Here is a 55,408-nt window from a genome sequence, read left to right on the forward strand (position 1 = left end):
CGACCTGCATGCCGGCCAGATTCAGGGCTTCTTCGACATCCCGACCGACAATCTGTTTTCCGTGCCGGTCATGGCCCGCGACGTGAAGGCCAAATACAAGCAACTCGGCAACGTCGTGGTGGTTTCGCCCGACATTGGCGGCGTGGTCCGCGCTCGTGCGCTGGCCAAGCGCTTCGATGCGCAACTGGCCATCGTCGACAAGCGCCGCGAACGGCCGGGCGAATCGGAAGTCATGAACATCATCGGCGCGGTCGCCGGCAAGGATTGCCTGCTGATCGACGACATCGTCGATTCCGGCGGCACGCTGTGCAACGCCGCCGATGCGCTGCTGGCCAACGGCGCCACCAGCGTCACCGCCTACATCACCCACGGCGTGCTGTCGGGCGGTGCCGTTGCCCGCATCAGCGGCTCGAAGCTGCAGGAACTGGTGATCACCGATTCCATCCAGCCGACCCAGGGCGTGCTCGACGCGCCCAACATCCGCGTCATCTCGATCGCCGACCTGATGGGCGAAGCCATCTCGCGCACGGCGACTGAGGAATCGGTGTCCAGCCTGTTCGACTAAACCCGCCTGCCCTTAAGGCGCGGAGCTTTCCAACCGAACCGGGCCGATCAGGCGACGAGCGACCTCGACGTTCTCGCGTGCGCCGCGCATATAGCCGCGCGGCGAGGTCCCCAGCATGCGCTTGAACATGGTGATGAAGGCCGGCACGCTGTCATAGCCGAGATCAAGCGCCACCCTGGTGATCGGCTCGCCGTCCGCCAGCCTGGGCAGCGCCGCGAACAGGCAGGCCTGCTGGCGCCATGTCGACAGCGACAGGCCGGTCTGGCGCTGGAAGGCGCGCGTGAAGGAACGGCGGCTCATGCCGGCTGCATCGGCCCACTCGTCGATGGTCGCATGCGGCGACGGTGCTGCGACGAAGCGTCGGCACAGCGCCGACAATCTTGGATCGGACGGAAATGGCAGCCCGAGAGGCCGTTCCGGCAAGGTCGGGATTTCGTGCAGCAAAAGGTTCATGATCAGCCCACCGCGTCCTTCCAGAACGCCGCCTTGCGGGAGCTTCTCCGATTCCACGATCAGGCTGTGCATCAGGTCGGTGACGCCCACAACGCGCAAGCCTTCGGGCAGCCCGGGGATCGCCTGTGGCATGACATAAACCGAACGCATCGAGACGTCGCCCAGCATCTCGACGGAATGCTCGGTGCCGGCTGGAATCCACATCGCGTGGTCGGGCGGCACCATCCAGCGCCCGTAGCGTGTCGTCACCAGCACCACACCGACAAGCGCATGCAAGAGCTGGCTGCGGCTGTGGCGGTGCTGTGGCACGCGGTAGCCGTCAGGATATTCGGTCGGCAATGCCACCGCCGGCCCGGCCACTTGCTCAAGCCACTGCCAGCGGCTCTCGTGCAACTGGCCGAGATTGGCATTGCCAGCGTGAAAGACTTCTTTGCCGTGCGGCATCTAGTTATGGCCCACTTGCGAAACTATTGGACCAAACCACGAAAGAAGTCGTCTCGCAAGCGGCTTATAAGGCACCGTCCCTAGGGTGGCCGCAAGGAGCGTCCGCCAGTTGCCTGCGGGCGTGCCCGCCAAAAAGACCACGGAGCCTACCTTGACCGATACGACAGCAGCCAGCGTCGCCCCACCGGCGAGCGCCAGTCACGCCTCAGCCCAGGCGACGGCCTTCACCGTCATCCTGGCAGTGAGCTTCTGCCACTGCATCAACGACATCATGCAGTCGCTGCTATCGGCCATTTACCCGCTCCTGAAAGAGAATTATGGCCTCGATTTCTGGCAGATCGGCTTGTTGACCTTCACTTTCCAGGTGACCGCATCCTTGCTGCAGCCGCTGATCGGCATGATCACCGACAAGCGGCCGATGCCCTATTCGCTGCCCTACGGCATGGCGTCGTCGCTGATCGGCCTGATCGTGCTCGCCTATGCGGGGCATTATTCGCTGCTGCTGATCGGCGCCTCGCTGATCGGCATCGGCTCGGCGATCTTCCACCCGGAATCCTCGCGCATCGCCCGCTTCGCTTCCGGCGGCCGCTTCGGCCTGGCGCAGTCGCTGTTCCAGGTGGGCGGCAATTTCGGCCAGTCCATGGGGCCGCTGCTGGCAGCCTTCATCGTCGTGCCGTTCGGCCAGACCAGCATTTCCTGGTTCGCCGTCGGCTCGCTGATCGGCATCATCGTTTTGTGGCAGGTCGGCGGCTGGTACAGCCGGCTGCGTGCCGCGCAGGGCACCCGCAAGGCGGCGAGCTTCGTTTCGCCCTTCCCGCGCCGCAAGGTGATGAATGCATTGATCGTGCTGACACTGCTGGTTCTGAGCAAGAATGCCTACATCGCCAGCCTCGCCAGCTACTACACCTTCTATTCCATGCATAAGTTCGGCGTTTCTGTGCAGATGAGCCAGGTCATGCTGTTCCTGTTTCTCGGTGCCTCGGCGCTGGGCATCCTGCTCGGCGGCCCGTTCGGCGACCGCTATGGGCAAAAGGCGATGATCTGGTTCTCCATCGTCGGCGTGCTGCCCTTCACGCTCGCCCTGCCTTACGCCAATCTGGAATGGACGATGGTGCTGACGGTGCTGATCGGCCTGATCCTCTCCTCGGCCTTCTCCAACATTGTCGTCTTTGCGCAGGAGCTCGTGCCGGGCCGCGTCGGCATGATCGCCGGCATCTTCTTCGGCTTCGCCTTCGGCATGGGCGGCATCGCGGCGGCCGTGCTCGGCGTCGTCGCCGACATGAAGGGCATCGATTTCGTCTTCCAGATCTGCTCCTATTTGCCGTTCCTTGGATTGCTGACCGTGTTCCTGCCCAACATGAAGGAAGCGCGCAAGGCGCAGGCGGCCGCCTAGATCAGGCCTGAAACCCACGCAAGGAAAAGCACCCGCCGGACGGCGGGTGCTTCTTTCGTTCCAACGGCCTATGCTTTGAAGAAGGCCAGCAGGTCGGCGTTGACGATGTCTGCATGGGTCGTGGCCATGCCGTGCGGGAAGCCCTTGTAGACCTTGAGCTCGCCCTTCTTGAGCAGCTTGATCGTCAGCAGCGCCGAGTCCGCGACGGGAACGATCTGGTCGTCGTCGCCGTGCATGACCAGCACAGGCACGTCGATCGCCTTCAGATCCTCGGTGAAGTCGGTTTCCGAAAAGGCCTTGATGCAATCATAATGCGCCTTGGTGCCGCCCATCATGCCCTGGCGCCACCAATTGTCGATGACGCCCTGCGATACCTCTGCGCCCGGGCGGTTGAAGCCGTAGAACGGACCTGATGGAACGTCGCGGAAGAACTGGGCGCGATTGGCTGCCTGCGCGGAGCGGAAGCCGTCGAACACTTCGATCGGCAGGCCGCCGGGATTGGCGGCAGTCTTGAGCATGATTGGCGGCACCGCGCTGATCAGCACCGCCTTGGCGACACGGCCGCCGGCGCCATACTTGGCGACATAACGCGCCACTTCGCCGCCGCCGGTCGAATGGCCGACATGGATGGCGTTCTTGAGGTCCAGATGGGCTGCGAGTTCCGCGACGTCGGCGGCATAGGTGTCCATCTCGTTGCCGATATCCGTCTGGGTCGAGCGGCCATGGCCTCGGCGATCATGGGCAATGACACGGTAGCCCTGTGACACGAAGAACAGCATCTGGGCGTCCCAATCGTCGCTGCTCAACGGCCAGCCGTGATGAAAGACGACAGGCTGCCCGGTCCCCCAGTCCTTGTAGTAAATCTGCGTTCCGTCCCTGGTGGTGATCGTACCGCTGCCGGAGCTGGGTTTGGTTTGCGAGGTCATCTCAATCTCCTTCTGGTTATTTTCGCGATAAACAATATCGCGATAACGACATAGCTAACGCGGCCTAAAACCCTTGTCCACAAAAATATGTATCGCGATATCATTTTTCGTGGTATCGAAATGATGCCCACATTGGCAAAAGGAATGCGCCGTGCCTCTCCCGTTGGACAATCAGCTCTGTTTCACGCTCTATGCCACCAGCATGGCGATCAACCGCACCTACAAGCCGATGCTGGACGAGATGGGCATCACCTATCCCCAGTACCTGGTGTTGAACGCGCTTGGAGAGGCCGACGGCATGTCGGTCGGCACCATCGCCCATCGGCTCGCTTTGGAATCGAGCACCGTCACGCCGCTGGTGAAGCGAATGGAGCAGGCCGGGCTGGTGACCCGCCAGCGCAGCCAGACCGACGAACGCCAGGTGCAGGTCGATCTGACATCAGCCGGGCGCGCACTGCTTGTCCAATGCAACTGCCTGAACGAAGCCTTGGTCGAACGCTCGGGCATGACGCTGACTGAGCTCGATGCGCTGAACCGGCAGATCCAGGCGTTACGCTCCGCGTTGACCGGCGACCGCTAGCACGGCTTTTGACGACGGCTAAGCCAAACGTCGGAAGAGGCCACCATCATGCGGACTTAAGCACGGCAAATGGCCGTTTGCGCATGGCCCGCTTTGCCTGGAAACTGACGGCGGGAGCGGGACGGCCGACATGGAAGCCCTGGATCTTGTCTATGCCGAATTCGCGCATAAGGGCCATCTGCTCGTCTGTCTCCACCCCTTCGACCAGGATTTTGTGGCCGCGATTTCGAACCAGGGTGATAATGTCCTGCAGCATCGCCTTGCCGCTCGGGGAGCTGCAGTCATGCAGAAACGAGCGATCGATCTTCACCGTATCGAAATCGATCAGGCGAAGCCACGAAAGGCCCGCGAAGCCGGTCCCGAAGTCATCAAGCCAGATCTTGATCCCGAGCAGCTTCAGGTCGCTGATGCAGCGCAGGATGTCGGAGTGCATCTCCATCTCCAGCCCTTCGGTGATCTCGAAGGCCAGCCTGCTGCCTGCGACGCCGGTCTCGCCCAGAATGGTCGCGACCGACGTCGCGAAGCCCGGTGTCTTGAGCTGGATCGGGGAGACGTTGACACTGACGACACGGACGTGGTCGTCCGCCAGCAGTTCGGCGCACACTGTCCTTATCGCCCAGCGCCCGAGTTCCAGGATCGCGCCGGTCCGTTCGGCCACCGGAATGAACAGGCTCGGCGGAACCGATGTGCCGTCGAGCATCTTGAGGCGCATCAGAGCCTCCACCGCTTCAACCCGGTCCGATTTGACATCCTGGATAGGCTGGTAAACGAGTGAAACGAGATTCTGGCCGATCGCGATCTTCAGCAAAGCCGCAATGTTCTCGCTCTCGTCACTGCTTTGCGGGTCGGTTGGATCGAACAGCCGGGCACAGTTTCGGCCGCCGGCTTTCGCCAGATAGAGAGCGCGATCGGCCTCGTGAATGATTTTCTCCAGCTTGGCCCCGGTCTGCGTCCGGGTGAATGCGGCGCCAACGCTTACCGTTACGATAGAGACGCCGTCGCGCCGCAGTTCGTGCGTCAGAGCCAGGTTCTCCACCGTGCTGCAAATGGCTTCCGCAATGTCCAGGATCTGCTCCTTTTTCTCCATGCGAGCCAGGACGATGAACTCTTCGCCGCCATAGCGGCCGATGGAGCCATTATACTGTTTGATCATATCGCTAAGGGCATTGGCGACATGGATCAGGCAGCGGTCGCCTTCCTGATGGCCGTAGCAGTCATTGAACTTCTTGAAGAAGTCCACGTCGATGAGGATCGCCCCAAAGCTGGTGCCGACCTTTTGCCAATCGTTCCAGTAGTCTCGCAGCTTCTCGTCGATCGCGCGCCGGTTCTCCAGACCCGTGAGCGGATCGGTCCGCGACAACCTCAGCAGGGCCTTGCCGCGTTCGGTCGCCTCATTGTGCTGGATCTTGGCTTCCAGGGCGTTCAGGAAGACGTTGTAGCGTTCCTCATTCAGTTTCCAGTTCACATATGAGGTGAACGTGAAACAAGAAACATAGAAAGCCCCAAATACCATTTTGTATATGAGAGTTGAGGGAACAAAGTAATTTACGATATAGAGTATACATAGGATTATTGTCGAGGTTACGATAGAAAGCTTGAAATTGAATGTAAAGAAAAGATTGGCGCTCATCATGAATATGGTCCCAAAGACCATATAGTAAGAGACGCTTTCCTTGTCCGCGCCCATAATCGCCGGGCACAGCCAACCAACATAGCCAAAGATGATGGCCCCGGCGCAGGTCACGTCGAGCCATTCCGTCCCGACGCCGTGGCGAAGCTGCGCTTCCAGGATCAAAAGCGCGCTCAAGCCGACCGCGAAGCGCGCCGTGATCGTATAGGCGGCCACATCCGGGATCAGCAGCAGATCCGTTGCCGAAAACAAGAGATAGATCGCAACTGCGATCCAAAGCCCTGGCCTGGCTTCCCCTCTTCGCGTCGCCCGGGCTTCAGTGCGGTAGAGGGCGCGAAGTTCGTCGGCCCCCAATTCGTAGCGCGGCTCGTACGGCTCCGCATCAACCGTATCGGCCAATGCGGATGACACGTGTTCGTTCATCACAATCGACCCCTTTTGAAAGGGATTTTGTTTTCCGAACTCATTTCCAGCTTCTGCCCCCACGCGGGCCGGCTCCTTGGGACGCGACGGCGATTGCGAACGCCGGGCAAACAAATGCAATCGCGCAAGACAAGTTTCCGTTAACTCGAACCCGGAATCCGGCTCGGAAGCTGATTAACCAACGAACATGGTTGGCGGGAAATTAATCATAAACCTAAAATGCCGTCGGCCCGACATTGGCAAAGGGAGCATTCTACGCAATAAGTTAACCGACTGTTAACTATGGAGTGATGGCGTGCAGACCGTTCTTGATGGCAAAAGCTTGATTACTGCCGAGATGCTCGCCGGCACGCTGCCTCGGGGAAAGATCGAGCATCATGGCGAAGCGTTCGAAACCGCGCGCGCGGAGCTTGCCCTCATTCTCCACGCGACACAGCAGCAGGTCGAACAGGACAAGAACCCGGCCGAGATCGTCGGCCGCTTGCTGTCCTTCCTCAATGGCCTGCATTCCAAGGTTCATCCCGACGTCTGGCATGCGTTGATACCGGTCGCGCAGAACCATCCGATCCTGAAGTATTTTCTCGAGGATCCACTGACGCACTGGTCCTTCACCAAACCCAGGGGCTATTCCGGCGACGCGCAGTTGCTCGACTACATCTATTGTGATCCGCACGTGGCAGAGAGCGTGGCGAACGCCTCGGAGGTCGGCAAAGCACTCTATAGCCATACCCAGAACGTACCGTCATGCGTCGCGGCCCGGGAACGACGCGACCTCCTGACCCGATATGTCGACGAGATCGCGGCCAAGAACGGACCGGAAACCGAGGTTCTGGCGATCGCGGCCGGCCATTTGCGGGAAGCCAATCGTTCGGTCGCCCTGACGGAGGGCCGTCTCAAGCGCTGGGTTGCGCTCGACCAGGATCCCCAGAGCGTTGGGCTGATCTCGCGCGACTTCCAGGGCACCGCCGTCGAAGCCATCGACGGCTCGGTGCGAACCGTGCTCACGCGGGGCCACAAGCTCGGCAAATTCGACTTCATCTACGCCTCCGGCCTTTACGACTACCTCGCCCACAACGTCGCGGTGAAACTCACGAAGACCTGCCTGCAGATGTTGAAGCCGAACGGAACATTCCTGTTCGCCAACTACGCCGAGGGCACCCCCGACGCGGGGTATCGGGAGACGTTCATGGACTGGGTGTTGCTGCTGCGATCGGAGGTCGATATGTGGAACATCGTCAATGCCAGCGTCGACCGCAACACCGTCGAGGCGCAGGTATTCTTCGGCGAGAACCGCAACGTGCTCTATGCCGTCATCGAAAAGCGCGGATAGCGGCCGTCTGGGCTGCACCAGGCCGGTCGTGCCTTTGGCTTGCACCTCCGGCCGCCTTCCGCTATAGAGCCGCCACCCGCGTAGACACCCTTGGAGGCAACGCGGCGGAAGGCCGCCTTCCCGCATGATCCCGAAAAGTGGATTCCGGTTTTCGGACCAGATCATGCATGGGTATGTCGGCTTTCGACGTTTACGGTCCAGGCACTCTGCCCACCGTGAGCGCTCCAGAACAAACCGAAAGGAAATGCCATGAGCCACGACACTTACGAGCTCAAGGCCGAAGCACGCGAACAGGTCGGTAAGGGGTCCGCCCGTGCAGTTCGCCGCAACGGTAAAGTGCCTGCAGTAATTTATGGTGACAAGCAGCCTCCCCTGGCTATCGCGCTCACCTACAAGGACATCTACTACAAGATCCATGGCGGCGGGTTCCTGACCACGATCGCCACGATCGATGTCGACGGCAAGAAGATCCAGGTCCTGCCGAAGGACTTCCAGCTCGACCCGGTCAAGGATTTCCCTGTCCATGTCGACTTCCTGCGCATCGGCAAGGACACCGAAGTCAATGTCGACGTGCCTGTCCACTTCATCAACGAGGACAAGTCGCCCGGCATCAAGCGCGGCGGCGTGCTCAACATCGTGCGTCACGAAGTCGAGTTCCACTGCCCGGCCAATGCGATCCCGGAATTCATCACCGTCGATCTCACCGGCGCCAACATTGGCGATTCGATCCACATCTCGGCGGTCAAGCTGCCGGCTGGGGTCAAGCCTGTGATCTCCGACCGCGACTTCACCATCGCGACCATTGCCGGTTCGTCGGCGATGAAGCCGGAGACGGAAGAGACGGCTGAAGCGGCTGCACCTGAAGCGGCTCCTGCCGCCGAAGAGAAGTAACTCTTTCACGCCCGGAGCAGGCGATGCTGCTGTTTGCAGGTCTCGGCAATCCGGGCGCGAAATACGCCGGCAATCGGCACAATGTCGGTTTCATGGCGGCGGACGCAATCGCCCGCCGCCATTCCTTTTCGCCCTGGTCGAAGAAATTTCAGGGCCTGATCGCCGAGGGCTCGCTCGGCGGCGAAAAAGTCGTCCTGATCAAGCCGCAGACCTTCATGAACCTGTCCGGCCAGTCGGTCGGCGAAGCGCTGCGCTTCTACAAGCTCGAGCTTTCCGCGCTCACCGTCTTCTATGACGAGATCGATCTTGCCGAAGGCAAGCTGCGCATAAAGACCGGCGGCGGCGCCGGCGGCCATAACGGCATCCGTTCGATCGATGGCCATGTCGGCAACGCCTATCGCCGCGTACGCATCGGCGTCGGCCATCCAGGCGTCAAGGAAATGGTCCAGCACCATGTGCTCGGCGATTTCGACAAGGCCGACCGCGAATGGCTTGACCCGCTGCTCGACGCGATCGCCAACAACGCCGCCATGATCGCCAAAGGCGACGAATCCGGCTTCATGAACAAAGCCAGTCTCGCCGTCCAGGGCAAGGCCGGGCCGGAGCCCGAAAAATCGGCACCTAAGCAGCCGGCGCAGAAGCAGCAAAGTCACGTCCGCCAGGCACGGCCCCAACAGCCCCTGGCCAAGCTGCCGGAAAGCGGTCCAATGGCCGCCATGCTGAAGAAGCTGTTCGGCGGCAAGGACTGAGCATCAAGGGGACCGAAGGGCTTGACGTTGATCACCCCTATCGCCCATAGCCCTGATCAAATTTCTATTTCCCGATAGGACCGGACAAAATGGGTTTCAAATGCGGCATCGTTGGCTTGCCCAACGTCGGCAAGTCGACGCTTTTCAACGCGTTGACCAGAACGGCTGCGGCGCAGGCCGCCAACTATCCGTTCTGCACCATCGAACCGAATACCGGCGAGGTCGCGGTGCCCGATCCGCGCCTGCAGAAGATCGCGGCGATTGGCAAGTCAAAGGAGATCATCCCGACCCGCATCTCCTTCGTCGACATTGCCGGTCTGGTGCGCGGCGCCTCGAAGGGCGAAGGGCTGGGCAACCAGTTCCTCGCCAACATCCGCGAGGTCGACGCCATCGTGCATGTGCTGCGCTGCTTCGAGGATGACGACATTACCCATGTCGAGGGCCGCATCGACCCGGTGGCCGATGCCGAGACGGTCGAAACCGAGCTGATGCTCGCCGACCTCGACAGCCTCGAGCGCCGCATCGTGCAATTCCGCAAGCGCGCCGGCAGCAAGGACAAGGAAGCGACGTCAGTGCTGCCGATGATGGAGGCAGCGCTAGAACTGCTGCAGGCCGGCAAGCCGACCCGCATCCTGCTCAAGGATATTTCGGCCGAAGATTTGCGCATCCTGCAGGGCCTGAACCTTCTGACCTCGCATCCCGTGCTCTATGTCTGCAACGTCGCCGAGGCCGACGCAGCCACCGGCAACGAGCACACCAGGGCCGTGGAAAAGATGGCGACCGCCCAGGGCGCCGGCACCGTGGTGATCTCGGCCGCCATCGAAGCCGAGGTCGCACAGCTCTCCGATGAGGAAGAGATGGAATTCCTGTCCTCGCTCGGCCTCGACGAGCCCGGCCTCAACAAGGTCATCCGCGCCGGCTACGATCTGTTGCACCTCATCACCTACTTCACCGTCGGGCCGAAGGAGACGCGCGCCTGGACCATCCATAAGGGCGACAAGGCCCCCCAGGCCGCCGGCGTCATCCACACCGATTTCGAGCGCGGCTTCATCCGCGCCCAGACCATCGCCTACAATGACTTCGTCACACTGGGCGGCGAAGTGGCGGCCAAGGAAGCCGGCAAGGCCCGCGACGAAGGCAAGGAATATGTCGTCCAGGACGGCGACATCCTGCTGTTCAAGTTCAACACCTGAGGCTGGTCTATCGAGCATCCAGACATCCGACGGGGTAACCGACGAAACTTTTCAGGCGTGATTTTCCGACTCGGCCGGCGGCCATCCGCCGGGCCGCCCGGGACAGCCGCTTGTCTTGATTTTGTCACGTCACAGGTCTAAGCGGCAGACGCACGGTCGGCGCTGGCGCCGGGAACCGTGCAATCCAACACGACGCGTCAATCCGAACGCACCCTTTGGCCCCAGCAAGGGAATCAGGCGATGATCAAGGCCTTCGTCGTGGACAATGATCGCCTGCGCGTCGTCGACGATCTCCTGGCAAACAGCGAGACCATCGTCTGGGCGGACCTGTTCAACCCGACAAAGGAAGAGGAAGCGACGATCGAGAGCTGGCTCGGCGTTGCCATTCCGACGCGCGAGGAGATGGAGGAGATCGAGATTTCGAGCCGCCTCTATGTCGAGGACGGCGCCTACTTCATGACCGCAACCCTGCCCGCCCAGACCGAGGTCGACGATCCCTTGATGTCGCCGGTCACCTTCGTGCTCGCCGGCACAAGGTTGATCACTGTGCGCTACCACGAGCCGAAGGCCTTCAAGACCTTTCCGCAGCGCGCCGAGAAGGTGGCGACCGGCTGCACCAGCGGCGACACCATCCTGATCGGCTTGCTGGAGGCGATCGTCGACCGTCTCGCCGACATTCTGGAGCGTGCCGGCCGTGACATCGAGGCGATCTCGCGCGATATCTTCGAGGCGCGATCGACCAAGGTTTCCAAGCGCAATCGCGACTTCCAGGAATTGTTGAAAGCCATCGGCCGCAAGGAGGACATCGCGTCTTCGATCCGCGACAGCCTGATCTCGCTGCAGCGCCTGGCGGGCTTTTTCGCCCATGCCTCGACCCGCACCAAGATGAGCAAGGACACCAAGGCGCGCATCAAGACGCTGTCCCGCGACGTGCTGTCACTCGCCGACCACGCCACCTTCCTATCGCAGAAGATCTCCTTCCTGCTCGACGCGACGCTCGGCATGATCTCGATCGAGCAGAACGCCATCATCAAGATCTTTTCGGTCGCCGCCGTCATCTTCCTGCCGCCGACTTTGGTCGCCTCGATCTACGGCATGAATTTCGACGTCATCCCCGAGTTGAAATGGGAACTTGGCTATCCCTTCGCCATCGCCATGATGGTGCTGTCGGCGATCCTGCCCTTCTGGTATTTCCGCCGCCGCGGCTGGCTCTGAGTGGGCCTGTCGATCGGCTGCCACAGGCTGGCGCAGTAGAAATCGCTTGACCAAATGAACGCCGGCCTGCATCCGGAAACCCCGATCCTGGGGATCGTGGGTCGACAAGCCGGATTCCAGACCATGACCGCAGAGATAAAAACATGGGCCTATGAGGACTTCATCGAGGGTGCATCGATCGACCTCGGCTCGAAGCTCGTGAGTGCCGCCGAGATCGTCGAATTCGCCGGAGAATTCGACCCGCAGCCGATGCATCTCGACGAGGAAGCCGGCAAGGCCAGCATCCTCGGTGGGCTGGCGGCGTCGGGCTGGCACACCTGCGCCATGTTCATGCGCATGCTGTGCGATGCCTTCCTGTTGGACTCGACCTGCCAGGGCGCGCCCGGCGTCGATCAGGTCAAATGGAAGAAGCCGGTCCTGGCCGGCGATCAACTGACCGGCACCCTGGTGGTCGTTGCCAAGCGCCTGTCCAAATCGAAGCCGCAACTCGGCTTCGTTACAATGCGCAGCGAACTGTTCAACCAGCGCGGCGAAAGCGTCTTCGAGCTCGAGAACTCCGCCATGTTCCTCACGCGCGATGCCGCGGGGAGCCAAGCATGACACTGGACGAGTTCTTTCGTATCGGCACCACGGTGACGCTCGGCTCGCACACATTCGAGCCCGAGGCGATCAAGGCCTTCGCCCGCAAATACGACCCGCAGATCTTCCATACCGACGAGGAGGCCGCGAAGAAAAGCGTGCTCGGCGGGCTCTGCGCATCCGGCTGGCACACCGCCGCCACCTGGATGAAACTCAATCTCGAAAACCGCATGGACGCCGAGATCGCTGCGTGGAGCGGCCCCGGTCCGGTGCCGGAATTCGGCCCCTCGCCTGGCTTCAAGAACCTGAAATGGCTGAAGCCGGTCTATGCCGGGCAAACCATCACCTTCACGCGCACCGCGCTGTCGCACCGCCCGATTGCCTCACGCCCCGGCTGGCGGCTGCTGGCGCTGCGTTCGGAAGCTTTCGATTCGACCGGCGCCAAGGTGCTCGAGTTCGAAAGCGCCGTGCTGGTGAAGGCCGAGTAGAGGCGGCGCTTCTTCCTTCTCCCATGTGGGAGAAGGGAAGAACGCTCAATGCCCCTCGAACCCAATCAGCGTCCGCACCGGCACGCCAAGCGCCTCCAGCTTGGCACGGCCGCCGAGGTCCGGCAGGTCGATGACGAAACAGGCGGCGAGGATGTCGGCACCTATCTGGCGCAGCAGCTTGACCGCCGCTTCAGCCGTGCCGCCGGTGGCGATCAGATCGTCGACCAGGATCACTTTCTCGCCCGGAGCAACACCGTCCTTGTGCATCTCCATTTCGTCCAGCCCGTATTCCAGGCTGTAGGCGACGCGCACCGTCTCGTAGGGCAGCTTGCCCTTCTTGCGGATCGGCACGAAACCGGCCGAGAGCTGATGGGCGACGGCGCCGCCAAGGATAAAGCCGCGCGCCTCGATGCCGGCGATCTTGTCGATCTTCTGGCCGGCATAGGGATGCACCAGTTCGTCGATGGCGCGGCGGAAGGCGCGCGCATTGCCAAGCAGCGTGGTGATGTCGCGAAACAGGATGCCGGGTTTGGGATAGTCCGGAATGGTGCGGATCGCGGCAAGCAGCGTGTCTTCGAGCGAGGATTTCATGGGTCGAGATTACCTGAAACGGAGATTGTTGCGCGACAATTGTTCGATCGAGCTGCAGCCCATCAGCTTCATGCCGCGTTCGATCTCGACCCGCATCTGTTCGAGCGCCCGTTCCACGCCGGGCTGGCCGGCCGCCGCGAGCGGAAACAGATAGTAGCGTCCGACGCCGACGGCCTTGGCGCCGAGCGACAGCGCTTTCAGCACGTGTGTGCCGCGCTGCACGCCGCCATCCATGATGACGTCGATCCTGTCGCCAACGGCATCGACGATCTCGGCAAGCTGGTCGAACGCCGCCCGTGAGCCATCCAGCTGCCGCCCGCCATGGTTCGACAGCACGATGCCGCTGCAGCCGATGTCGACAGCGCGTTTGGCATCCTCCACCGACATGACGCCCTTGAGGCAGAACGGACCCGACCAGAGCTTGACCATCTCGGCGACGTCGTCCCATGTCATCGACGGATCGAGCATCTCGGTGAAGTAACGGCTGATCGACATCGTGCCGCCGCCCATGTCGACATGCTCGTCGAGCTGCGGCAGCTTGAAGCCCTCATGGGTGAAATAGTTGATCGCCCAGGCCGGCTTGAGCGCGAACTGCGCCATTCCGGTAAGGTTGAGCTTGAAGGGAATGGCAAAGCCGGTTCGTTTGTCGCGCTCGCGGTTTCCCCCGGTGATGCTGTCGACGGTCAGCATCATCACCTCGACGCCGACCGCCTTTGCGCGCTGCATCATCGCCCGGTTAAGACCGCGATCCCGGTGGAAATAGAACTGGTAGACTTGCGGGCCGCTGCTGATGCTGCGCGCCTCCTCGAGGCTGACAGTGCCCAGCGACGACACGCCGAACATCGTGCCGTATTTGGCGGCGGCCTTGGCGACCGCGCGCTCGCCCTGGTGATAGAACAGGCGCTGCAAGGCGGTCGGCGAGCAATAGAACGGCATCGCCAGCTTCTGGCCCATGACCGTCACCGACATGTCGACCTCGCTCACCCCGCGCAGCACGTTGGGAACCAGATCGCAGGTCTCGAAGCTTTCGGTGTTGCGGCGATAGGTGACCTCGTCGTCCGCCGCGCCGTCGATGTAGTTGAAGATCGGCCCCGGCAGCCGCTGCTGCGCCATGCGGCGGTAATCGGAAAAGTTGTGACAGTCGCTGAGCCGCATCATCGAATTCCAAAGGCCATGGCGGGACAAGTTTCTCGCCACCGTTCGATGCATCGAATATCAACCTGTTGTCGGCGTGCCAACGGACTATTTTTCGAGCTGCCCTCCGGACATGGCCATGAGCAAAAAAAGGGACGCCGAAGCGCCCCTTTCTGGTCTGATCCGACTGACGAAGATTACATGCCGAGATCCGAACGAAGCTCGGCCCTGGCCACTTCATATTCGGCCTTGAAGTCGTCCCGGTTGAGCAGGACCGCGGCGATGACGCTGCCGGAAATCCTGCCCATCTCGACGTCGGACGCATAGTGGATGCCGCCGACCTCGCGGTTGTGGGCGTATTCGGCCGCACGCGCCATGATCTCTGCGCGCTTTTCAGGAACCATATCGGACAGGATAATGCCCATCATGGTGCCGACGGTGGCGTGGCCGGACGGCCAGGAACCGGAGCTCGACAACTTGACCGCCGGCTTGACGAGGTCGCTGAGCTGGTGCGGACGCGGGCGCTTCCAGAAATCCTTGGCCGGATCGACGACGGCGCCTTCGGTGGCCACGACGCGGTCGAAGAAGGCGCTGAATTTGGGCAGCGTTTCCTTGTTGAATTTCGGCCCCATGACGTTGGCGAAGCGCCAGACATTCTCGTCGGCATCGGCGACGGCGCTGGCTACCATCTCGGGCGTGCGTGTCACCTGCAGCATCAGCACCTCGCCGAGTTCGGCCTTGGTCTGCGCCGAATCGTTTGCCGGCGGCGGCGGCAGGATCATCGTCAGGTCGACATCCTTGTTGGTGACGAAAGGCTGGGCGTCCTCCGCTTGCGCGGCCGAGCCGACGATGAGCAGCAACAGGCCTGCCGCGAGCGATGCGTATCTTTTCATGGGTGCGATCCTTTGATGAGAGCAGCACAGGATCGCCGGATGCGGTGACGGCCATGTGACACGACCAGCATCCGGAAATGCAAAGGGCGCCTCTCGGCGCCCTTTGCGATCACTTGATCGTGTGGCTTAATGCGCCACGCCTTCCCACACCTTGCGCTTGGTGAGATAGACCAGCGCGCCGAACAAAAGCAGGAACACCAGAACGCGAAAACCGGTCTTCTTGCGGTCTTCCATATGCGGCTCGGCCGCCCATGCCAGGAAGGCGGAGACGTCGCGGGAATACTGGTCGATGGTCTGCGGCGCACCGTCATCATAGGTCACCTGGCCGTCGGAGAGCGGCTTGGGCATCTTCAGCGACACGCCGGACATGAAGTACGGATTGTAGTGGGTGCCTTCCGGGATCACCATGCCGGCAGGCGGCGTCTGGTCGTAGCCGGTCAGCAGCGAGTGGATATAGTCGGGGCCGCCCGCGTCGTACTGGGTGAAGATATCGAAGACGAACTGCGGAAAACCGCGTTCGACACCGCGAGCCTTGGCCAGCAGGGACATGTCTGGCGGAGCAGCACCGCCATTGGAGGCAGCGGCGGCTTCCTCATTGGCGAAGGGCGGCGGGAAGTGGTCGGACGGCTTGCCGGGACGGTCGAACATGTCGCCGGCATCGTTGGGACCGTCGTGGATGGTGTACTCGGCCGACAGCGTCTTGATCTGCGCATCGGAATAGCCGAGGTCCGACAGCGTGCGGAACGCCACCAGGTTCATCGAATGGCAGGCCGAGCAGACTTCCTTGTAGACCTTGAGGCCGCGCTGCAGCTGCGCCTTGTCATAGGTGCCGAATGGGCCAGTGAAACTCCAGTCCATTTCCTTCGGCTCGTCGATCGGGAAATGCGTCGGATTGGCCACATTGTGTGCCTCTTCGGCGGCGATCGCCCGAGTGCCCGCGGCCCCAGCGGCGACGGCCACAAGGCCGATCAGCGCCAGCGAGGTGAGAATCTTTTTCATGCCAAATCCCCTTAGATTCTCTACCCGCTCAGCCTTTGGTTTCCGGAGCCGCCGTAGCGCCCGCCGGATGTCCGCTGCCGCCCTTGTTCTTCTCGAGCACCGCCTCGGTGATCGAGTTCGGCAACCGTCGCGGCGTCTCAATCAGGCCGAGCACCGGCAGCGCGATCAGGAAGAAGGCGAAGTAGAACAATGTCGCCATCTGCGCCATGAACACATAGCTGCCTTCCGCCGGCTGCGAGCCCAGCCAGCCAAGCAGGATGGCATCGGCCACGAACAGCCAGAAGAACAGCTTGTACCAGGGCCGGTAAACCGCCGAGCGCACCTTCGAAGTGTCGAGCCACGGCACCAGGAACAACATGACGATGGCGCCGAACATGCATAGCACGCCGCCGAGCTTGGAGTTGATCGGCCCGACATTGAAGGTGATGGCGCGCAGGATCGCGTAGAACGGCAGGAAGTACCATTCGGGCACGATGTGGGCCGGCGTCTTCAGCGGGTTGGCGACGATGTAGTTGTCGGGATGACCGAGATAGTTCGGCAGGTAGAAGACGAAATAGGCGAAGAAGAACAGGAACACGATCATGCCGAACGCGTCCTTGATGGTCGCGTAGGGGGTGAAGGCCACGGTGTCGGTCTTCGACTTGACCTCGATGCCCGTCGGGTTCGACTGGCCGACGACATGCAGCGCCCAGATGTGCAGCACGACAACGCCGGCGATCATGAACGGCAACAGATAGTGCAGCGCAAAGAAACGGTTCAGCGTCGGGTTGTCGACGGCAAAGCCGCCGAGCAGCAGCTGCTGGATCCAGTCGCCGACCAGCGGAATGGCGCTGAAGAAGCCGGTGATGACGGTGGCGCCCCAGAAGCTCATCTGGCCCCATGGCAGCACGTAGCCCATGAAGCCGGTCGCCATCATCAGGAGATAGATGATGCAGCCGAGGATCCACAGCAGCTCGCGCGGCGCCTTGTAGGAGCCGTAATAGAGGCCACGGAAGATGTGGATGTAGACGGCGACGAAGAAGAAAGAGGCGCCGTTCGAATGCATGTAGCGCAGCAGCCAGCCCGAATTCACGTCGCGCATGATCTTCTCGACCGAGCCGAAGGCCAGATTGGTGTCGGCCGTATAGTGCATGGCCAGCACGATGCCGGTCAGGATCTGCGCCACCAGCATGATCGACAGGATGCCGCCAAAGGTCCACGCATAGTTGAGGTTACGCGGCACCGGATAGGCAACGAAGCTGTCATAGACCAGCCGCGGCAGCGGCATGCGGGCGTCGAACCAGCGTCCGAGACCGGTTTTGGGCGTATAGGTCGAGTGTCCCTCGCTCATCGAAATATCCCCCTGCCTCAACCGATAAGGATCTTGGTATCGGAAATGAACTTGAATACCGGAACCGGCATGTTCTCCGGCGCCGGGCCTTTGCGGATGCGGCCGGCGGTGTCGTATTGCGAACCGTGGCACGGGCAGAACCAGCCGCCGAAATCGCCTTCCTGGCCAAGCGGAATGCAGCCGAGATGCGTGCAGACCTGAACCATCACCATCCAGGCTTCCTTGCCGGGCGTGGTGCGATTGGCGTCGGTCGCCGGTGCGTCGGCCGGGAGATTGGCGTTGCGGGCGATCGGATCCTTGAGATCGGCCAGCTTGACCGCCTCGCCGTCCTTCATTTCCTGTTCGGTGCGGTTGCGGACCACGACCGGCTTGCCGCGCCATTTGACGATCAGCGACATACCCGGCGTCAGCGAGGCGACGTCGACTTCGACCGAGGCGAGCGCCAGCGTCGAGGCGTCAGGGCGCATCTGGTCGATGAACGGCCACGCGAAAGCACCCGCGCCGACCACTGCGGCCATGCCGGTGGCGACGTAGAGAAAATCACGACGGTTGGGATCCTGGGTGTCGGTTGCGCTCACGGGTGCCTGATCCTTTCGCCTCTTCCGTGCCGGTGGTTGAGCCTTGTTCCCCGCTCAATTACGCCAACCCGACAGCGCATGGCGAACAGGCTTGCGAATTCCTCCGGCATTTGGACTTCGGTTTATGCGTGAAGCCCGTTTTTGTCCAGACGGGTGAAGGCACAAGGGCAGATTGTCGCGGGGACAAAATCCGCCGCCGGTCAACACGACGCCGGATAGCCGCCAACCATCACTAAACAACCGGGAAACAACCGCAAATCCGACGCCCTTGTTCGGCTCGACACAAGGCCCCAGCCGGGTCTATCCTTGTCATCATGGCACACGTCATAGACCGCGACACCTGGGCCGTTCGCTCGGACCATTGGAAGGGCGAGTTGCAATGTGGCGCCTACGGCTCCAACTCCTGCCTGATCTTCAACTATCTGCCTGATGTCGGCGGCGGCCCGCGCCTGCACACACATCCCTACGCGGAGATCTTCATCATCCGCCAGGGCACCGGCCTGTTCACCGTCGGCGACCAGGAAATCGAGGCATCCGCCGGCCAGATCCTGATCGTGCCACCCAATACGCCGCACAAATTCACCAATCTCGGCCCAGGCCCACTGGAAACGACCGACATCCACGAGAATGGCAGCTTCATCACCGAATGGCTGGAGTGATCCCTATTTCGCGCCGAGCCTGGCCAGCACCGCTTTCGGGATGTTGTATTCACGAATGACGGCATCGTGCTTGCGCAAGCCGCACAGCTCGCGCTGGATGAAATAGCCATGCACCGCCTCGGCGGCATCCTTGAGCAGAAGGGGGCGCAGTTGCTCGTCGGCATTGTCGCGCAGCCTGGCCAGCGTTTCCTCTACCCGCTGGCCGGCGCGGCCGAGTGCTGCCGCCTTTTCCGCCAATATTTCATGGCCGAGCGCGTCGAAGGCGGCTTCGGCGGCCGAGGCGCCGGCAAGATGAGATGGCGGACGCAAGGACATTTCAGCCTCCTTTCCCGAAAACCATGCGGTGTGTGACGAACTCTTCGCCCGCCACGCGCTGAAAGCCAAGCCGTTCATAGAAACCGAAGGCTTCTTGCGGCGCGCGGGTGTTCAGCATGGCGAAATGGTGACGTGCCCTGTCGACAACGGTTTCGACCAGCATCCGGCCAAGGCCGGCGCGACGGTGGCGCGCGCTTACAAACAGGTGCCGGACCCGGCCGTGGCCCCTGCCCTCGAAATAGGGATCGATGTTCAACCCGCACACGCCGGCGAGTTCCCTTCCATACCAGGCTCCGTACAGCGCCTCCCCCCGTTTCAGGAACTTGCTGCGGCCACTTGCCCAGCCATCCGCAAGGCGTACCAGCATCCAGTAGCCCTCCAGCCGGCTCTCTTCCTTCAGCGTATCGAAGGCCGGCATGGTCGGCCGGAGCCGCTTGAGCACGTAGCCGACCTCTGGGATGGCGCCTGTCGATCCACCCATGGAGCTACTCCGCCGGGCGCGTCTCTTCGAGCACGCTGTCTTCGTGATAGAGAAAACCGCCGGACTGCCGCTTCCACAGCCGCGCATAGAGCCCGTCGAGCGCCACCAATTGGTCATGCGTGCCTTGCTCGACAATGCGGCCGCCGTCGAGCACCACCAGACGATCGAGTGCTGCGATCGTCGACAGCCGGTGGGCGATGGCGATGACCGTCTTGTTTTCCATCAGCCGTGTCAGATTCTCCTGGATCGCCGCCTCGATGTCGGAATCGAGTGCCGAGGTCGCCTCATCGAGAATCAGGATCGGCGCATCCTTGAGGAAGACGCGGGCGATCGCCACGCGCTGGCGCTGGCCTCCCGACAGCTTGACGCCGCGCTCGCCGACAAACGCCTCGTAGCCGGCGCGGTCCCTGTTGTCGCGCAAGGTCAGGATGAACTCGTGCGCCTCAGCCTTTTTCGCCGCCGCGATCACCTCCGCATCGGTCGCGTCAGGCATGCCGAGCTTGATGTTGTCGCGCAGCGAACGGTGGAACAGCGCCGTGTCCTGGCTGACGACGCCGATATTGGCGCGCAGCGAATTCTGCGTAACTTTGGCGACATCCTGGCCATCGATGGTGATCGACCCGCTCTCGAGATCGTAGAGGCGCAGGATCAGATTGGCGAGGGTCGTCTTGCCGGCGCCGGACGGTCCGACCAGCCCTACCTTCTCGCCTGGCCTGACGACAAGGTCGATGCCGTTCAGCACGCCGAAACCTTTGCCGTAATGGAACTCGACGTTCTTCACCGCGATACGGCCGCCTGCCACGACGAGTTCCTTGGCGTCGGGCGCATCGGTGAGGCCGAGCGGCTGCGAGATCAGCGCCTTGGAATTTTCCAGCACGCCGAGGTTTCGCAAGATGCTGTTGAGCTGCATCATCAGCCGGCCGAGCAGCATGTTGAGGCGCAGCACCAGCGACAGGGTGAAGGCGACCGCGCCGACGGTGATCGAGCCCTCGACCCAGAGATAGACGGCAAAGCAGCCGATCGCCGTGATCATGATGCCCGACAGCGTGGTCAGCGCCATGCGCACGCCGGTCAGCCGGCGGGTGAACGGGCGCAATGCGTCGAGATAGATGTCGAAACCGTTCCTGATGTAGCGGTCGTCGCCATCGGCCGAGAACAGTTTCAGCGTCTGCACGTTGGAATAGGAATCGACGATGCGGCCGGTGATCATCGAGCCGGCCTCAGCTGTTTCCTCGGCATGCTTGCGGATTGCCGGCAAATAGAGCTTGGCCAGCCAGCCGAAGGCGGAAATCCAGATCACCACCAGAACCGCCAGCCTGAGATCGAGGCCTGCGACCAGCGCCAGCGTCGTCACCGTGTAGACGATCATAAACCAGACGACCTCGATGAAGCTTTCCATCAAGTCGCCGGTCGCCTGGCCCGCCTGCCAGACCTTTGTCGCGATGCGGCCGGCGAAATCGTTCTGGAAAAAAGCGTAGGACTGGCGCGAGACATGCCGGTGCGCCTGCCAGCGCACCAGATTGTAGAAGCCCGGCGTGATCGTCTGTTCGTCGACCAGCGCCGACAAGCCGACGACGACGGTGCGGATGACCAGCACCACCACGGCCATGAAAACCAGTTCAGGGCCGGCAGCGGCCCACAGTGCGTGCCAGCTGCGCTCGGCGGGAAGCTGGTCGAGAATATCGACCAGCCGCCCGACGAAGTAGAACAGGCCGGCCTCGACCAGCGGCGCGATGCCGCCGATGACCAGCATGGCGAAGAAGGCGAACTTCGCCTGGCCGACATAGTGCCAGAGAAAGCCGCCGACACTGATCGGTGGCCGAAGATTCGCCGGCTCCCTGAACGGATAGACCCAGTTCTCGAACCAGCGATAGACGGCTGTCATCATGCGGCGGCCATCATTCTGCGGCTTGCCCCTTTGCAAGTGCGTCGTTGGCGGCGTCGGCGGGACCGTCCTCAAGCAGGAACCCGCCCGACTGGCGCTGCCAGAGCTGCGCGTAGAGCCCGCCCTTGGCGACGAGTTCTTCGTGCGAACCTTCCTCGATGACACGGCCCTTGTCCATCACCACCAGCCTGTCCATCGCCGCGATGGTCGACAGCCGGTGCGCGATGGCGATGACGGTCTTGCCTTGCATGAGCTTGTAGAGATTCTCCTGGATCGCCGCCTCGGCTTCGGAATCAAGCGCCGAGGTCGCTTCGTCAAGGATAAGTATAGGTGCATCCTTCAACATAACGCGAGCAATGGCGACGCGTTGCCGCTGGCCACCGGACAATTTGACGCCGCGGTCACCGACATGGGCGTCGAAGCCCTTGCGGCCGCTGGCATCCGAAAGCCCTGATATGAAGTCCAGCGCCTCGGCGCGCCGCGCCGCCTCGACAAGCATCTCGTCGGTTGCATCGGGCCGGCCATAAAGGATGTTCTCGCGCACCGAACGATGCAGCAGCGAGGTGTCCTGCGTGACCATGCCTATCTGCGCACGAAGCGAATCCTGCTTCACAGCGGCGATTTCCTGGCCATCGACCAATATCTGCCCGGCTTCGAGGTCGTAGAAGCGCAGCAACAGGTTGACCAGCGTCGACTTGCCGGCGCCGGAACGGCCGACGATGCCGACCTTCTCGCCCGGCTTCACCGCCAGCGACAGGCCCTCGATCACACCCTTCTGCTTGCCGTAGTGGAAGCGGATGTCCTCGAAGCGGATCTCACCCCTGGAGACGCTGATCTCCTTCGCGTCCGGCCTGTCCTCGACAAGGCGCGGCAGCGAGATCGAGGCGATACCGTCCTGCACCGTGCCGATGTTCTCGAACAGGCCCGACATTTCCCACATGATCCATTGCGACATGCCCCACAACCTGAGCACAAGGCCGATGACCACGGCGACCGCGCCGATCGTCACTGCTTGCCCCAGCCACAGCCACAGCGCCATCGCGGTCACCGAGAACAAGAGCAGCGCGTTCAGTATGTAGAGCGAGCCGAAAAGCACTGTCACCAGGCGCATCGACCGGTAGACCGTTTCGAGAAAGCCGGACATACCGTCTTTGGCGAATGACGCTTCGCGGCGTGCATGGCTGAACAGCTTGACCGTCTGGATGTTGGAGTAGCTGTCGACGACCCGGCCCGTCATGATCGAGCGCGCATTGGCCTGTTCCTCGCCGACCTTGCCCAGCCGGGGAATGAAAAACCGCAGCAAAAGGATATAGCCGACCAGCCAAACGCCGAGCGGCGCGGCCAGCCGCCAGTCGGCCGAGCCGACGATGAGCAGCATGCCGAGGAAGTAGACGATAACGTAATTAAGGACGTCGATCACCTTGATGACGCATTCGCGCACGGCGAGAGCCGTCTGCATCAGCTTGGTCGCGATGCGGCCGGCGAACTCGTCCTGGTAGAAACTCATCGACTGCTTGAGCAGATAGCGGTGCACCTGCCAGCGGATGCGCATGGGATAGTTGCCCATCAGCGTTTGCTGGTTGAGGAGCGAATGCAGCCATACGGTGCCCGGCAGTGCGAACAGCACGATGAAGGCCATGCCGGCAAGCTTCCAGGCTTCCGTCTGCAGGAAGGTTTCGCGATTCTGCCCCGACAGCCAGTCGACGATGCGGCCGAGGAAGCCGAACATCCACACTTCCGCGATCGCGATGGCCGTCACCAGCACTGCGTCGAAAAGGATATAGGGCCAGGCGCCGCGCGTATAATGCACGCAGAAGGCAACCAGCGTCTTGGGCGGCTCGACCGGTTCCGCCGCGGGGAACGGATCGAGCCTTTTTTCAAACCAGCTAAACAACAACATAGGTCATGCCTGTGAAATGTGTTTGCCGCTTACGCGGCACGTGAGCGTACGAAGTCCCCGGAACCCATGGCGTCGAGTGCCGACGGTCCGGAATCACCCGGACCGTCGGCAATGCTTCGCGCAATATAGGGGCTCGCGGGCTTTTCGCCGACAGCTGCGCCAGACGATCCTGACGACACGGTGCCGCCAGCCCGGTTTTTCGCGCCAGGCCGGATCAGCCGGATGATCCGGCGCACCAGCGACGGCCGCCCGGGATCGGGAACCGCGCGCGAAAAATCGACATCCGGCAGCATGCCGCGATGCGGCCGGCGGCGAACCTCGGCGTGAACCGCCGACGAATAGGTGTCGCCGATCAGCAGCGCCCAGGTCGGCAGTCGGTGGATATGCAGGCTCCTCGAGCCCGGTATTCTGTAGGGATCGAACATCGGTCCGTCCTCCGTGTGAAAATCGAGATAAAAAGGCGAAGCAATATCGTCCGCCGGCATTCGCCCGGAGGCACGCATTGCATCGGTCCGGACATGACGAGTGTCGGTCCGGACAGCTTCAGTTGGGGCGTTCAGCCCTTTTGACTTTTTGAAAAACATCGCAGGATTCCTTCGGAAGCCGAAAAATCGTTTCGGCGGGAATCGGTGCGATCAAGTCTTAGAGAGTCAGGAGAATCGTCGTACCGAAACCGCCGGCAGGCAGGTAAGCCCACGAGAGGGGCGCTGGATGTGCATGGTCATCATGAATTACCCCTCCATCGGTTCGGGTTGACAATGCTGGTTGTATACCCGACTTCGCAGAAAATGGCCACCCGCAGGTCCAGCAATTTCCAAAACCGCCAAGCCGCTGTGGCCGATCCGCCACTTATTAGAAGGACGCGGAAATGAACCGTCGTCTCCGCATCGCGCTCTACCAGCCTGACATTGCCGGCAACACCGGAACAATCCTGCGCTTCGCCGCGTGCCTCGGACTTGGCGTCGACATCATCGAACCGGCCGGATTTTCGCTCTCCGACAAGGCGCTCAAGCGAGCCGGCATGGACTACCTCGAAATGGCTGCCCTGACCCGGCACGTCGACTGGCACGCCTTCGAGGAATGGCGCAAGGCTGATTCGCACCGGCTGGTGCTGCTGTCGACCAAAGCCACGACGGCCTACACCAGCTTCAGCTTCGCGGACGGTGACGTCCTCCTGTTCGGCCGCGAATCCGCAGGCGTGCCGGATCCTGTCCATCAGGCGGCGGATGCGCGCCTGACCATCCCCATGCAGGATACGGCGCGCAGCATCAACGTGGCGCTCTCCGTCGCCATGGTGGTGGGCGAAGCCATCCGGCAACTCGGATAACGGCACTCCGTCTCCCGACATCTCGACCCAGGCGCACATCGCCTTCTCCTTCGTTTGCACATCCAGGGTTTCTTCGCTACAAGCTCAACTTAACTTGAGGTCAAGCAGAAAAATCGGGACGGAAAATCAGACATGGCGCCTGTAACGGAATTAACGGTTGGCCAGGTGGCCATGCGCAGCGGGGTGGCGGTGTCGGCGCTGCATTTCTACGAGGCCCGCGGCTTGATCCGCAGCCACCGCACGTCGGGCAACCAGCGCCGCTACGGCCGCGACGTGCTGCGGCGCGTGGCGATCATCAAGGTCGCACAGGAGGTCGGCATCTCGCTGGCCGAAATTGGTGCCGCACTTGAATCACTGCCCGAAAGCCGCACGCCGACGCGCGACGACTGGAACCTTTTGTCGACCGCCTGGCGCGACGGGCTCGATCACAAGATCGCCCAGTTGAAGAAACTGCGCGACGGGCTGACCGACTGCATCGGCTGCGGCTGCATGTCGATCGACAAATGCCCGCTGCGCAACAAGGGTGACCGGCTGGCACGCGAGGGAACGGGGGCAAGGAGGCTGGTCGCTCTTCCTTCTCCCCGTTCACGGGGAGAAGGTGCCTGAACGCAGTGAAGGCGGATGAGGGGCGGCGCCAGCATTGAGAGGTTCGCGCCGCCCCTCAACCTGCCTGCCGGCACCCTCTCCCCGTAAACGGGGCGACGAAATCCTAGTCGGCCGCAGGCAACCGCCTGATGGTGAACTCGATCAGGTCGCCCGGCCGCTCGAACCAGCTTTCGATCTCGGTCCAGTAGGCCTGCTTGGGAAAGCGCTCGAACCATTCCTTGGCCTTGAGCCGGGCATCGGAGCGTGGCAGCACGAAGGTCTCGCGCAGGAAACCGTCGCGCGGCATACGCACGCGCTCGGCACGGCTTTGGTCGAGCCTTTTCTTTAGGCCATCCAGCGGCGGTCTTGCCGGGGTGCGCACGAAACAACTCCTTGCACCGTAATGACACTTGACCCTGTCCCCTAAGAGATTAGGGATCGCGCCGGCAAAAGACGAGTCATTTGTGGGACTCGCCGCCCCAACCGGAGACGGCATTTGGAACGACCAGAAATACCGGCGGGCCTGCCCGCCGACATCGAACAGAAGAAGATGAAGGCGCGCCTCTGGTTCGAGGCGCTGCGCGAACGCATCTGCGCCACCTTCGAGCAGATCGAGCAGGATCTTGGCGGGCCGCTGGCCTCGTGGTCGCCCGGCCGCTTCGAAAAGACGCCATGGGAACGTGACGAGGGGCGCGGCGGCGGCGGCACCATGTCGATGATGCACGGTCGCGTCTTCGAAAAGGTCGGCGTCCACACATCGACCGTCCATGGCGAGTTCTCACCCGAATTCAGGAAGCAGATGCCCGGTGCAGAGGAAGACCCGCGCTTCTGGGCATCCGGCATTTCGCTGATCGCGCACCCATGGAATCCCAACGTTCCGGCCGTGCACATGAACACGCGCATGGTGGTCACATCCAGCCAATGGTTCGGCGGCGGTGCCGATCTGACACCGGTGCTCGATCGCCGCCGCACCCAGGACGACCCCGACACGGTCGCCTTCCACCGCGCCATGCAATTCGCTTGCGAGAAGAATGTCGCGGTGGCCGATTACCCAAAATTCAAGGCCTGGTGCGACGAGTACTTCTATCTTTCGCACCGCAACGAGCCGCGCGGCACCGGCGGCATCTTCTTCGACTGGCTGCATTCGGGTGAGGACAAGGGCGGCTGGAATGCCGATTTCAACTTCGTCCAGGATGTCGGCCGCGCTTTTCTCGTCGTCTACGGCCACCTTGTGCGCGCCAACTTCAACGAGAACTGGACCGATGGCGACCGTGACGAACAGCTCATCCGCCGCGGCCGCTACGTCGAATTCAATCTGCTTCACGATCGCGGCACCATATTCGGACTGAAGACCGGCGGCAATGTCGCCGCCATCCTCTCCAGCCTGCCGCCCGAGGTCCGCTGGCCGTAACAAAATGGTGAGCCCGACGTGAGCCGCATTGATGTCCCATTCGCTCGAAATGGGCATGGAATGTGGCACACGGTGCGGCGAAAAATTTCTTTTTCGTCTAATAGGTTCTTGAAAAGACTGGTCTATTTGTGGCGCGGGGTCGGGAAGCGCCGGCGGTTCGCCTGCGCGCAATTTCAGGAAAGTGCGAAACGGCTTTCCGACCGGAATTGCGTCAAGACAAAGCGAGCCGCGACCCGACGCGACCGGACGGCCCAAGACGACGCGGGACATCTTCGTCAAAAAGATACCCGCCTTTCCAGGAGTACTTCGCAATGCGCAAGATCATTGTTTCGGCGGCCGCCGCTGCCCTTCTCGCTTCCGGTTCGGTGGCGTTCGCCGCCGTCAAGCACACCACCGGGACGATCAAGACCTTTGACACGACGGCCATGAGCCTGGTCCTCGACGATGGATCGTCTTTTACGCTTCCCAAGACCTTCAAGGATCCTGGCCTGCAGGTCGGTGAAAAGGTCCGTGTCTCATGGGACATGAGCGGCAAGAAAAAGATTGCCGAGGCTGTCAAGATCGCCAAGTGAAGGCCTGCCCGCCAAAACGGGACGAGACGATGTCTGGCCCTGTTTCGGGGTAGTGTTTAGAGGGCGGAGCGATGCTGCTCCGCCCTTTTGCCGTTGACGGCAACCAATACCACCCCATCTGTGTTATGCTTCTCACCCGTTCGCGGTCCGCGGTTTCAACCCTGGAACCGGACATGAGCCAAAAAAAAGTGCCGGAGCCTCGACCAGGCTCCACGGAGGAAAAGGAGAAATCTCATGAAGGAATTTCACTGCGGGTCGCTCGTGCCCGGCTGTGACTGGCACACACGTGCCGACGAGGAAGCCGAGGTCATGCGCCGTGCCGTCGAGCACATGCGCGAGACACATGGCGAGACGGTCATCCGCGAGACGATGATCGAGGCGATCCGTTCGCGCATCGAAAAGACCCGCGACGCGGCCTGATCTACCCGGCCTGCAAGGCTTCGGCGGCGCGCTTGAGGAGCGCGTCGCGATCAGGGGCAAACCCGGCTTCGACCCATTCCGCTTCGAGATTCCTCAGGATTTCGCCGAGTTTCGGGCCTGGAGTTGCGCCGAGCACCGTCAGATCGGCACCTTTCAGCGGAAACAACGGCTTTTCCCATTTGGTGGCGAAGCCAAGCAGGCGCGAAAAGCCACCGGCTTCGAGCAGCGCCTCATTGTCCTCGACGGCGCGCATCCTGGCTGCCGCAAGCGACAGCCGCAGACGGTCGACAAACCCCTGCCGGTCGCCGCGATAGAGCCTTTTTGCCAGTTCGCCCTCGGTCGTCTTCGGCTCGACGGCGGTGGCGAGCGCCCAGTGGCGCAGGCGATCCGCTTCGGCGGTCGAGAGTTTGAGCCGCTCGGCGAGCGACTTCATGCGAGCGGCATCGGGCGGCACGATCGCTTCCAGTCTGAGCAGCGGGTCGGGTGCCCAGCCCAGATCCTTGCCGGCCTTGGCCAACCCATGGATGGCATCGATACCCCATTTCTCGCTTTCCGGCAGCGCCGCGGTCAAGACACCTGCCTGCCGCATCCAAAGCAGCGCCCGTGACGGATCGGGCGCCGACAAAAGTTTCTTCAGTTCCGACCAGATGCGCTCGGACGAAAGCTGGGCCAGCCCTTCCTTCAGACGGGCGCAGGCTTTCAGCCCCTCGGCGTCCGGCCGTCCGTCGCCGTACCAGGCGAAGAAGCGGAAGAAGCGCAGGATGCGCAGGTAGTCTTCGCGAATGCGCGCTTCCGGGTCGCCGATGAATCGCAGCCGGCGCGCCTCGATGTCGGCAATGCCGCCGACCAGGTCGACCACCTTGCCATCGGCCTCGGCATAGAGCGCGTTGATGGTGAAGTCGCGCCGCTCGGCATCGAGCTTCCAGTCGCGCCCGAACGACACTTTCGCGCGCCGCCCGTCGGTTTCGATATCGGCGCGCAAGGTGGTGATTTCATAGGGCTTTCCACCGGCAACCACGGTGATTGTCCCATGCTCGATACCGGTTGGCACCGCCTTGAACCCTTCCGCTTCGGCGCGGCGGAGGGTTTCCTGCGGCAAGCAGGTGGTGGCGATGTCGATGTCGGCGACCGGCTGGCCCATCAGTGTGTTGCGCACCGCGCCGCCGGCGACTCGCGCCTCTTCACCGCCTTCGGCCAGTGCGAACAGCAGGCGCTGCAGATGCTTGTCGGTGAGCCAATCGGCCCTGCCCGCGATCGAGACACTCACGCATAGAGCCTTTCATAGAGAGTACGAAGGATGCCGGCGGTGACGCCCCAGATGCGCCGGTCGCCGTAAGGCATGTCGTAGAAGAACCATTCGAGATCGTTCCACATACGGCTGTCGCGCTTGTGGTTGGCCGGGTCCATCAGGAAGCGCAGCGGCACTTCGAAAGCGGCATCGACCTCGTCTGCGTTGAGCGTCAGTTGGAAACCGGGCCGCACGATGCCAAGCACCGGGGCGATGCGGTAGCCGCTGCCGGCGACATAGTCGGGCATGCGGCCGATGATCTCGATGCGATCTCGGCCAAGCCCGATCTCCTCGAAGGTCTCGCGCAGCGCCGCCGCCTCAGGGCTCGGATCGGTCGGATCGATAGTGCCGCCGGGAAAGGCCACCTGCCCCGAATGGCTGCGCAGCTTTTCGGCCCGTTTGGTCAGAAGAACCGTCGCATCGCCCTCATGATCGACCACCGGGATCAGCACCGCGGCATTGCGCAGCGCCTTGCCCTGATTGAGGCGCGGATGGCCGGGGTTGAAGCGATGGTCGCCATAGTCGTCGTCGCCTGCATGCGCATCGGGCTGCACGGCAAAGCGCGCGCGAAAATCCGCGGATGAAAACGGCGCCGGCGTCGCCTGGTCCATCACGCGCTCAGCCGCTTCAACTGGTCCGCCGGCATGATCGGGAACACGGCGCCCTTGGAGCGCACCGCGAACATCGTCTCGCCGTCGATTTCGATCTCCTCGCCATGCCCGACCAGTTCATACATCACCGGCCGCGCCACCAGCGCCTCCAGACGGCCACGCACCAGCACATAGGGCTTCAACCCGCCGGTCTCGTTCTCATCGACAAACCGCAGCGGCCGTTCCGGCCCGGCTTCGACGACGTCGCCGACATTGGTGCGGAAGGTGATTGTCTGCGCCTCGCCGCTGCCCGAAACGTCCATTTCGACGGCGATGAACGGCGCATCGGCGACGCGGATGCCGACCTTTTCTACCGGTGTCACCAGATAGGTCCTGCCATCGGCGTCCTTGCGCAGCACCGAGGAGAAAAGCTGCACCAGCGGCATGCGCCCGATCGGCGTGCCCAGATAGAACCAGGTGCCGTCGGCCTTGATCTCCATGTCCAGATCGCCGCAGAAGTCGGGATTCCAGCGTTCGACAGGTGCCGCGCCCTTGCCGGCACGGGCGGCGCGCGAGATCAGCGCCTCGAGACCACGCGCCTCGGTGGCATCAGTCAGGCTTTCTCCACGATGTCCCAAGGGTCCCGTCATGGTCACGAAATAGTCACTGTTGTTCCGCTTGTCAGCCTAGGTCTGTGATTTAAGTTTCGATGTAGGCGCCACGCGAGGCCGAATCGCGGCAACTTATGGTATGGTGCAGCCGTTGTTCCAGCCATGGTATTCCAACCACAAGGATCGATGCGGCATGAGCGTGATGGTCAAGGAAAGCCCGATCAGCGAAAAGGACATGATCGCCGAGGCCGAAAAGGCGCTTGCCGACATCTCCCGGATCCGCGACGGGGTCGGCCGGGTCATCTTCGGACAGGAAAGCGTCGTCGAGCGCACGCTGGTGGCGCTGCTGGCCGGTGGCCATGCGCTTTTGGTCGGCGTGCCGGGTCTCGCCAAGACCAAGCTGGTTGAAACACTTGGCATCGTGCTCGGCCTCGATTCGCGTCGCATCCAGTTCACGCCGGATCTGATGCCGTCCGATATCCTCGGCTCCGAAGTGATGGAGCAGGACGAGACCGGAAAACGCTCCTTCCGCTTCATCTCCGGGCCGATCTTCGCCCAGCTGCTGATGGCCGACGAGATCAACCGCGCGTCGCCGCGCACTCAGTCGGCGCTGCTGCAGGCCATGCAGGAATACCACGTCACCATTGCCGGCGCCCGCCATGACCTGCCGGCGCCCTTCCACGTGCTGGCAACCCAGAACCCGCTGGAGCAGGAGGGCACCTATCCGCTGCCCGAGGCACAGCTTGACCGCTTCCTGATGCAGGTGGACATCCTCTATCCCGAAATCGAGGCGGAGCGCCGCATCCTTCTGGAAACCACCGGCGTCGAGGACGCGAAAGCGCAAAACGTGCTGCAGCCGGTGCGGCTGAAGGAGATCCAGACGCTGATCCGCCGCATGCCGGTGCCTGAAAGCGTCGTCGAGGCGATCCTGACGCTGGTGCGCTCGGCGCGTCCCGGCCAAGGCAATGCCGAGACCGATAAGAACGTCGCCTGGGGTCCCGGCCCGCGCGCCAGTCAGGCGCTGATGCTGTGCACAAGGGCGCGCGCGCTTTACGACGGACGGCTGGCGCCCTCGGTCGACGACGTCCGTGCGCTGGCCGAGCCGGTGCTGCAGCATCGCATGGCGCTGACCTTCGCCGCCCGCGCCGAAGGCACCAGCGTGCGTGACGTGGTGGCGAAACTCGTGAAAGGGATTTGATGCCGCGCATCGGCGAGGTCCAGGCTCCGGCAGCGACGCGCGACGCGCTCGCCCGTGGCCGGTTGCGGGCCTCGCTTGTGCCAGACCTGCTGGTCGAGGCGCGGCGCATCGTCAACACCGTGATCGCCGGCTGGCACGGCCGCCGCAAGCGCGGCATCGGCGAGAATTTCTGGCAGTTCCGGCCCTATGTCGAGGGCGATTCCTCGCGCATCGACTGGCGCCGCTCGGCCCGCGACGACCACACCTATGTGCGCGACCGCGAATGGGAAGCCGCCCATACCGTCTGGCTGTGGGCCGACCCCTCGCCGTCGATGCTCTACAAATCGACAGGCGCCAGCGTTTCCAAGCAATCGCGCGCGCTGGTGCTGGCGCTGGCCATGGCCGAGCTGTTGTCGCGCAGCGGCGAACGCATCGCCTGGCCGGGCCTCACCGACCCGTTCACCGCCCGCAACGGCGCCGAACGCATTGCCGCCCAGTTGATGCATGCCGGCGAGCTGCCGGCAAAACCCGACCTGTCCGACATCAGGCGCTTCTGCGACATCGTCATCGTCAGCGACTTCCTCGATCCCGTCGAGGAGACGATGGCTTGGCTCGACGTGCTGGCCCGCCACGGCGTGCGCGCCCACCTGATCGAGGTCGCCGACCCGGCCGAGGAGACCTTCCCCTATGCCGGCCGCACCGAATTCACCGATCCCGAGACCGGCGACAAGCTGACCGCCGGCCGCGCCGAAATGCTGGGTGATGAGTATCGCCTGCTCTACACCGCCCGCCGCCACGAACTGGCCGCCTGGTGCAAGCGGCTTGGCTGGAGCTTTACCGTCAACCACACCGATCGGCTCGCCTCCGACGCGCTGGTGCGGCTGCACATGGCGATGACCACTGATGGCCCCTCGGTCAGGCCGACCGCTGGCGGTCGTGCAGGCATCGCTGGTGGCGATCGGCCAGGAAAGGCTGTCGCATGAGTTGGCTGCCGCTCTCCTTTGGCGCCCCCATGGTGCTGTGGGGCCTGCTGGCACTGCCGGTGATCTGGTGGCTGCTCAGGCTGACGCCGCCCAAGCCGCAGACCGAGATCTTCCCGCCGCTGAAGATCCTGGCGCGCGTACTGAAGCGCGAGGAGACGCCGCAGCAGAGTCCGTGGTGGCTGACGCTACTCAGGCTCTTGATGGCGGCCCTCATCGTCGCGGCATTGGCCGACCCGGTCTTCAATCCGCGCGAAAAGCTGCCGGCCGAGGGAGCCGCCCTTGCCTTGGTCATCGACAATGACTGGGCAAGTGCCGCCGACTGGGGCAAACGCGTCGCCACCGCCGAGCGGCTGATCAACGACGCCGGCTCCAACGGCGTGCCGGTCGTCATCGCCTTCACCGCCGAAAAGGCCAATGCCGAGATCGGCCCGTTCGATGCCACCACCGCCCTTGACCGGCTGCGCGCCGCCAAGCCGCGGCCGATCCCGACCGACCGGCCGGCCGTCTATACCCGCGTCGCCGGCGTGCTGGAGACCTTGCCCGGGGCCAGTGTCGCCGTGCTTGCCGACGGCCTGGCGGCAAAAGGCGATGAAGCCGCCTTCAACACGCTTTTGTCGAAAAATGCCGCCCGTGTCGTCTGGGCAACCGCCGACAGGCTGTCGCTGACGGGCCTGACCGCCGCCGACAACCAGGTCGACGGCTTTGCGCTGACCGCCATCCGCGCGCCGGGCGACCCTGCCCCGGCGCAGGTCACCGCCGGCGCCTTCGACGACAAGGGCCGCCGCATCGCCGATGCGACGCTGACCTTTTCGCCTGGCGAAACCACCGCCACCGGCACCATGGCGGTGCCGTTCGAATTGCGCAACGACTTCGCTTCGATCGCGCTCGACGGCGAGCGGCAGGCCGGTGCGGTGCGCGTCCTCGACGAAAGCTCCAAGCGCCGCCGCGTCGGGCTGCTGTCGCAGGCCGAGGCCGACCAGGCGCAGCCGCTTTTGTCGCCACTCTACTACATCAGGCGGGCGCTGCAGCCCTTCGCCGATCTGGTCGAACCCTCCAGCGCCGACCTCGCCGACGCCATCCCGCAGATCCTCGACCAGAAGCCCGCGATGATTGTCATGGCCGATATCGGCACCATTCCCGGACATGTCCGGCAGAGACTTGTCGATTGGGTCGACAATGGCGGCACGCTGGTGCGTTTCGCCGGTTCGCGGCTGGCCACGGCGGGCGATGACGACGATTTGCTGCCGGTCCGCCTGCGCACCGGCGAGCGTTCGCTCGGCGGCGCGCTGTCATGGACGTCGCCGCAGCCTGTCACCGAATTCCCCAAGGCCGGCCCGTTCGCCGATCTGGCGCCGCCGACCGAGGTCACTGTCAGCAGACAGGTGCTGGCCGAGCCGACACCCGATATCGTCGAGCGCACCTGGGCGGCCCTTGCCGACGGCACGCCGCTGGTCACCGGACTGAAGAAAGGCAAGGGCACGCTGGTGCTGTTCCACGTCACCCCTGAGGCAACCTGGTCGAACCTGCCGATCTCCGGCAGCTTCGTCGAGATGCTGCGCCGCATCGTGCAGCTGTCGCGCAACCAGGGCGCGGCCATCGCCAATGCCGAAGCCGCCGCGGCGTCGCTGGCGCCCTATCGCATGATTGCAGCCGACGGCTCGCTGGTGCCGCCGACACCGGATGCACGGCCGCTTGTACCGGGCGCCGGCGCGCTGCCGGTGACTTTTGAAAACCCGCCCGGCCTCTATGGTTCCGAGACGGGTGTGTTTGCCCATAATCTGCTTGAAGCCGACAGCACGCTGGCCCCGCTGGCGCGCCCGCAAATCACTGTTCCCGTCACCTCGATCCAGTATGCCTTTGACGAATCGCGCAATTTGAAGGGCGCGCTGGTCGCGGCCGCCCTGGTGCTGATGCTGCTCGATACGCTGGCGGTATTCTGGATGGGCGGCCTGTTCTCACGCCGACCGCGCCGCGCCGGTGCCATGGCAACCACCGCCGCGGTCCTGATTGCGCTGGGTAGCTTGTTCGGTCATGCCGACCTTGCCCGCGCCGACGACGCCAAGCCGGGTGACGAAATTGCCATCGAGGCGATTTCGAAGACCCGCATCGCCTATGTGCTGACCGGCGTGCCGGGCGACGATTCGATCAGCCGTGCCGGGCTCGAGGGCCTGACCCGTTTCCTGGTCGAAAAGACGGCCCTTGAACCGGGCGCGCCAGCCGGCGTCGACATCTCGAAGGACGAGCTGTCGTTCTATCCGCTGATCTACTGGCCGATCGATCCGGCCGCCCCGATGCCGAGCCAGGCCGCCATCGCCCGCATCGACGCCTATATGCAGCAGGGCGGCACGGTGCTGTTCGACACCCGCGACCAGTTCGCCAACGGCATCGGCGCCGATTCGACCAGCCCGGCGACGGAGCGGCTGCGCGACATCCTCGGCAACCTCAACGTGCCGCCGCTGGAGCCGGTGCCGTCCGACCACGTGCTGACCAAATCCTTCTTCATCCTGCCCGAATTCCCCGGCCGCTTCGCCGGCAGCCCACTGTGGGTCGAGGCGTCGCTCGACGCCAGCAATGCCGAGAACCGGCCGGTGCGCACCGGCGACGGCGTCTCGCCTATCATGATCACCGCCAATGATTTTGCCGGCGCCTGGGCGGTCGACGAGAATGGCGATCCGCTGCTGCCGACCGTACCGGCGGACCCGATGCAGCGCGTCTACGCGCTGCGCGCCGGCGTCAACATCATGATGTACATGCTGACCGGCAACTACAAATCCGACCAGGTGCACGTGCCCATACTGCTCGAACGGCTGGGGCAGTAAGATGAGTTTGTTTGGTGCCCTCCGGTCGCGGATAAACCCTCCCCAAAAAGAGGAGGGTAAGGAATGAACTGGTCGATTTCCTTCGAACCGCTGATCTCCTGGCCCCTGTTGGCCTTGGCGCTGGTGCCGCTGGCGCTGCTGGCGCTTGTCGGCCTGTGGTTTCGCCAGCGCGGCTCGGTCTTCCGCTTCATCGCCCTTTTGGCGCTCGCCGCCGCTTTGTTCAACCCGGTGTTCCTCAACGAGGAGCGCGAGCCGCTGAAAAGCGTTGTCGCCCTCGTCGTCGACCGCAGCCAGAGCCAGGATATCGGCGATCGCACCAAGCAGACCGACGAGGCGCTGGCCGGGCTGCAGCAGCGGCTTGGCCGCTTCAAGCAGTTCGACGTGCGGGTCGTCGAGGCCGGCAAATCCGAGGCCGCCGAAGAGCGCACCGAGACACGGCTGTTCGGCGCGCTTGAAGGCGCCTTCCGCGACGTGCCGCCGTCACGCATCGGCGGCGCGATCATGATCACCGATGGCGAGGTCCATGACGCGCCGCCGGGCGCGCCCGATTTCAACGCCCCGCTGCATGCGCTGATCACCGGCAATGACCACGAAAAGGACCGCCGCATCCGCTTCGAGAACGCGCCGCGCTTCGGTCTTGTTGGCAAGCCGCTCGACATGACCTACCGCGTCATCTCGACCGAAAACGAGACTGGCCCGGTCGATGTGCGCGTCTCGGTCAATGGCGAGCAGGTCGCCGTCGAGCACGCCACCGTTGGCCAGGCCATGCCGCTGCAGGTCACCATTCCGGGCGCCGGCCGCAACATCGTCGAACTCGCCATCGATCGCGAGCCGGGCGAACTGACCGACACCAACAACCGCGCCATCGCACTGATCGACGGCATTCGCGAGAATCTGCGTGTGCTGCTCGTCTCCGGCGAGCCGCATGCCGGCGAGCGCACCTGGCGCAACCTGCTGAAATCCGACGCCTCGGTCGATCTTGTCCATTTCACCATCCTGCGGCCGCCGGAAAAGCAGGATGGCACGCCGATCAACGAATTGTCGCTTATCGCCTTCCCGACCCGCGAACTGTTCGTCGAGAAGATCAAGGATTTCGACCTCATCATCTTCGACCGCTACCAGCACCGCGACGTGCTGCCGATCCTCTATTACGACTACATCTCCGAATATGTCGAAAAGGGCGGCGCGCTGCTGATCGCGGCCGGCCCCGAATATGCCGGCGAAAGCTCGATCGCGCGCACGCCGCTGATGGCCGCCCTGCCGGCGATGCCGACCGGCGAAGTTGTCGACAAGGCCTTCTATCCGCGCCTCACCGAACTCGGCCAGCGCCACCCGGTGACGCGTGGGCTCGATGGCTCGGCCACCGAGCCGCCGCACTGGAGCCGCTGGTTCCGCACCATAGGCGTGCAGAACCCGGAAGGCGAAGTGGTCATGAAGGGCGCCGACAACCGGCCGCTGCTGCTGCTCGACCGCAAGGGAGAAGGCCGCGTCGGCATGCTGCTGTCCGATCAGGGCTGGCTGTGGGCGCGCGGCTTCGAGGGCGGCGGCCCGCATGTCCAGCTTTATCGGCGCATCGCGCACTGGCTGATGAAGGAGCCGCAGCTCGAGGAGGAGCGGCTGACCGCCGATGGTCGTGGCATGGTGCTGGAAATCCGCCGCCAGACGATGGCCGACGATCCCGGCGCCGCGCAGATCATCACTCCGTCCGGCAAAACCTTGACGGTCAAGCTCGACAAAGCCGAGCCCGGGGTCTTCCTCGGCAGCGTCGAGACCAGCGAGATCGGGCTCTACCAGGTCGCCAATGGCGACCTCACCGCGCTCGCCCATGTCGGGCCGGTCAACGCACCGGAATTCGCCGACGTCATTTCCACCGAAAACCGGCTGAAGGCGCCGGCCGAAGCCACCGGCGGCAGCGTGCGCCGGCTGGCGTCTTCCACAGCCCTTGGCAGCGACGTGACGCTGCCTTCCATCGTGCCGGTGCGCTCGGCTGGTGCCGCATCCGGCAGCGACTGGATCGGCCTGCGCACGACAGACGACAGCGTGCTCAAAGCCGTCTCGCGCGTGCCGCTGTTCGGCGGCTTCCTCGGCCTCGGCCTGCTGCTTCTGGCAATGGGTTCGATGTGGTACCGCGAGGGACGGTAGCGCGGCGCTCTTTTCCTTCTCCCTTGTTGTGGGAGAAGGGAAAGCCCCCTGCTCTACTCCTCCGGCTCCGTCGTGAACATCAGCGGATAGCCCTTGGCCTTGCCGGCTTCGGTGGCGCGCGTCGCCTTGGTCTCGGCGACATCCTTGGTGAACACGGCGACGACGCAGACGCCACGCCGATGCGCAGTGATCATCACCCGGTGCGCTTGGTCCTCGCTGAGTTTGAACTCGCCCTTCAGCACCGTCACCACGAATTCGCGCGGCGTGAAATCGTCGTTGATGAGGATGACCTTGTAGAGTTTTGGCCGTTCGACTTGCGGCTTGATCTGGGTACGCGGTTTTGTGGTGATTTCGGGCATCGGAACCGACAGTTTTGCGTAAGCGATGTGACCGCCATTCTGGCACCGGTGAAACCGGTCGTCCATTTTGATCGACGCGCGAAACCGGTGTCCGCCGACGCGGCCATTCACAATCATGTGGGAAGGTGTCGGTTGCCGTTCAACGGCCTTGGCGGCCGAACATGCGACGGCCGGGAATCTGCCGCACGGCCGCAGCGGGCGGTATATCAGACCGAAAACGGTTTCCGCCGGCATCCGCCCGGCGTTCCAGCCAGGTCGCGATCGGCCACGCGGCGACGCAGATCAACGTCGCGCCGGTCAGCACGACCAGCAGCCAGGTCTGTGCCGGCGTTATGTAGTCCCAGTTGGTGGAAATCGCCGGCGCGAACAGCGAAGGCTCGGTGCGTCCGCTGGCCGGATCGGGGACCGGGCTGGCGGTGAACAGGATAAGCACTCTGGCGAGGCCGGTGGCAACCAGACCGCCGATCACCATCGAGCGCAAAATGGACGAAAGCCGCTTCTTCATGCGGATTGTCCTACACGGCCGGCGTTGCAAACGGGTTAAGTGTCAGTCGAGGCGGAAGCTGCCGGTGCCAGACTTCGCCAAAGATCAGTTGAACCCATCGACCCGCTTCATCGCCAATGTCAGGGCTTCAGCGGCTCGGACAGGAAGAAGGCCGCTCCAACCGAAACCAGCTGGAGCGGCCTTGGTCAACAGGCCGGCATTTTATGCCGGACCTTATCAGGTCTTCGGGGCGTCCTTCTTGACGGCCTTCTCAGCAGCCTTCTTGTGCTTCTTGACGGTCTTCTTGACGACCTTCTTCGGAGCAGCCTTGGCCGGAGCGGCAGTCGCCGGAGCGGTGGTCGTCGAAGCAGCCGGAGCAGCGGTCGTGGTGGCGGCGGCGTTGCCGAGAGCCGGCATCGCGAAAGCGAGAGCGACGGCGAGGCCGGTTGCGGAGAGGATGGACTTTTTCATGGCTTCGTTTCCTTTTTATGCGGGTCAAGTTTCGGAGCGTTACTGAACCGGGTCGTTCGGCGTCACTCCAAGCAGCTTCAAAGCATTGGCGAGCATCCGGATGCCCTGTGCCTGTTTCTTGGCGGCGCAGTACCGGTTGCCCTTTCTCTGAAGTGCCTTTGCCGCGGTGACCTGCGTTGCCGTGGCATGGGTTTCGAGGGCTTCATCAAATTGGTGGCTGAGATTGGCGCACCGTTCGCTCCGGGTTGTGAGCGTCGCCTTTGCGTCCGATTGTCCGACAGCGGCAGTGACCAGGCAGAAGCCCAGCAACGCACCCAACAAACTGATCGACAACCTTGGCATCGGTTTATCCGTAAACCCGGAGACTAGCGTCGCAGCCGATGACCTGACCGCCACGAGATCAGTTATGCCTTTGAAATTTTTCAGGAGTTTTTCTGAACTGTAGAATTTTGTTTCTGGAGTGTGTCTGAGAAAGCCGGTGTGAACTCCATCATAGCCACTGGCCAACATATGGCCTGAATTCTATCGTGTGGGTTGCGACCGAAGGGCTTGGCAATCAAAGACAGAAGGGCTTGGCAACAATGACAGGGCTGCTGTGAAATCCGATGCACACATACTGATCGTCGACGACGACAAGGGCATCCGCGACCTGCTGCAGGAATTCTTCCAGAAGCGGGGCCTGCACACCTCGGTTGCCGCCGACGGCATCGAGATGGAGACCATCCTGCGGCGCGTCCAGGTGGACCTCATCGTCCTCGACGTGATGCTGCCCGGCAAAAGCGGGCTGGAGCTGTGCCGCGACCTGCGCGCCCAGTATTCGACGCCGATCATCATGCTGACCGCCGTCACCGAGACGACCGACCGCGTCGTCGGCCTGGAAATGGGCGCCGATGACTATGTGCCCAAACCCTTCGACCCGCGCGAGCTTTTGGCGCGCATCCGGGCCGTGCTCAGGCGCAATGGCGCCGCCGAGCCGAAGCGCGCCACCACCAAGCAGATCTACCGCTTCGCCGGCTGGACGATGGACTGTGCCCGGCGCCGGCTGATCGCACCCGACGATGTCAGGGTCGAGCTGACCATGGCCGAATTCAACCTGCTGCAGACCTTCGTCAAGAGTGCGCAGCGTGTGCTGACCCGCGACCAGCTCATCGAACTGTCCGGCGGCGACAGCGACTATTCCTTCGACCGCAGCATCGACATCCTGGTCAGCCGGTTGCGGCGCAAGATGGAGGACGACCCGAAGACGCCCAAGCTGATCCTGACCGTACGCAGCGGCGGCTACCAGTTCCTGCCCGAGACGACCTCCGAATGAGACGTTTCCTGCCGCAGACCTTGCCTGTCTGGGTGCTGCTGATCGTCATTGCCGGCCTGCTGATCAGCCAGGTCGCGACCCTCTACATCGTCTCGCGCGACCGCGCTGCCGCCAACGACGTCGTCGACCTCTACCGGCTCAACGACCGTGCCTTCTCGCTGGTGCAGCTCATGCATGACGCCAGTCCGGACGAGCGCAAGGCGACGGCGACCGGCCTGTTCAACTCCACCTACGCGCTCACCGTTTCGGACACGCCGGCGGTCACTTCGTCGATCGCCGGCGACGACGAACTGGCCGAACTCGAAGACATCCTCGTCGGCCGGCTGTCCAAATTCGGCATCACCGATGCACGCGTGCGCCGCGATCCGGCGACGCGCGAGGCCGACGACGCGGACGGCACGACGCCAGGACCCGACATCGGCCAGGTCGAGCGCGACCTTCTGGTGCTGGCCGCCGACTTCGCCCAGAGCGACAAGCTGACGGCATCGCTGCGCTTCGCCGACGGCCAATGGCTGAATTTCACCGAACCGATCACCCCCGTCGGCCCGATCCTGAGCTTCGACAGCCTGCCGCTCTATTCGCTGATCGCAGGGCTGGTGGTGATCATGTCGATCTGGTCGCTGCGCCGGCTGACGGCGCCCTACCGGATGATGGAAACCGCCGTGAACCGGATCGGCAAGGATCTGAAGAGCCCGCCGATCGCCGAGGGCGGCAGCCGCGAGGTGCGTGCCGCCGCCAAGGCGATCAACGCCATGCAGGCGAGGTTGCGCGAATATGTCGAGGACCGCGAACATCTGGCGGCGGCACTGGCGCATGATCTGCGCACGCCGATGACCAGGATGCGCCTGCGCCTGGAGCTGTTGCGCAAATCGGCGGTCCGCGAGGCGCTGGCGCACGACCTCGCCGATGTCGAGAGCATCGCCAGCTCGGTGATCGACTTCGCCACCTTCGAAGTGACCGAGGAAAAGAACGAACGCATCGACTTCTGGTCGCTCGTGGAATCGATCGCCGACGGCTATGACGACGTCTCGTTCGACGACGAGACCCGTTCGCGCGGGCTGATCTGCATGGCGCGGCCGGTCGCGCTCAAGCGCTGCGTCACCAATCTGGTGCAGAACGCGGTCACCTACGGCAAGAAGGCGCATCTTTCGCTGCGCCGGTCGGAGGACATGATCCTGCTCACCATCCGCGATGAAGGGCCTGGCATACCGCAGGCGCAGATCGACGCCGTGTTCGGCTCGTTCGTGCGCCTCGAACAATCGCGCAACCGCCAGACCGGCGGTCTGGGCCTCGGCCTGACCATTGCCCGCAACATCGCGCGCGCCGCAGGTGGCGAGATCCGCCTGTCCAACAATCCCGGCGGCGGCCTGCTGACGCAACTGCGCCTGCCGCTGGCGGCATAAAAACAAGGCGCGCCCGGTCGCCGCGCCTCGCCGCCGTTGGGTTTCGAAGAAACTACCGCCGCAACACCGCGCTCAGCACATCCCTGATGCCGATGGCGCCGACAAATCGCGACTGGTCGTCAAACAGCGCTACCGGAGCGGTCTGCGAACGGTGCATGGCCAGCATGACGGTTTTCAGCGAGGTGCCGGGATTGGCCCAGAACACTTGCGCGGCTTCCTCGGATTGGCCTTCGACGTCGGCGCACGACACCCAGACCGCCGGCTTGCCGTCGCGTTCAGCCGCCGCCACCAGCCCGTGATCGTCGATCTTGAAGCGCGTCGTCTTGCGGCGGTCGAGCCAGACCCAGCCGTCCTTGCCGTGCTCCAGATCGCGACGGTCGCGCATCACGTTCCAGGCGGTCAGCACCGACAGCGGGTTCACATTGGCGATGAAGTCTCGGACATAGTCGTTGGCAGGCCGCAGCACGATGTCTTCGGGCGCGCCGGTTTGCACGATGCGCCCACCCTCCATGATGGTGATGTGGGAGCCGATCTTCAGCGCCTCCTCGAGGTCGTGGCTGACGAAGATGATGGTCTTCTTCAATTCAGCCTGCAGCTGCAGCAATTCGTCCTGCAGCTTGGTGCGGATGAGCGGGTCGAGCGCCGAGAACGGCTCATCCATCAACAGGATCGGCGCCTCGGTGGCGAAGGCCCGCGCCAGGCCGACGCGCTGCTGCATGCCGCCCGAAAGCTCATGCGCATATTTCTTCGACCACTGGTCGAGATTGACCAGCTTGAGCTGGCGTTGCACGCGCTCCTTGCGCTCGGCTTCCGGGACGCCGGCCAGTTCGAGGCCGAGACCGACATTCTCCTCCACCGTGCGCCAGGGCAAAAGGCCGAACTGCTGGAACACCATCGCCACCTGTTTCTGGCGCAGGCGCCGCAAGGTCGCCTCGTCGCAGGTGACGACATCGACGGTCTTGTCGCCATCCTTGACCAGCACCTGGCCGCGCGACACCACGTTGAGCCGGTTGACCGCCCGCAGCAATGTCGACTTGCCCGAACCGGAGAGGCCCATCAGAACGGAGATCTCGCCCTCGTTCACGGTCAGGCTGGCGCCGGCGCAGCCCAGTACATTGCCGGTCTTTTCGAGGATCTCGGCGCGGCTGGCGCCGGCGTCGATCATCTTCAGCGATCCGGCCTGGTCGGCGCCGAAGACGATATCGACGTTCCTGAAATCGACGGCGACGGTCATTTCTTGCCTCCAACGGCGATGCGGGTCATCCGGTCGAGCACGATGGCCAAAACGACGATAGCAAGCCCCGCCTCAAGCCCGAGGTCGATGCGGCGCGAGCCGAGCGCCCGGTTGATCTCGGTGCCGAGCCCGCCGGCGCCGATCAGTGCGGCAAACACCACCATCGACAGCGACAGCATGATCGATTGCGTCAGGCCGGCCATGATGGTGGGCAGCGCCGACGGCAGTTCCACCTTCCACAGCAGCTGGCTCTTGGTGGCGCCGAAAGCCTCGCCGGCCTCGACGATCGACTTCGGCACCGAGACGACGCCCAGATGCGTGAGCCGGACCGCGGTCGGGATGACGAAGATGATGGTGACGATGAGGCCGGGCGCGTTGCCGAGGCCGAACAGCGTCAGCACCGGGATCAGGTAGACGAAGGTCGGCAGCGTCTGCATCAGGTCGAGCACCGGCAGCATGACGCGGTAGACCTTCGGCTTGTGCGCTGCCCAGATGCCGAGCGGCACGCCGATGGCCATGGCCATGGCAGCGGCCGCGACGACCAGCACCAGCGTCTGCACCGTCTGCTTCCAAAGGTTCTGGTTGATGATGAAGATCAGGCCGAGAAAGACGCCGATGGCAAGTGGCCGCGAGCGTTGCAGCAGCCAGGCGATAACAGCGATGACCAGCGCCAGCAGCACCGGCGGCACCATCAAGAGGATGCCGACCAGCCCGTCGAGCAGGAAATTGAGGCCATTCGAAAAGGCCCTGAACACAGTGTCGAAATTGTCGGTGAGGAAACCGAAGAAGGCCTTTCCCCAGGCGCCGATCGGAATCTTGTGATCGACCATGAATTTCGAAATCGGATCCATATCGCCCCTCTCGTGCAGGAGACCGCCCTGCCCCTCGGCCTCGGCCGTCGTCATCTTGTCACAGGATATGAAAAAGGGCAGCCTTTTCTAAGATGGCTGCCCTTCCTGGTTCGGCTTTGCCGAATTCAGTCGGCTCAGCTTCCGAGCGCGGTCTTGATGGCGGCGGCAGCGTCACCGCCGTCGAAGGTAGTCACGCCGGCTATCCACGGGGCAACGGCATCCGGGTGCTTCTTCAGCCAGTCGGTTGCAACCGTATTGGCGTCGCCGCCCTTGAGGATCGCGTCCATCATCTCGCCTTCCATGTCCAGGTTGAACTTCAGGTTGGCGATGAACTTGCCGGCGTTCGGGCATTCGGTGGTGTAGCCCTTGCGCACATTGGTGTAGACGGTGGCGGCGCCGAAGCCGCTGTCGCCCATGCCGTCGAGATAGGTGATCTTCATGGCGCCCATCACCGGATGCGGCGTCCAGCCGAGGAAGGCGATCCATTCATTGTTCTTCATCGACTGCTCGGCCTGCGTCAGCATGCCGGCTTCCGAGGATTCAACCAGCTCGAAGCCTTCGAGATTGTCCTTCGGGTTCTTGATCATATCGAGGATGATGCGGTTGCCGTCATTGCCGGCCTCGATGCCATAGATCTTGCCGTTGAACTTGTCCTTGAACTTGCCGATATCGGTCAGCGATTTGACGCCGGCGTCGGCGACATAGGTCGGCACGACGATGCCGTAGCCGGCGCCGGTCAGGTTGGTGCTGATCGTCTCGACCGAACCGTCGGCTGTATAGTCCTTGATGTCGTTGGTCATCGACGGCATCCAGTTGCCGAGGAACACGTCGAGATCCTTGTTCTTCAGCGACGCCATGGTCACCGGCACCGACAGCTGGATCGTTTGCGGCTCATAGCCGAGCGCGGTCAGCAGCACGGAGGCGACGCCGGTCGTCGCCTGGATGTCGGTCCATCCGACATCGGAAAGGCGCACCGCCTTGCAGCTCGCCGGATCACCGGCGTAGGCAGCGCTGGTGGACAAAAAAGCCGCCAGGCCGAGGCCGGCGACGAAAGAGTTCATACGCGACATAGACAGTCTCCCATTGTGATTCTTTGGCGAAGCGTAGCTACGGTTTCTATGCCCGCCTTGTTTCGTCAGCCAAACACCATTCTGGTGTGGTTTCAAGCATTAAGACAATCACGATCAACGGCGCGGGCTGGCCAATCAGCGACACATCAGGCGCTTTTGTCTGGCCAGCCGGCTTTTTCAGGGGAATGCCGCTCTGGCCCCTCCCCGTGTCAGCCCAAGTCGGCTTAAAAGAGCGGCATGGCCAAGCTTTACTTCCACTACGCGACGATGAACGCCGGCAAGACGACGATGCTCTTGCAGGCCTCTTACAATTACCGCGAGCGCGGCATGGGCACGATGCTGTTCGTCGCCGGCCACTACCGCAAGGGCGATACAGGCCTGATCTCGTCGCGCATAGGCCTGGAGACGGAAGCCGAAATGTTTCGCGACGGCGACGATCTGTTCGCCCGCGTCGCCGCTCATCACGCGCATACGTCGGTGCATTGCGTCTTCGTCGACGAGGCGCAGTTCCTCGAGGAAGAGCAGGTCTGGCAGCTCGCCCGCATCGCCGACCGGCTGAACATCCCGGTCATGTGCTACGGCCTGCGCACCGATTTCCAGGGCAAGCTGTTTCCCGGCTCGCGCGCGCTGCTGGCCATCGCCGACGATTTGCGCGAAGTGCGCACCATCTGCCGATGCGGCCGCAAGGCGACGATGGTCGTGCGCCTCGGCCCCGATGGCAAGGTGGCGCGCCAGGGCGAGCAGGTGGCGATCGGCAAGGACGTCTATGTCTCGCTCTGCCGCCGCCACTGGGAGGAAGAGATGGGCCGCGCCGCGCCAGACGACTTCATCGGCTTTATCAAGGGCTGACGGTCGGCGGCCTTGACCCCGGCCCGATGCAGCGTTTCTTAAGGCCTCGGTACTATAACGCAGCCAGCCAGAGCTCCCCGGGGTCAGCCATGCTTCGAGCCGCTTCGTTCGCCAGTATCCTTCTCCTTGCCAGCTCGCTCGTAGCCCATGCCGGCGGTGATCCTGCCCTGGGCAAGAAGGTCTTCAACCGATGCATGGCCTGCCATGACGCAGCCACCGACCGCGACAAGGTCGGTCCGCATCTGTTGGGCGTCGTTGGCCGCACTGCCGGCAGCGCCGAGAGCTTTCTTGGCCACTATTCCGAGGCGATGAAGAGTGCCGGCGCCGCCGGCCTGGTCTGGGATGAAGCCAATCTCGCCGAATATCTCAAGGCCCCAAAGCTGAAGGTGCCGAGCAACAAGATGGCCTTCGGCGGCCTGACCAATGACGACGACATCGCCAATGTCATCGCCTATCTGAAGGCCGATCCCAAGCCCTGATCCGCTGTTCTTCAGCTCTGTAAAACCGGCTTTCGCGTCGCATATCGCGGCCGCGATTGCTTCAGTGATTTGCCGAATACAAAGGCATCCGTGCGCCATCGGCTTGCCGCATGAAAGTTCAATGACAGCTGAACTACGGCTGGCAGGCAAGCTAATCACGCCAGGCCCCCGCCTTCACTGGTTTTCAAGACCCTGATGGATTCTTTTGTTTTCACGCCGCCCTTGTCTTCACGTCTTTCAATCCCCCGATGCCCCACATATATTCGCCGCTGTTCGCGACCAGCGACGTCATGCCGAAGCGGGAGGCCCCAATGGCGACATTGCAGAATTTCGACGCCGAAATTGCCAAGACCAAGCAGGTCGTGCAGGACATGCGCTCCAAGATCGAGCAGTCCGGCACCATGCTTGATACGCTCGCCACATCGGACCAGAAGATCGGCGACGCCAATTTCGACCTCGAGAACGCCCGCATCGAGGATGTGCTGAAGCAGCAAAAGGTGATGGAAGGCAACATTGCCGACCTGATCATCGGCCTGGAGGACGCCACCAACGTCTTCGGCTCCGAGTTCGAGAGCATGAAGAACTACACCGGCTGGGAAAAATTCATCGGTATCTTCTCCAGCCAGAGCAAGCAGCGCATGCGCACCGACCGCGTCCGCAACATGTCGCTGGCGGGCAACCTGCAGGAATTGCTGGTCAAATCCGACACCATCGTCGGCATATTGAAGGCGCAGAAAGAGGTCCTCGACCAGCGCTACAAGACCTCGGAAACCAGCCTGTCGCAGGTGATCGAGCGCCGCAAGACCACCATGACCAACCTCGAAGCCGTGCAGAAGCGCATCGAGGAGCTCAACCCGATGCTGCTCGACATCGAAAACAAGATCGCCGCTTCGACCAGTCAGAAGGACCGCACGCAGCTCGAAGGCGAACGCTCCAAGCTGGCGACGGAATACAACGAAAAGCAGGCCAAGGAGCAGGAGCTGCTGGCCGAGAGCCAGACGCTCGAGCGCTACACCTCGATGTTCCAGACCTTCGTCGATTCGCTCAACAACCAGATCGCCGCGCAATCGACGCTGATCAACAAGCTGACCATCGATACCGAGCAGCGCATCGTGCTCTACAAGGCGCTGGAAGATTCGCTGAAGACCGCCGCCCAGCAGGACGTCGCCCACAAGATCAACACGCTGGGCAGCCAGGTCGACAACACCGCCGAGGAAACCATGGCCGGCATCGGTGCTGCTTCGCAAAAACACATCGGCGACCTACTCGAGATGCACGAGAAGAACATGGTCGCCACCGCCGACATCCAGCGCCGCAAGAAGCTGGCCGACGATGCCTTTGCCCGCCGCTTCGACGAGGTGCTGAAGAAGCACAATTCGGCAAACTACGTGCAGTCTTAGGGGTGACAGGACTGCCCGCGAGCGCACAGGCATGACCCCCGAAAACGAAGCGGCGGCACGATATTTCTCCGCCATCACGGCCGCGCTGAGCGGTCTTGAAGTGTTCATGCGCGACGATCGCTCGCCGCTTTACCGGCACGGCATCGTCGCCAAGATCGTCGCCGAATACATCGCCCGGCTCGACAAGTCGTTTTCCTGCTGGCGCAACCGGCTGGGCTTCATGGACACGTTCCGCATTTCGCGGGCCGAAAGCGGATTCCCGGTGTTCCAGAACCTGCTCGAACTGGAAAACGACCGCCGCCAGGCCGACGCGCGGCTTGCCAACATCCCGCTCGCCGGCGAATTGCGCGAGGAAATGGCCGACTTCATCCTGCGCCACAAGGAATTCCCCGAGGCGCTGCAGAAGTCGATGGCCGAGCGGCTCTATCTCGAGGACGTGAAGAGCGAGAACACGTTCGGTCCCTTCACGCTGGCGCAAACCGCCAAGGTCTCGGTCAATCCGAAGACGGGACGGCCCTATTATCTCGTCCATTGGGCGACGTTCGACGGCAGCGCCAACCTGCCTCTGGTCTACATGGTGACGGTGGAGGATTCTTCCGACGCGATGATCCGCCAGCTTGTCGACAGAAACGGCAAACTCAACGAGACGGTCGACATTCCGCTGCCGGTCGACGGCCTGCTCAATCCCGAGCTTGCCCATCGTTTCGACGATTTCACCGAGAAGAACTCCGCCTATACGCTGTCGCCGGCAACCATCGCGGTCAACCTCGACAAGGATTTCGAACCGTTGCACCCCAAGCAGCTGCGCCGCGTCGTGCTCGGCCCGTTCTATTCGGTGGGGATTACCGACAACAATTCGACGGTGACCGAGGTTCTGGCCAAGGTGCGCAAGCCGCAAAATGCCTGGCTTTTGACCTGGACGATCCAGGAGGTCTATTCCAAGAGCGAGAAGCCCGGCCGCAAGGGCCTGTTTTCGAGTGAGAAGACAACGCAGGAATTCTTCATCAACACTGATGATCTCGAAGCCGCGCGTCAGGGCGTGTCGAGCTATGAAAACCATGCGCTGATTCCGCACGAGGCCTATCAGGCACTCTACGCCGCCGGCGAAGCACAGAAGATTTTTGCCGGCTACAAGGTTCATATCCTGTCCAACGGACAGGTCATCTCAGACGTCTGACCGTCACACCACGGAGCACCCTTCATGGATACCGGCCTGACCACCATTCCGGAAGCCGCCATCGAGAAGCACCGCGCCACCGCGCAGAGCTTCATCACCCGCATCGTCGTGCTGGAGGACCCGTCACGGGAGTCCGGCACCGCGCTTGCCGGCACCAACCGCCGCTTCGTCTCGACCGTCTCGGTCGGCTCGGTGCGTCGCACGCGCGAGGTCGAGCTGGCCAAGACCGTCGGCGCCGTTCATCCCGACGACCAGCTGCTGACCATCCGGCAGCACACGCTCCTGTTTCGCGCCCGGCGCGGCACGGCGATCGCGCTGGCCATATCGGACGTCTTTGCCGAAGGCTCCGACCTCGAAAGCCTGCAGGCCAGGAATACCCGCGCGCCGCTCGAAGGCGACGAAGCGGCCACCTTCAAGAAGCTTCTGTCGGCCTCGGCTTACATCTCCGCCTTCAGCCTCGCCTCCTACCTGTTCCAGCTGATCGACAGCGACGGCGAGGCACCCAACGACATCCCCGAGCCGGACTTCCTGTTCGACACGCCGCAGGATGCGGTGAAGTCGATCCTCGCTGGCCTCGACAAGGCGATCTCGGGATCGTCCGATGATGCCGATTTGATGACAAGGGCACGCGCCTTCGCCCGCGTCGCCATCGACGGGCTTCTGGCCCGCAAGGGCCGCTTCGACGGCATCGGCCCGTTCGAGAACGCCCATATCCGCATCGATGCCGACGATTTCACTCTCGATGGTTTCGACGTCGCGCCGGGCAAGCGCTCAAAACCGCTGGTGATGACCTTCAAGAAGCCGGAAGAGGTCGTCGGCAACCACATCGCCAAATACCAGTCGGTCAAGCTCGCCAAGATGCTGATGGCCTATGATTTCGAGCGCGAACTCAATCCGTTCGTCGAGCTCGGCGGCTTCCTGTTCACCTTCATCGGCGACGGCGCCCCCGGCACCGGCAAGACGACGCTGATCCAGATGATCGCCGGCCTCGTCAACGGCTATTGCCAGGTCGCCGGCTATCCCTTCGCCTACGAGAATTTCGGCGTCGACCAGATCTCGTCCTACCAGGGCAAGTCGGGCCAGAACTGCCGCCAGTTCATCAACAATGTCTTGAACCCGCGCGTCATCGGCTTCGGCACCATCGACGACATCGACCAGGTGGCGGCGCGCCGCTCCGACGACCGCGCCTCGGCCGGCCAGCAGGAGATAACAGGCGTCTTGATGGACGCCTTCGCCGGTGCCGCCACCGTGGTGCGCGGCAACTGCTCGTTCGGCATGTTCTCCAACTACCCCGAAAATGTCGACGACGCGCTGCGTCAGCGCGCCGGCGCCCGCTGGCTGGTCGACGGGCCGCAGAGCCGCGACGACTACATCGATATTTTTGTCCTGCTGGCGGGGAAAAACCACAAGATCCCGCTCGGCGACCACGATCTCTACGCCGCGCAGGAAATCCAGCGCGCCGTGACCGAAGCCTATGAGGAGCACGAGAAGCCGCAGGAAGATGGGCTGATGAAGGTCTACGAGCGCTACATGAAGGAGAACGGCGCGCCGAAATCGATGGCCGATATCGGCACCTATCTGCACCTGATCAAGGATGCCGAGCCCCGCTTCACCGGTCGCGCCATCAAGAATGTCACCGACGCCATCAAGATGCGCGCCATGGACATCGAGCTTCCCGACGACTGGTTCGAGAAGCCGGAAGTCTTCATGCACAAGGGCTACGACGAGAAGAAAGCGATGATCGAGGAACTGCGCGGGCCGTTCTCGATGGACATGGTCATGCAGGAGATCAACCGCTACGCCGACTCGGAGTTCCGTTATTCCGACAAGTCCGACGACTCCGCCGTGGAAAAACTGCTGCGCGACGCCCGCCTGCGCGAACGGGCTGCGCGCGAGATGGAGGAGATGAAGAAGAAGGGGCTATGGAATGCGTGAGCTGCGCCGGCCTTCCCTTCACCCCTTGTGGGAGAAGGCAAGATGAGCCCCGCCAAAAAACCCGATCTCCTGCGCGACAATGAGCTGATCTATGGCCGGCTGCTGACGGTCGACGAGCCGCATCTGATCCAGCGCTACAACAAGGCGCTCGCCGCATTCGGCTTGAAGCCGACCAAGCTGAAGACCTTCCAGATCGATCGCACCGGCTTTTCGCCCGAAGTGGCCGAGGAATGCGACGACTACGACTATCTCGATCCCAACGAGGTCAACCGCCGTTTCATCATCCTGACGCCGTCGCAGATCGACCTGCCGGTGGTGCACACCGCCTTCTCCAACACCTCGCAGCTGATGTTCGAGTTCATGTCCAAGAACCAGCGCGCCATCGATGCGCTGACGATCAAGGATGTCATCTACGGCGAGATCGAGGATTCCGTTCCCAAGGTCAACGATATCGAGGACCTGCTGTCGATCAGCCAGGTCGAGTTCAAGGTGCTGTCGGCTGAGGATGTGCTGGGCAAGGCCGCCGAGCTCGGCAAGCTCGTCGACCGGTTGAAGCAGGAGCCCGACGCCTGGCGCGACAGCGCCATGCTGAACCGCATGGTCGAGCTCGCCAAGATCTGCGGCGACATCCGCGAGAACGCGCTGGTGCCCGACCAGGTGATCTTCCGCCACAACGCCTACTGGACCAGCCATTTCGGTGGCCTTTACGTCTTCGTCGACCCGGATGTGACGACGGTGATCAGCGATCCTGCGGCGCCAGGCTTCCGCCGTTCGCGGCCGTGGCAGGTCAGCTATCTTTCCATTAACGACGCCGACAAGGTGTTCAAGTTCCTCGCCACCACCGGCCGCATCGAGTTGCCGCGCGCCTCCTGGGTCGAGGCCTCGGGCTATCTCGAGCACCGCGCCGAGATGGTGGTGCGCGCGCTGATCCGCGATGCCGAGCCGAACCGCAACTTGACCAATGTCGACAAGGTCTGGCTGCAGACCTGGATCCAGAGCCATGCCGACCTGATCACCAGGGACGGCAATTTCCCTTTCCTCAACGCCGCCAAGCGCGAGATCGCCCAGCTCGGCCACCTCAAGATCGAAGATGTCTTCCCGCAGCAGCGCTTCCTGGTGATCCGCGCCAAGCCTGACCATCCTGACGCCTGGCTGACCAACCGGCTGATCTCGGATTTCGTGCCGTCGGACTTCGTCTCGCGCTACATCTTCAACAAGGACGGCTTCTACAAGGACTATGGCGGCTTCAGCGACGCCTGGCGATCGCATGTTGTGGACGTTCTCAAAACCACATATTTGAAGGACAAGGTGGCGTTTCGCACGCGCCTCTACGGCCTGACTGACTAGAACGAAAATGAACCGTTATTTCGTTCTAACTTCTTGTTTTGGCGCATAATGTTATCCAAAAAGTCTGCAACTTTTTGGCATCATGCTTGAGGGGGTGACACAGCCATGCTCGATCCGATCGTGAACTTCTTCACCCGCATTTTCCAGTGGATCGGCCGCGGTATCGGGCTTTTGATCGGCGTCATCCTGTGGCCGTTCCTGTGGGCCGGACGCTGGTACACGCAACGCGGCTGGATCCTCAAGGCGGCGGTCGGCCTTGCTCTGCTGGTGCTGATCGGCCTCTATGCCAATTTCTTCTACGCCACCCAGTGGTGGAACAATTTCAACCCGAACTATCCGGACACCTACACGTTCGAGAAGCGCAATGTCTCCGCTGGCGAACAGGTCTCCGCCGGCGCCGGCACCGACACGGCCAAGACCTGCGGCAACTCCGGCATTGCCCAGATCGCCGCCGACCTGACCGACTTCAACGTCAACCAGAATGCCTGGATCTCGTCGATGATCCTCTACAAGCTCGGCCTGTTTGGCATCGACTGGGACAACACGCCGTGGATGGACAACAAGGCCTCCTTCCAGCGCGGCATCAACCAGGCGGTGCGGCGCACGGCGACTGAACTCGCCGACAATCTCGGCCGCGTCCGCACCACCTCGCAGATCGACAGCGATCTGCAGAATGCCCGCGGCAACCTGCAGTTCGACGAGGAGACCTGGTATTTCGGCCTGAACCCGTTCGGCCCCAAGACACCGACGCCGAGCTACTATCGCGACGCCGTGCGCATGCTGCGTTCCTTCAACGCTCGCCTTGCCACCTGCCAGGCGACATTCGACGCCCGCGCCGACAATCTGAAACAGTATATCGACCGCATCTCGTCCGACATCGGCTCGACCTCGGCGATCCTCAAGGAACGCGCCGAGAACCACAACAATGGCTGGTTCGACTTCCGCGCCGACGACCGCTACTGGTTCGCCTATGGCCAGCTCTATGGCTATTACGGCCTGATGAAGGGCGCCCAGGCCGACTTCGAGGACGTCATCAAGGAAAAGCATCTGCAGAACCTCTGGGACACGATGGACTCGCAGTTCGTTTCGGCGCTGAAGATCCAGCCTTTCATCATCGCCAATGGCCGCGAGGATGGCTGGCTGTTGCCGACGCATCTGACGACGATGGGCTTCTATGTGCTCAGGGTGCGCTCCAACATGGTCGAAATCAGCAACGTTCTGACGCAGTAGCGCTGTTCCATTGGGACCAGGCGATGGCGAATTTGCGCCGTCGCCTCTGTCGCATTCCGTGCATTGTGCGGCTGTTTTGAGACGGCGGAACGACGCGTCCTCTGGCTTCTATACGGCGCGGCAACGGAGCCAGGAAGAACCGACGACAGGTCGGCCGGTCCGCAGAAGAATTTTCTCAAGAGGAAACATAGTTGCATACAAGTTGACGCCGCGGCAGCGACAGGGTTAGAACATGCCCGCGCCCGGTTCCAACCTGCTTGCCAGTAAGACCAAACCCGTCCCCTCCACCGTCCAATCCAGAGGAAAGCCGTCATGGCCGAAGTGAAGTCCGACATCGAGATCGCGCGCGGCGCCAGGAAAAAGCAGATCCAGGAGATCGGCCAGAAGATCGGCATCCCGACCGAACACCTGCTGCCCTACGGCCACGACAAGGCCAAGATATCAGCCGAATTCATCAAATCGGTGAAGGGCAACAAGGACGGCAAGCTGATCCTCGTAACCGCCATCAACCCGACGCCGGCCGGCGAAGGCAAGACCACGACCACGGTTGGTCTCGGCGACGGCCTGAACCGCATCGGCAAGAAGGCGATCGTCTGCATCCGCGAGGCTTCGCTCGGCCCGAACTTCGGCGTCAAGGGCGGTGCCGCCGGCGGCGGCTATGCGCAGGTCGTGCCGATGGAGGACATGAACCTCCACTTCACCGGCGACTTCCACGCCATCACCACCGCACACAACCTGCTTTCGGCGCTGATCGACAACCACATCTACTGGGGCAATGAGCTCGGCATCGACACCCGCCGGGTCGTCTGGCGCCGTGTCATGGACATGAACGACCGCGCGCTGCGCGAGATCATCTGCTCGCTCGGCGGCGTCGCCAACGGCTTCCCGCGCGAGGGCGGTTTCGACATCACCGTCGCCTCGGAAGTGATGGCGATCCTCTGCCTGTCGACCGACCTGAAGGACCTGGAAAAGCGCCTCGGCGACATCATCGTCGCCTATCGCCGCGACAAGTCAGCCGTCTATGCCCGCGACCTCAAGGCCGACGGCGCCATGGCTGTGCTGCTGAAGGACGCCATGCAGCCGAACCTGGTGCAGACGCTGGAGAACAACCCGGCCTTCGTGCATGGCGGCCCGTTCGCCAACATCGCGCATGGCTGCAACTCGGTCGTCGCCACTACGACGGCGCTCAAGCTCGCCGACTATGTCGTCACCGAAGCCGGCTTCGGCGCCGATTTGGGTGCTGAAAAGTTCTTCGACATCAAGTGCCGCAAGGCGGGCCTGAAGCCGGCAGCGGCGGTCATCGTCGCCACCGTGCGCGCCATGAAGATGAATGGCGGCGTCAAGAAGGAAGACCTCGGCAAGGAAAACGTCGAAGCGGTGAAGAAGGGCTGCGCCAATCTTGGCCGCCACATCGAGAACATCAGGCAGTTCGGCGTGCCGGCGGTGGTTGCCATCAACCATTTCTATTCCGACACCGACGCCGAGATCCAGGCGATGAAGGACTATGTCGCCTCGATGGGCGAAGAAGCGATCCTGTGCAAGCACTGGGCGCACGGCTCGGCCGGGATCGAGGATCTCGCCAACAAGGTGGTGGCACTGGCCGAATCCGGCGCCTCGCAGTTCGCCCCGCTCTATCCCGACGCCATGCCGCTGTTCGAGAAGATCAACACCATCGTCCAGCGCATCTATCGCGGCTCGGAAGCGATCGCCGACAAGTCGGTGCGCGACCAGCTCAAGGCGTGGGAAGACGCCGGCTACGGCCATTTGCCGGTGTGCATGGCCAAGACCCAGTATTCCTTCTCGACCGACCCGAACCTGCGCGGCGCGCCGACCGGCCACACCGTGCCGGTGCGCGAGGTCAGGCTTTCGGCCGGTGCCGGCTTCGTCGTCATCATCTGCGGCGAGGTCATGACCATGCCGGGCCTGCCGAGGGCGCCGTCCTCGGAAAAGATCTTCCTCAATGAGGCCGGCAATATCGAAGGCCTGTTCTAAAATCCTTCAATTCAAACAGAAAGGGCGCCGCAGCGATGCGGCGCCCTTTCGGTTTTTTCGGCTAGCCCTAAGCTGCGCTGCGCGACAGGGCCCGCTGGTTGGAGCCGAAGATCGTGTCGCGCTCCGGCAGCGCGCCGGTCTGCAGGCACTCCACCCATTCGGCGGTCTTGAGCACGGCGGCGAAGCGCGACTGCAGGATGATCGTGACCACGCGATGGATCTCCTCGGCCGAGGCGTAGCCGGCGCTGTTGGCGTAAGGCACCGAG

The 55,408-nt window shown here is 62.8% G+C and carries 56 protein-coding genes (2 of these 56 running past the window's edge); 30 read left to right on the forward strand and 26 right to left on the reverse strand.

Features of this window, described 5'->3' with window-relative positions:
• Positions 1 to 565: the 3' portion of a ribose-phosphate pyrophosphokinase gene (locus tag AC0L2D_RS22425; protein WP_013530002.1), read on the forward strand. It extends 371 nt beyond the left edge of the window; the window shows 565 of its 936 coding nt (coding positions 372-936); its start codon lies beyond the left edge, outside the window; the stop codon is at positions 563 to 565.
• Between the two features lie 12 nt (positions 566 to 577).
• Here AC0L2D_RS22425 and AC0L2D_RS22430 read toward each other — a convergent pair whose 3' ends face one another.
• The gene (locus AC0L2D_RS22430) at positions 578 to 1,462 is read right to left on the reverse strand and encodes an AraC family transcriptional regulator (protein WP_013530001.1); all 885 of its coding nucleotides are present in this window, start codon (positions 1,460 to 1,462) and stop codon (positions 578 to 580) included.
• Between the two features lie 151 nt (positions 1,463 to 1,613).
• On the opposite strand from AC0L2D_RS22430, the gene AC0L2D_RS22435 reads away from it, so the two are divergent.
• Entirely contained in the window at positions 1,614 to 2,855 is a 1,242-nt protein-coding gene (locus AC0L2D_RS22435; RefSeq protein WP_063170320.1) for an MFS transporter, read from the forward strand.
• A 68-nt stretch (positions 2,856 to 2,923) separates the two neighbouring features.
• Here the strand turns inward: AC0L2D_RS22435 and AC0L2D_RS22440 are convergent, their stop codons facing one another.
• Positions 2,924 to 3,781, reverse strand: a complete 858-nt coding sequence (locus tag AC0L2D_RS22440) for an alpha/beta fold hydrolase (RefSeq protein WP_473542449.1) — start codon at positions 3,779 to 3,781, stop codon at positions 2,924 to 2,926.
• Between the two features lie 151 nt (positions 3,782 to 3,932).
• Here AC0L2D_RS22440 and AC0L2D_RS22445 point away from each other — a divergent pair, with 151 nt between their 5' ends.
• Entirely contained in the window at positions 3,933 to 4,361 is a 429-nt protein-coding gene (locus AC0L2D_RS22445; protein ID WP_473542451.1) for a MarR family winged helix-turn-helix transcriptional regulator, read from the forward strand.
• A gap of 46 nt (positions 4,362 to 4,407) precedes the next feature.
• Here the strand turns inward: AC0L2D_RS22445 and AC0L2D_RS22450 are convergent, their stop codons facing one another.
• Entirely contained in the window at positions 4,408 to 6,414 is a 2,007-nt protein-coding gene (locus tag AC0L2D_RS22450; protein WP_032808605.1) for a putative bifunctional diguanylate cyclase/phosphodiesterase, read from the reverse strand.
• 295 nt (positions 6,415 to 6,709) lie between these two features.
• Between AC0L2D_RS22450 and AC0L2D_RS22455 the strand changes: the two genes are divergently transcribed.
• The 7 genes from AC0L2D_RS22455 to AC0L2D_RS22485 all read left to right on the forward strand — a co-directional run bounded on the left by AC0L2D_RS22455 (position 6,710) and on the right by AC0L2D_RS22485 (position 12,859).
• A complete protein-coding gene (locus AC0L2D_RS22455; protein ID WP_013529996.1) occupies positions 6,710 to 7,744 on the forward strand; it encodes a methyltransferase in 1,035 nt (344 codons plus the stop codon).
• A 249-nt stretch (positions 7,745 to 7,993) separates the two neighbouring features.
• A complete protein-coding gene (locus AC0L2D_RS22460) occupies positions 7,994 to 8,635 on the forward strand; it encodes a 50S ribosomal protein L25/general stress protein Ctc (protein ID WP_013529995.1) in 642 nt (213 codons plus the stop codon).
• A 23-nt stretch (positions 8,636 to 8,658) separates the two neighbouring features.
• Complete coding sequence (gene pth, locus AC0L2D_RS22465; RefSeq protein WP_224675187.1) at positions 8,659 to 9,384, forward strand: aminoacyl-tRNA hydrolase; 726 nt, start codon at positions 8,659 to 8,661, stop codon at positions 9,382 to 9,384.
• A gap of 89 nt (positions 9,385 to 9,473) precedes the next feature.
• A complete protein-coding gene (gene ychF, locus AC0L2D_RS22470; RefSeq protein ID WP_024505635.1) occupies positions 9,474 to 10,577 on the forward strand; it encodes a redox-regulated ATPase YchF in 1,104 nt (367 codons plus the stop codon).
• A gap of 240 nt (positions 10,578 to 10,817) precedes the next feature.
• Positions 10,818 to 11,792 (forward strand): magnesium/cobalt transporter CorA, encoded by a 975-nt coding sequence (gene corA, locus AC0L2D_RS22475; RefSeq protein ID WP_023809832.1) that lies wholly within the window; start codon positions 10,818 to 10,820, stop codon positions 11,790 to 11,792.
• A gap of 123 nt (positions 11,793 to 11,915) precedes the next feature.
• A complete protein-coding gene (locus AC0L2D_RS22480; RefSeq protein ID WP_013529991.1) occupies positions 11,916 to 12,392 on the forward strand; it encodes a MaoC family dehydratase in 477 nt (158 codons plus the stop codon).
• On the forward strand, positions 12,389 to 12,859 hold the full coding sequence (locus AC0L2D_RS22485; protein ID WP_013529990.1) for a MaoC family dehydratase: 471 nt from the start codon (positions 12,389 to 12,391) through the stop codon (positions 12,857 to 12,859). The genes AC0L2D_RS22480 and AC0L2D_RS22485 overlap by 4 nt, the downstream gene beginning before the upstream one ends.
• 45 nt (positions 12,860 to 12,904) lie before the next feature.
• On the opposite strand, the gene AC0L2D_RS22490 is transcribed toward AC0L2D_RS22485, so the two are convergent.
• From AC0L2D_RS22490 to petA, 6 genes are all read right to left on the reverse strand, one after another.
• On the reverse strand, positions 12,905 to 13,450 hold the full coding sequence (locus tag AC0L2D_RS22490; protein WP_013529989.1) for an adenine phosphoribosyltransferase: 546 nt from the start codon (positions 13,448 to 13,450) through the stop codon (positions 12,905 to 12,907).
• Between the two features lie 9 nt (positions 13,451 to 13,459).
• Positions 13,460 to 14,605 (reverse strand): alpha-hydroxy acid oxidase, encoded by a 1,146-nt coding sequence (locus AC0L2D_RS22495; protein WP_473542455.1) that lies wholly within the window; start codon positions 14,603 to 14,605, stop codon positions 13,460 to 13,462.
• Positions 14,606 to 14,781: 176 nt separating this feature from the next.
• Positions 14,782 to 15,477: an acid phosphatase gene (locus tag AC0L2D_RS22500; RefSeq protein WP_027162161.1), complete on the reverse strand. Its 696-nt coding sequence runs from the start codon at positions 15,475 to 15,477 to the stop codon at positions 14,782 to 14,784.
• Between the two features lie 126 nt (positions 15,478 to 15,603).
• A complete protein-coding gene (locus AC0L2D_RS22505; protein ID WP_013529986.1) occupies positions 15,604 to 16,476 on the reverse strand; it encodes a cytochrome c1 in 873 nt (290 codons plus the stop codon).
• Between the two features lie 28 nt (positions 16,477 to 16,504).
• Complete coding sequence (locus AC0L2D_RS22510) at positions 16,505 to 17,806, reverse strand: cytochrome b (protein WP_013529985.1); 1,302 nt, start codon at positions 17,804 to 17,806, stop codon at positions 16,505 to 16,507.
• A 17-nt stretch (positions 17,807 to 17,823) separates the two neighbouring features.
• Positions 17,824 to 18,384 (reverse strand): ubiquinol-cytochrome c reductase iron-sulfur subunit, encoded by a 561-nt coding sequence (gene petA, locus AC0L2D_RS22515; RefSeq protein ID WP_473542458.1) that lies wholly within the window; start codon positions 18,382 to 18,384, stop codon positions 17,824 to 17,826.
• A gap of 314 nt (positions 18,385 to 18,698) precedes the next feature.
• Here petA and AC0L2D_RS22520 point away from each other — a divergent pair, with 314 nt between their 5' ends.
• Entirely contained in the window at positions 18,699 to 19,043 is a 345-nt protein-coding gene (locus AC0L2D_RS22520) for a cupin domain-containing protein (protein ID WP_013529983.1), read from the forward strand.
• 3 nt (positions 19,044 to 19,046) lie between these two features.
• Here the strand turns inward: AC0L2D_RS22520 and AC0L2D_RS22525 are convergent, their stop codons facing one another.
• The 5 genes from AC0L2D_RS22525 to AC0L2D_RS22545 are packed head-to-tail and all read right to left on the reverse strand — an operon-like array spanning position 19,047 to position 24,049.
• Entirely contained in the window at positions 19,047 to 19,358 is a 312-nt protein-coding gene (locus AC0L2D_RS22525; RefSeq protein ID WP_013529982.1) for a DUF6665 family protein, read from the reverse strand.
• A gap of 1 nt (position 19,359) precedes the next feature.
• Positions 19,360 to 19,839: a GNAT family N-acetyltransferase gene (locus tag AC0L2D_RS22530; protein WP_084015986.1), complete on the reverse strand. Its 480-nt coding sequence runs from the start codon at positions 19,837 to 19,839 to the stop codon at positions 19,360 to 19,362.
• Between the two features lie 4 nt (positions 19,840 to 19,843).
• Positions 19,844 to 21,727 (reverse strand): ABC transporter ATP-binding protein, encoded by a 1,884-nt coding sequence (locus tag AC0L2D_RS22535; protein ID WP_032808649.1) that lies wholly within the window; start codon positions 21,725 to 21,727, stop codon positions 19,844 to 19,846.
• Positions 21,728 to 21,737: 10 nt separating this feature from the next.
• Complete coding sequence (locus tag AC0L2D_RS22540) at positions 21,738 to 23,624, reverse strand: ABC transporter ATP-binding protein (RefSeq protein WP_064994492.1); 1,887 nt, start codon at positions 23,622 to 23,624, stop codon at positions 21,738 to 21,740.
• Positions 23,625 to 23,653: 29 nt separating this feature from the next.
• The gene (locus AC0L2D_RS22545) at positions 23,654 to 24,049 is read right to left on the reverse strand and encodes a hypothetical protein (protein WP_013529978.1); all 396 of its coding nucleotides are present in this window, start codon (positions 24,047 to 24,049) and stop codon (positions 23,654 to 23,656) included.
• Between the two features lie 443 nt (positions 24,050 to 24,492).
• Here AC0L2D_RS22545 and AC0L2D_RS22550 point away from each other — a divergent pair, with 443 nt between their 5' ends.
• Positions 24,493 to 24,951 carry a tRNA (cytidine(34)-2'-O)-methyltransferase gene (locus tag AC0L2D_RS22550; protein WP_064994491.1) on the forward strand — a complete coding sequence of 153 codons (459 nt, stop codon included), beginning with the start codon at positions 24,493 to 24,495 and terminating at the stop codon, positions 24,949 to 24,951.
• 132 nt (positions 24,952 to 25,083) lie between these two features.
• Positions 25,084 to 25,557 carry a redox-sensitive transcriptional activator SoxR gene (gene soxR, locus AC0L2D_RS22555; protein ID WP_013529976.1) on the forward strand — a complete coding sequence of 158 codons (474 nt, stop codon included), beginning with the start codon at positions 25,084 to 25,086 and terminating at the stop codon, positions 25,555 to 25,557.
• Between the two features lie 103 nt (positions 25,558 to 25,660).
• Here soxR and AC0L2D_RS22560 read toward each other — a convergent pair whose 3' ends face one another.
• On the reverse strand, positions 25,661 to 25,918 hold the full coding sequence (locus AC0L2D_RS22560; RefSeq protein WP_013529975.1) for a hypothetical protein: 258 nt from the start codon (positions 25,916 to 25,918) through the stop codon (positions 25,661 to 25,663).
• A 114-nt stretch (positions 25,919 to 26,032) separates the two neighbouring features.
• Here AC0L2D_RS22560 and hemF point away from each other — a divergent pair, with 114 nt between their 5' ends.
• The 3 genes from hemF (at position 26,033) to AC0L2D_RS22575 (ending at position 27,939) form a co-directional block, all read left to right on the forward strand.
• Complete coding sequence (gene hemF, locus AC0L2D_RS22565) at positions 26,033 to 26,947, forward strand: oxygen-dependent coproporphyrinogen oxidase (RefSeq protein ID WP_024504549.1); 915 nt, start codon at positions 26,033 to 26,035, stop codon at positions 26,945 to 26,947.
• A gap of 311 nt (positions 26,948 to 27,258) precedes the next feature.
• Positions 27,259 to 27,519, forward strand: a complete 261-nt coding sequence (locus tag AC0L2D_RS22570) for a DUF1344 domain-containing protein (RefSeq protein WP_013529973.1) — start codon at positions 27,259 to 27,261, stop codon at positions 27,517 to 27,519.
• Positions 27,520 to 27,753: 234 nt separating this feature from the next.
• The gene (locus tag AC0L2D_RS22575) at positions 27,754 to 27,939 is read left to right on the forward strand and encodes a DUF1059 domain-containing protein (RefSeq protein WP_013529972.1); all 186 of its coding nucleotides are present in this window, start codon (positions 27,754 to 27,756) and stop codon (positions 27,937 to 27,939) included.
• Position 27,940: 1 nt separating this feature from the next.
• Here the strand turns inward: AC0L2D_RS22575 and AC0L2D_RS22580 are convergent, their stop codons facing one another.
• From AC0L2D_RS22580 to AC0L2D_RS22590, 3 genes are read right to left on the reverse strand one after another with little or no spacing between them, the layout of a single operon-like run.
• Positions 27,941 to 29,206 (reverse strand): CCA tRNA nucleotidyltransferase, encoded by a 1,266-nt coding sequence (locus AC0L2D_RS22580; RefSeq protein WP_027162167.1) that lies wholly within the window; start codon positions 29,204 to 29,206, stop codon positions 27,941 to 27,943.
• Positions 29,203 to 29,838: a CoA pyrophosphatase gene (locus AC0L2D_RS22585; RefSeq protein WP_063172947.1), complete on the reverse strand. Its 636-nt coding sequence runs from the start codon at positions 29,836 to 29,838 to the stop codon at positions 29,203 to 29,205. Before AC0L2D_RS22585 ends, AC0L2D_RS22580 begins: the two co-directional genes overlap by 4 nt.
• Positions 29,838 to 30,467: a DUF1285 domain-containing protein gene (locus AC0L2D_RS22590; protein WP_063172948.1), complete on the reverse strand. Its 630-nt coding sequence runs from the start codon at positions 30,465 to 30,467 to the stop codon at positions 29,838 to 29,840. Before AC0L2D_RS22590 ends, AC0L2D_RS22585 begins: the two co-directional genes overlap by 1 nt.
• 154 nt (positions 30,468 to 30,621) lie before the next feature.
• Between AC0L2D_RS22590 and AC0L2D_RS22595 the strand changes: the two genes are divergently transcribed.
• The 4 genes from AC0L2D_RS22595 to AC0L2D_RS22610 all read left to right on the forward strand — a co-directional run bounded on the left by AC0L2D_RS22595 (position 30,622) and on the right by AC0L2D_RS22610 (position 37,549).
• Positions 30,622 to 31,626 carry an AAA family ATPase gene (locus tag AC0L2D_RS22595; protein ID WP_473542464.1) on the forward strand — a complete coding sequence of 335 codons (1,005 nt, stop codon included), beginning with the start codon at positions 30,622 to 30,624 and terminating at the stop codon, positions 31,624 to 31,626.
• Entirely contained in the window at positions 31,626 to 32,588 is a 963-nt protein-coding gene (locus AC0L2D_RS22600) for a DUF58 domain-containing protein (protein WP_013529967.1), read from the forward strand. The genes AC0L2D_RS22595 and AC0L2D_RS22600 overlap by 1 nt, the downstream gene beginning before the upstream one ends.
• Positions 32,585 to 35,407: a DUF4159 domain-containing protein gene (locus tag AC0L2D_RS22605; protein ID WP_473542466.1), complete on the forward strand. Its 2,823-nt coding sequence runs from the start codon at positions 32,585 to 32,587 to the stop codon at positions 35,405 to 35,407. Before AC0L2D_RS22600 ends, AC0L2D_RS22605 begins: the two co-directional genes overlap by 4 nt.
• Before the next feature lie 63 nt (positions 35,408 to 35,470).
• Complete coding sequence (locus tag AC0L2D_RS22610) at positions 35,471 to 37,549, forward strand: hypothetical protein (RefSeq protein WP_473542468.1); 2,079 nt, start codon at positions 35,471 to 35,473, stop codon at positions 37,547 to 37,549.
• A gap of 53 nt (positions 37,550 to 37,602) precedes the next feature.
• On the opposite strand, the gene clpS is transcribed toward AC0L2D_RS22610, so the two are convergent.
• From clpS to AC0L2D_RS22630, 4 genes are all read right to left on the reverse strand, one after another.
• Positions 37,603 to 37,908 carry an ATP-dependent Clp protease adapter ClpS gene (clpS, locus tag AC0L2D_RS22615; protein ID WP_224621525.1) on the reverse strand — a complete coding sequence of 102 codons (306 nt, stop codon included), beginning with the start codon at positions 37,906 to 37,908 and terminating at the stop codon, positions 37,603 to 37,605.
• A gap of 139 nt (positions 37,909 to 38,047) precedes the next feature.
• Entirely contained in the window at positions 38,048 to 38,413 is a 366-nt protein-coding gene (locus AC0L2D_RS22620; RefSeq protein WP_013529963.1) for a hypothetical protein, read from the reverse strand.
• Positions 38,414 to 38,629: 216 nt separating this feature from the next.
• Positions 38,630 to 38,863, reverse strand: coding sequence for a hypothetical protein (locus AC0L2D_RS22625; protein ID WP_013529962.1), 234 nt, complete (start codon positions 38,861 to 38,863; stop codon positions 38,630 to 38,632).
• A gap of 39 nt (positions 38,864 to 38,902) precedes the next feature.
• Positions 38,903 to 39,205 carry a hypothetical protein gene (locus AC0L2D_RS22630; protein ID WP_024504541.1) on the reverse strand — a complete coding sequence of 101 codons (303 nt, stop codon included), beginning with the start codon at positions 39,203 to 39,205 and terminating at the stop codon, positions 38,903 to 38,905.
• Between the two features lie 253 nt (positions 39,206 to 39,458).
• Here AC0L2D_RS22630 and AC0L2D_RS22635 point away from each other — a divergent pair, with 253 nt between their 5' ends.
• Both AC0L2D_RS22635 and AC0L2D_RS22640 read left to right on the forward strand, forming a co-directional pair.
• Positions 39,459 to 40,175, forward strand: coding sequence for a response regulator (locus AC0L2D_RS22635; RefSeq protein ID WP_013529960.1), 717 nt, complete (start codon positions 39,459 to 39,461; stop codon positions 40,173 to 40,175).
• Entirely contained in the window at positions 40,172 to 41,578 is a 1,407-nt protein-coding gene (locus tag AC0L2D_RS22640; protein ID WP_063168853.1) for an ATP-binding protein, read from the forward strand. The genes AC0L2D_RS22635 and AC0L2D_RS22640 overlap by 4 nt, the downstream gene beginning before the upstream one ends.
• A gap of 52 nt (positions 41,579 to 41,630) precedes the next feature.
• Here AC0L2D_RS22640 and choV read toward each other — a convergent pair whose 3' ends face one another.
• The 3 genes from choV to AC0L2D_RS22655 form a co-directional block, all read right to left on the reverse strand.
• Positions 41,631 to 42,812: a choline ABC transporter ATP-binding protein gene (gene choV, locus AC0L2D_RS22645; protein ID WP_024504539.1), complete on the reverse strand. Its 1,182-nt coding sequence runs from the start codon at positions 42,810 to 42,812 to the stop codon at positions 41,631 to 41,633.
• Positions 42,809 to 43,663, reverse strand: a complete 855-nt coding sequence (gene choW / locus AC0L2D_RS22650; RefSeq protein ID WP_337123927.1) for a choline ABC transporter permease subunit — start codon at positions 43,661 to 43,663, stop codon at positions 42,809 to 42,811. The genes choV and choW overlap by 4 nt, the downstream gene beginning before the upstream one ends.
• Before the next feature lie 134 nt (positions 43,664 to 43,797).
• Positions 43,798 to 44,733, reverse strand: coding sequence for a choline ABC transporter substrate-binding protein (locus AC0L2D_RS22655; RefSeq protein ID WP_013529956.1), 936 nt, complete (start codon positions 44,731 to 44,733; stop codon positions 43,798 to 43,800).
• 237 nt (positions 44,734 to 44,970) lie between these two features.
• Between AC0L2D_RS22655 and AC0L2D_RS22660 the strand changes: the two genes are divergently transcribed.
• The 8 genes from AC0L2D_RS22660 (at position 44,971) to AC0L2D_RS22695 (ending at position 55,142) form a co-directional block, all read left to right on the forward strand.
• Positions 44,971 to 45,582 carry a thymidine kinase gene (locus tag AC0L2D_RS22660; protein WP_027162173.1) on the forward strand — a complete coding sequence of 204 codons (612 nt, stop codon included), beginning with the start codon at positions 44,971 to 44,973 and terminating at the stop codon, positions 45,580 to 45,582.
• Between the two features lie 89 nt (positions 45,583 to 45,671).
• Complete coding sequence (locus AC0L2D_RS22665) at positions 45,672 to 46,061, forward strand: c-type cytochrome (RefSeq protein ID WP_013529954.1); 390 nt, start codon at positions 45,672 to 45,674, stop codon at positions 46,059 to 46,061.
• 311 nt (positions 46,062 to 46,372) lie between these two features.
• Positions 46,373 to 47,461, forward strand: a complete 1,089-nt coding sequence (locus AC0L2D_RS22670; protein ID WP_473542472.1) for a hypothetical protein — start codon at positions 46,373 to 46,375, stop codon at positions 47,459 to 47,461.
• 31 nt (positions 47,462 to 47,492) lie between these two features.
• Positions 47,493 to 48,638, forward strand: a complete 1,146-nt coding sequence (locus AC0L2D_RS22675; protein ID WP_027162175.1) for a hypothetical protein — start codon at positions 47,493 to 47,495, stop codon at positions 48,636 to 48,638.
• Between the two features lie 24 nt (positions 48,639 to 48,662).
• Entirely contained in the window at positions 48,663 to 50,573 is a 1,911-nt protein-coding gene (locus AC0L2D_RS22680; protein ID WP_473542474.1) for an AAA family ATPase, read from the forward strand.
• Positions 50,574 to 50,615: 42 nt separating this feature from the next.
• Positions 50,616 to 51,920: a DUF6638 family protein gene (locus tag AC0L2D_RS22685; protein ID WP_224675194.1), complete on the forward strand. Its 1,305-nt coding sequence runs from the start codon at positions 50,616 to 50,618 to the stop codon at positions 51,918 to 51,920.
• A gap of 105 nt (positions 51,921 to 52,025) precedes the next feature.
• On the forward strand, positions 52,026 to 53,150 hold the full coding sequence (locus AC0L2D_RS22690) for a DUF2333 family protein (protein WP_013529949.1): 1,125 nt from the start codon (positions 52,026 to 52,028) through the stop codon (positions 53,148 to 53,150).
• 312 nt (positions 53,151 to 53,462) lie between these two features.
• The gene (locus AC0L2D_RS22695; RefSeq protein WP_013529948.1) at positions 53,463 to 55,142 is read left to right on the forward strand and encodes a formate--tetrahydrofolate ligase; all 1,680 of its coding nucleotides are present in this window, start codon (positions 53,463 to 53,465) and stop codon (positions 55,140 to 55,142) included.
• Positions 55,143 to 55,209: 67 nt separating this feature from the next.
• Here AC0L2D_RS22695 and AC0L2D_RS22700 read toward each other — a convergent pair whose 3' ends face one another.
• Positions 55,210 to 55,408: the final stretch of a cysteine hydrolase family protein gene (locus AC0L2D_RS22700; protein WP_473542477.1), read on the reverse strand. 446 nt of this gene lie beyond the right edge of the window; only the last 199 of its 645 coding nucleotides appear in the window; the start codon falls outside the window, past its right edge — the gene reads right to left on this strand; its stop codon occupies positions 55,210 to 55,212.

This window comes from Mesorhizobium sp. WSM4833 (assembly GCF_055811095.1).

Excerpts from the sequence above, each read along its gene's own strand:
- AC0L2D_RS22430 (WP_013530001.1), bottom strand. The coding sequence starts at position 1,462 with ATGCCGCACGGCAAAGAAGTCTTTCACGCTGGCAATGCCAATCTCGGC.
- AC0L2D_RS22440 (WP_473542449.1), bottom strand. The coding sequence starts at position 3,781 with ATGACCTCGCAAACCAAACCCAGCTCCGGCAGCGGTACGATCACCACC.
- AC0L2D_RS22450 (WP_032808605.1), bottom strand. The coding sequence starts at position 6,414 with ATGAACGAACACGTGTCATCCGCATTGGCCGATACGGTTGATGCGGAG.
- AC0L2D_RS22460 (WP_013529995.1), top strand. The coding sequence starts at position 7,994 with ATGAGCCACGACACTTACGAGCTCAAGGCCGAAGCACGCGAACAGGTC.
- pth (WP_224675187.1), top strand. The coding sequence starts at position 8,659 with ATGCTGCTGTTTGCAGGTCTCGGCAATCCGGGCGCGAAATACGCCGGC.
- ychF (WP_024505635.1), top strand. The coding sequence starts at position 9,474 with ATGGGTTTCAAATGCGGCATCGTTGGCTTGCCCAACGTCGGCAAGTCG.
- corA (WP_023809832.1), top strand. The coding sequence starts at position 10,818 with ATGATCAAGGCCTTCGTCGTGGACAATGATCGCCTGCGCGTCGTCGAC.
- AC0L2D_RS22480 (WP_013529991.1), top strand. The coding sequence starts at position 11,916 with ATGACCGCAGAGATAAAAACATGGGCCTATGAGGACTTCATCGAGGGT.
- AC0L2D_RS22485 (WP_013529990.1), top strand. The coding sequence starts at position 12,389 with ATGACACTGGACGAGTTCTTTCGTATCGGCACCACGGTGACGCTCGGC.
- AC0L2D_RS22490 (WP_013529989.1), bottom strand. The coding sequence starts at position 13,450 with ATGAAATCCTCGCTCGAAGACACGCTGCTTGCCGCGATCCGCACCATT.
- AC0L2D_RS22495 (WP_473542455.1), bottom strand. The coding sequence starts at position 14,605 with ATGCGGCTCAGCGACTGTCACAACTTTTCCGATTACCGCCGCATGGCG.
- AC0L2D_RS22500 (WP_027162161.1), bottom strand. The coding sequence starts at position 15,477 with ATGAAAAGATACGCATCGCTCGCGGCAGGCCTGTTGCTGCTCATCGTC.
- AC0L2D_RS22505 (WP_013529986.1), bottom strand. The coding sequence starts at position 16,476 with ATGAAAAAGATTCTCACCTCGCTGGCGCTGATCGGCCTTGTGGCCGTC.
- AC0L2D_RS22510 (WP_013529985.1), bottom strand. The coding sequence starts at position 17,806 with ATGAGCGAGGGACACTCGACCTATACGCCCAAAACCGGTCTCGGACGC.
- AC0L2D_RS22520 (WP_013529983.1), top strand. The coding sequence starts at position 18,699 with ATGGCACACGTCATAGACCGCGACACCTGGGCCGTTCGCTCGGACCAT.
- AC0L2D_RS22525 (WP_013529982.1), bottom strand. The coding sequence starts at position 19,358 with ATGTCCTTGCGTCCGCCATCTCATCTTGCCGGCGCCTCGGCCGCCGAA.
- AC0L2D_RS22530 (WP_084015986.1), bottom strand. The coding sequence starts at position 19,839 with ATGGGTGGATCGACAGGCGCCATCCCAGAGGTCGGCTACGTGCTCAAG.
- AC0L2D_RS22535 (WP_032808649.1), bottom strand. The coding sequence starts at position 21,727 with ATGATGACAGCCGTCTATCGCTGGTTCGAGAACTGGGTCTATCCGTTC.
- AC0L2D_RS22540 (WP_064994492.1), bottom strand. The coding sequence starts at position 23,624 with ATGTTGTTGTTTAGCTGGTTTGAAAAAAGGCTCGATCCGTTCCCCGCG.
- AC0L2D_RS22545 (WP_013529978.1), bottom strand. The coding sequence starts at position 24,049 with ATGTTCGATCCCTACAGAATACCGGGCTCGAGGAGCCTGCATATCCAC.
- AC0L2D_RS22550 (WP_064994491.1), top strand. The coding sequence starts at position 24,493 with ATGAACCGTCGTCTCCGCATCGCGCTCTACCAGCCTGACATTGCCGGC.
- soxR (WP_013529976.1), top strand. The coding sequence starts at position 25,084 with ATGGCGCCTGTAACGGAATTAACGGTTGGCCAGGTGGCCATGCGCAGC.
- AC0L2D_RS22570 (WP_013529973.1), top strand. The coding sequence starts at position 27,259 with ATGCGCAAGATCATTGTTTCGGCGGCCGCCGCTGCCCTTCTCGCTTCC.
- AC0L2D_RS22575 (WP_013529972.1), top strand. The coding sequence starts at position 27,754 with ATGAAGGAATTTCACTGCGGGTCGCTCGTGCCCGGCTGTGACTGGCAC.
- AC0L2D_RS22585 (WP_063172947.1), bottom strand. The coding sequence starts at position 29,838 with ATGGACCAGGCGACGCCGGCGCCGTTTTCATCCGCGGATTTTCGCGCG.
- AC0L2D_RS22590 (WP_063172948.1), bottom strand. The coding sequence starts at position 30,467 with ATGACGGGACCCTTGGGACATCGTGGAGAAAGCCTGACTGATGCCACC.
- AC0L2D_RS22595 (WP_473542464.1), top strand. The coding sequence starts at position 30,622 with ATGAGCGTGATGGTCAAGGAAAGCCCGATCAGCGAAAAGGACATGATC.
- AC0L2D_RS22600 (WP_013529967.1), top strand. The coding sequence starts at position 31,626 with ATGCCGCGCATCGGCGAGGTCCAGGCTCCGGCAGCGACGCGCGACGCG.
- AC0L2D_RS22605 (WP_473542466.1), top strand. The coding sequence starts at position 32,585 with ATGAGTTGGCTGCCGCTCTCCTTTGGCGCCCCCATGGTGCTGTGGGGC.
- AC0L2D_RS22610 (WP_473542468.1), top strand. The coding sequence starts at position 35,471 with ATGAACTGGTCGATTTCCTTCGAACCGCTGATCTCCTGGCCCCTGTTG.
- clpS (WP_224621525.1), bottom strand. The coding sequence starts at position 37,908 with ATGCCCGAAATCACCACAAAACCGCGTACCCAGATCAAGCCGCAAGTC.
- AC0L2D_RS22620 (WP_013529963.1), bottom strand. The coding sequence starts at position 38,413 with ATGAAGAAGCGGCTTTCGTCCATTTTGCGCTCGATGGTGATCGGCGGT.
- AC0L2D_RS22625 (WP_013529962.1), bottom strand. The coding sequence starts at position 38,863 with ATGAAAAAGTCCATCCTCTCCGCAACCGGCCTCGCCGTCGCTCTCGCT.
- AC0L2D_RS22630 (WP_024504541.1), bottom strand. The coding sequence starts at position 39,205 with ATGCCAAGGTTGTCGATCAGTTTGTTGGGTGCGTTGCTGGGCTTCTGC.
- AC0L2D_RS22640 (WP_063168853.1), top strand. The coding sequence starts at position 40,172 with ATGAGACGTTTCCTGCCGCAGACCTTGCCTGTCTGGGTGCTGCTGATC.
- choV (WP_024504539.1), bottom strand. The coding sequence starts at position 42,812 with ATGACCGTCGCCGTCGATTTCAGGAACGTCGATATCGTCTTCGGCGCC.
- choW (WP_337123927.1), bottom strand. The coding sequence starts at position 43,663 with ATGGATCCGATTTCGAAATTCATGGTCGATCACAAGATTCCGATCGGC.
- AC0L2D_RS22655 (WP_013529956.1), bottom strand. The coding sequence starts at position 44,733 with ATGTCGCGTATGAACTCTTTCGTCGCCGGCCTCGGCCTGGCGGCTTTT.
- AC0L2D_RS22660 (WP_027162173.1), top strand. The coding sequence starts at position 44,971 with ATGGCCAAGCTTTACTTCCACTACGCGACGATGAACGCCGGCAAGACG.
- AC0L2D_RS22665 (WP_013529954.1), top strand. The coding sequence starts at position 45,672 with ATGCTTCGAGCCGCTTCGTTCGCCAGTATCCTTCTCCTTGCCAGCTCG.
- AC0L2D_RS22670 (WP_473542472.1), top strand. The coding sequence starts at position 46,373 with ATGGCGACATTGCAGAATTTCGACGCCGAAATTGCCAAGACCAAGCAG.
- AC0L2D_RS22675 (WP_027162175.1), top strand. The coding sequence starts at position 47,493 with ATGACCCCCGAAAACGAAGCGGCGGCACGATATTTCTCCGCCATCACG.
- AC0L2D_RS22680 (WP_473542474.1), top strand. The coding sequence starts at position 48,663 with ATGGATACCGGCCTGACCACCATTCCGGAAGCCGCCATCGAGAAGCAC.
- AC0L2D_RS22685 (WP_224675194.1), top strand. The coding sequence starts at position 50,616 with ATGAGCCCCGCCAAAAAACCCGATCTCCTGCGCGACAATGAGCTGATC.
- AC0L2D_RS22690 (WP_013529949.1), top strand. The coding sequence starts at position 52,026 with ATGCTCGATCCGATCGTGAACTTCTTCACCCGCATTTTCCAGTGGATC.
- AC0L2D_RS22695 (WP_013529948.1), top strand. The coding sequence starts at position 53,463 with ATGGCCGAAGTGAAGTCCGACATCGAGATCGCGCGCGGCGCCAGGAAA.